Origin of the sequence: Streptomyces sulfonofaciens, assembly GCF_014656295.1 — a bacterium.
Taxonomy (GTDB): Bacteria; Actinomycetota; Actinomycetes; order Streptomycetales; family Streptomycetaceae; genus Streptomyces; species Streptomyces sulfonofaciens.
Genome location: NZ_BNCD01000013.1, coordinates 171,997 through 229,667, shown reverse-complemented (window position 1 = coordinate 229,667; position 57,671 = coordinate 171,997). Strand labels below are relative to the sequence as shown.

At 72.8% G+C, this 57,671-nt stretch carries 44 protein-coding genes (1 of these 44 running past the window's edge); 24 read left to right on the top strand and 20 right to left on the bottom strand.

What is annotated here, in order from left to right:
* Positions 1–507 precede the first annotated feature (507 nt).
* The 3 genes from IE313_RS21815 to IE313_RS21805 all read right to left on the bottom strand — a co-directional run bounded on the left by IE313_RS21815 (position 508) and on the right by IE313_RS21805 (position 5,826).
* Positions 508–1,818 (bottom strand): citrate synthase, encoded by a 1,311-nt coding sequence (locus IE313_RS21815; protein ID WP_189934798.1) that lies wholly within the window; start codon positions 1,816–1,818, stop codon positions 508–510.
* A gap of 229 nt (positions 1,819–2,047) precedes the next feature.
* Positions 2,048–4,288: an SF1B family DNA helicase RecD2 gene (recD2, locus tag IE313_RS21810; RefSeq protein ID WP_189934795.1), complete on the bottom strand. Its 2,241-nt coding sequence runs from the start codon at positions 4,286–4,288 to the stop codon at positions 2,048–2,050.
* A gap of 878 nt (positions 4,289–5,166) precedes the next feature.
* Positions 5,167–5,826, bottom strand: a complete 660-nt coding sequence (locus IE313_RS21805; RefSeq protein ID WP_189934794.1) for a TetR/AcrR family transcriptional regulator — start codon at positions 5,824–5,826, stop codon at positions 5,167–5,169.
* Positions 5,827–5,958: 132 nt separating this feature from the next.
* Between IE313_RS21805 and IE313_RS21800 the strand changes: the two genes are divergently transcribed.
* The 4 genes from IE313_RS21800 to IE313_RS21785 all read left to right on the top strand — a co-directional run bounded on the left by IE313_RS21800 (position 5,959) and on the right by IE313_RS21785 (position 9,680).
* Positions 5,959–6,909, top strand: coding sequence for an NADP-dependent oxidoreductase (locus tag IE313_RS21800; RefSeq protein WP_189934792.1), 951 nt, complete (start codon positions 5,959–5,961; stop codon positions 6,907–6,909).
* Positions 6,910–7,130: 221 nt separating this feature from the next.
* Positions 7,131–8,072: a ribokinase gene (locus IE313_RS21795; protein WP_189934790.1), complete on the top strand. Its 942-nt coding sequence runs from the start codon at positions 7,131–7,133 to the stop codon at positions 8,070–8,072.
* A complete protein-coding gene (locus IE313_RS21790) occupies positions 8,069–9,073 on the top strand; it encodes an NsdA family TPR-like regulatory protein (protein WP_189934876.1) in 1,005 nt (334 codons plus the stop codon). The genes IE313_RS21795 and IE313_RS21790 overlap by 4 nt, the downstream gene beginning before the upstream one ends.
* Entirely contained in the window at positions 9,066–9,680 is a 615-nt protein-coding gene (locus tag IE313_RS21785; protein ID WP_189934788.1) for a GNAT family N-acetyltransferase, read from the top strand. The genes IE313_RS21790 and IE313_RS21785 overlap by 8 nt, the downstream gene beginning before the upstream one ends.
* A gap of 188 nt (positions 9,681–9,868) precedes the next feature.
* On the opposite strand, the gene IE313_RS21780 is transcribed toward IE313_RS21785, so the two are convergent.
* Genes IE313_RS21780 through IE313_RS21770 form a run of 3 tightly spaced genes read right to left on the bottom strand, consistent with a single transcriptional unit; the run spans position 9,869 to position 13,064 of the window.
* A complete protein-coding gene (locus IE313_RS21780) occupies positions 9,869–10,678 on the bottom strand; it encodes a sugar phosphate isomerase/epimerase family protein (RefSeq protein ID WP_189934874.1) in 810 nt (269 codons plus the stop codon).
* A 53-nt stretch (positions 10,679–10,731) separates the two neighbouring features.
* The gene (locus IE313_RS21775; RefSeq protein WP_189934787.1) at positions 10,732–11,895 is read right to left on the bottom strand and encodes a dihydrodipicolinate synthase family protein; all 1,164 of its coding nucleotides are present in this window, start codon (positions 11,893–11,895) and stop codon (positions 10,732–10,734) included.
* The gene (locus IE313_RS21770; RefSeq protein WP_189934785.1) at positions 11,892–13,064 is read right to left on the bottom strand and encodes a Gfo/Idh/MocA family protein; all 1,173 of its coding nucleotides are present in this window, start codon (positions 13,062–13,064) and stop codon (positions 11,892–11,894) included. The genes IE313_RS21775 and IE313_RS21770 overlap by 4 nt, the downstream gene beginning before the upstream one ends.
* 143 nt (positions 13,065–13,207) lie before the next feature.
* On the opposite strand from IE313_RS21770, the gene IE313_RS21765 reads away from it, so the two are divergent.
* Positions 13,208–14,269 carry a LacI family DNA-binding transcriptional regulator gene (locus IE313_RS21765; protein WP_189934783.1) on the top strand — a complete coding sequence of 354 codons (1,062 nt, stop codon included), beginning with the start codon at positions 13,208–13,210 and terminating at the stop codon, positions 14,267–14,269.
* Between the two features lie 217 nt (positions 14,270–14,486).
* Here the strand turns inward: IE313_RS21765 and IE313_RS21760 are convergent, their stop codons facing one another.
* The 4 genes from IE313_RS21760 to IE313_RS21745 form a co-directional block, all read right to left on the bottom strand.
* On the bottom strand, positions 14,487–15,179 hold the full coding sequence (locus IE313_RS21760; RefSeq protein ID WP_189934781.1) for a response regulator: 693 nt from the start codon (positions 15,177–15,179) through the stop codon (positions 14,487–14,489).
* Positions 15,176–16,294 carry a sensor histidine kinase gene (locus IE313_RS21755; RefSeq protein WP_189934779.1) on the bottom strand — a complete coding sequence of 373 codons (1,119 nt, stop codon included), beginning with the start codon at positions 16,292–16,294 and terminating at the stop codon, positions 15,176–15,178. Before IE313_RS21755 ends, IE313_RS21760 begins: the two co-directional genes overlap by 4 nt.
* A gap of 216 nt (positions 16,295–16,510) precedes the next feature.
* Positions 16,511–17,206 (bottom strand): ankyrin repeat domain-containing protein, encoded by a 696-nt coding sequence (locus tag IE313_RS21750; RefSeq protein ID WP_189934777.1) that lies wholly within the window; start codon positions 17,204–17,206, stop codon positions 16,511–16,513.
* A 388-nt stretch (positions 17,207–17,594) separates the two neighbouring features.
* Complete coding sequence (locus IE313_RS21745; RefSeq protein WP_189934775.1) at positions 17,595–19,022, bottom strand: alkaline phosphatase family protein; 1,428 nt, start codon at positions 19,020–19,022, stop codon at positions 17,595–17,597.
* A gap of 799 nt (positions 19,023–19,821) precedes the next feature.
* On the opposite strand from IE313_RS21745, the gene IE313_RS21740 reads away from it, so the two are divergent.
* The 4 genes from IE313_RS21740 to IE313_RS21725 all read left to right on the top strand — a co-directional run bounded on the left by IE313_RS21740 (position 19,822) and on the right by IE313_RS21725 (position 25,124).
* Positions 19,822–20,808, top strand: coding sequence for a bifunctional helix-turn-helix transcriptional regulator/GNAT family N-acetyltransferase (locus tag IE313_RS21740; protein ID WP_189934872.1), 987 nt, complete (start codon positions 19,822–19,824; stop codon positions 20,806–20,808).
* A 99-nt stretch (positions 20,809–20,907) separates the two neighbouring features.
* Positions 20,908–21,708 (top strand): sugar phosphate isomerase/epimerase family protein, encoded by an 801-nt coding sequence (locus tag IE313_RS21735; protein ID WP_189934773.1) that lies wholly within the window; start codon positions 20,908–20,910, stop codon positions 21,706–21,708.
* Positions 21,709–21,886: 178 nt separating this feature from the next.
* Positions 21,887–22,828, top strand: a complete 942-nt coding sequence (locus IE313_RS36445; RefSeq protein ID WP_373317035.1) for a VanZ family protein — start codon at positions 21,887–21,889, stop codon at positions 22,826–22,828.
* A 451-nt stretch (positions 22,829–23,279) separates the two neighbouring features.
* Positions 23,280–25,124 carry a glycoside hydrolase family 3 protein gene (locus IE313_RS21725; RefSeq protein WP_189934770.1) on the top strand — a complete coding sequence of 615 codons (1,845 nt, stop codon included), beginning with the start codon at positions 23,280–23,282 and terminating at the stop codon, positions 25,122–25,124.
* A 182-nt stretch (positions 25,125–25,306) separates the two neighbouring features.
* Here IE313_RS21725 and IE313_RS21720 read toward each other — a convergent pair whose 3' ends face one another.
* The 3 genes from IE313_RS21720 to IE313_RS21710 form a co-directional block, all read right to left on the bottom strand.
* Entirely contained in the window at positions 25,307–26,746 is a 1,440-nt protein-coding gene (locus IE313_RS21720; protein WP_189934768.1) for a serine protease, read from the bottom strand.
* Between the two features lie 178 nt (positions 26,747–26,924).
* Positions 26,925–30,962, bottom strand: a complete 4,038-nt coding sequence (locus tag IE313_RS21715; RefSeq protein WP_229924844.1) for an ABC transporter ATP-binding protein — start codon at positions 30,960–30,962, stop codon at positions 26,925–26,927.
* A 459-nt stretch (positions 30,963–31,421) separates the two neighbouring features.
* Positions 31,422–32,180 (bottom strand): GntR family transcriptional regulator, encoded by a 759-nt coding sequence (locus IE313_RS21710; RefSeq protein ID WP_189934764.1) that lies wholly within the window; start codon positions 32,178–32,180, stop codon positions 31,422–31,424.
* Between the two features lie 219 nt (positions 32,181–32,399).
* Between IE313_RS21710 and IE313_RS21705 the strand changes: the two genes are divergently transcribed.
* Positions 32,400–32,852 (top strand): ATP-binding protein, encoded by a 453-nt coding sequence (locus IE313_RS21705; protein WP_189934762.1) that lies wholly within the window; start codon positions 32,400–32,402, stop codon positions 32,850–32,852.
* 97 nt (positions 32,853–32,949) lie between these two features.
* On the opposite strand, the gene IE313_RS21700 is transcribed toward IE313_RS21705, so the two are convergent.
* A complete protein-coding gene (locus IE313_RS21700; protein WP_189934760.1) occupies positions 32,950–33,276 on the bottom strand; it encodes an arginase family protein in 327 nt (108 codons plus the stop codon).
* Between the two features lie 92 nt (positions 33,277–33,368).
* Between IE313_RS21700 and IE313_RS21695 the strand changes: the two genes are divergently transcribed.
* Positions 33,369–34,166: a phosphatase gene (locus tag IE313_RS21695; protein WP_189934758.1), complete on the top strand. Its 798-nt coding sequence runs from the start codon at positions 33,369–33,371 to the stop codon at positions 34,164–34,166.
* 79 nt (positions 34,167–34,245) lie between these two features.
* On the opposite strand, the gene IE313_RS21690 is transcribed toward IE313_RS21695, so the two are convergent.
* From IE313_RS21690 to IE313_RS21680, 3 genes are all read right to left on the bottom strand, one after another.
* A complete protein-coding gene (locus IE313_RS21690) occupies positions 34,246–35,118 on the bottom strand; it encodes an acyl-CoA thioesterase (RefSeq protein WP_189934756.1) in 873 nt (290 codons plus the stop codon).
* A 125-nt stretch (positions 35,119–35,243) separates the two neighbouring features.
* The gene (locus IE313_RS21685) at positions 35,244–36,401 is read right to left on the bottom strand and encodes an acyl-CoA dehydrogenase family protein (protein WP_189934754.1); all 1,158 of its coding nucleotides are present in this window, start codon (positions 36,399–36,401) and stop codon (positions 35,244–35,246) included.
* A 334-nt stretch (positions 36,402–36,735) separates the two neighbouring features.
* Positions 36,736–37,326, bottom strand: a complete 591-nt coding sequence (locus tag IE313_RS21680) for an SACE_7040 family transcriptional regulator (protein ID WP_189934752.1) — start codon at positions 37,324–37,326, stop codon at positions 36,736–36,738.
* 155 nt (positions 37,327–37,481) lie between these two features.
* Here IE313_RS21680 and IE313_RS21675 point away from each other — a divergent pair, with 155 nt between their 5' ends.
* The 4 genes from IE313_RS21675 to IE313_RS21655 all read left to right on the top strand — a co-directional run bounded on the left by IE313_RS21675 (position 37,482) and on the right by IE313_RS21655 (position 43,773).
* Positions 37,482–39,104 carry a carboxyl transferase domain-containing protein gene (locus IE313_RS21675; RefSeq protein WP_189934750.1) on the top strand — a complete coding sequence of 541 codons (1,623 nt, stop codon included), beginning with the start codon at positions 37,482–37,484 and terminating at the stop codon, positions 39,102–39,104.
* A gap of 209 nt (positions 39,105–39,313) precedes the next feature.
* Positions 39,314–41,431, top strand: a complete 2,118-nt coding sequence (locus IE313_RS21670) for an acetyl/propionyl/methylcrotonyl-CoA carboxylase subunit alpha (protein WP_189934747.1) — start codon at positions 39,314–39,316, stop codon at positions 41,429–41,431.
* Between the two features lie 179 nt (positions 41,432–41,610).
* Positions 41,611–42,594 (top strand): hydroxymethylglutaryl-CoA lyase, encoded by a 984-nt coding sequence (locus IE313_RS21660; protein ID WP_189934868.1) that lies wholly within the window; start codon positions 41,611–41,613, stop codon positions 42,592–42,594.
* Positions 42,595–42,606: 12 nt separating this feature from the next.
* A complete protein-coding gene (locus IE313_RS21655) occupies positions 42,607–43,773 on the top strand; it encodes an acyl-CoA dehydrogenase family protein (protein ID WP_189934746.1) in 1,167 nt (388 codons plus the stop codon).
* Positions 43,774–43,894: 121 nt separating this feature from the next.
* Here IE313_RS21655 and IE313_RS21650 read toward each other — a convergent pair whose 3' ends face one another.
* Positions 43,895–44,422 (bottom strand): AAA family ATPase, encoded by a 528-nt coding sequence (locus IE313_RS21650; RefSeq protein WP_189934744.1) that lies wholly within the window; start codon positions 44,420–44,422, stop codon positions 43,895–43,897.
* A gap of 335 nt (positions 44,423–44,757) precedes the next feature.
* Between IE313_RS21650 and IE313_RS21645 the strand changes: the two genes are divergently transcribed.
* From IE313_RS21645 to IE313_RS21615, 7 genes are all read left to right on the top strand, one after another.
* Positions 44,758–45,804: an ABC transporter substrate-binding protein gene (locus tag IE313_RS21645; protein ID WP_189934742.1), complete on the top strand. Its 1,047-nt coding sequence runs from the start codon at positions 44,758–44,760 to the stop codon at positions 45,802–45,804.
* Between the two features lie 263 nt (positions 45,805–46,067).
* A complete protein-coding gene (locus tag IE313_RS21640) occupies positions 46,068–47,039 on the top strand; it encodes a siderophore-interacting protein (protein WP_189934740.1) in 972 nt (323 codons plus the stop codon).
* A gap of 128 nt (positions 47,040–47,167) precedes the next feature.
* The gene (locus tag IE313_RS21635) at positions 47,168–48,610 is read left to right on the top strand and encodes a pyridoxal phosphate-dependent decarboxylase family protein (RefSeq protein WP_189934738.1); all 1,443 of its coding nucleotides are present in this window, start codon (positions 47,168–47,170) and stop codon (positions 48,608–48,610) included.
* Positions 48,594–49,955 (top strand): lysine N(6)-hydroxylase/L-ornithine N(5)-oxygenase family protein, encoded by a 1,362-nt coding sequence (locus IE313_RS21630; RefSeq protein WP_229924836.1) that lies wholly within the window; start codon positions 48,594–48,596, stop codon positions 49,953–49,955. Before IE313_RS21635 ends, IE313_RS21630 begins: the two co-directional genes overlap by 17 nt.
* Entirely contained in the window at positions 49,952–50,647 is a 696-nt protein-coding gene (locus IE313_RS21625; protein WP_189934736.1) for a GNAT family N-acetyltransferase, read from the top strand. The genes IE313_RS21630 and IE313_RS21625 overlap by 4 nt, the downstream gene beginning before the upstream one ends.
* Positions 50,644–52,419, top strand: coding sequence for an IucA/IucC family protein (locus tag IE313_RS21620; RefSeq protein ID WP_189934734.1), 1,776 nt, complete (start codon positions 50,644–50,646; stop codon positions 52,417–52,419). Before IE313_RS21625 ends, IE313_RS21620 begins: the two co-directional genes overlap by 4 nt.
* Positions 52,420–52,475: 56 nt before the next feature.
* Complete coding sequence (locus IE313_RS21615) at positions 52,476–53,111, top strand: maleylpyruvate isomerase N-terminal domain-containing protein (protein WP_189934732.1); 636 nt, start codon at positions 52,476–52,478, stop codon at positions 53,109–53,111.
* Between the two features lie 158 nt (positions 53,112–53,269).
* Here the strand turns inward: IE313_RS21615 and IE313_RS21610 are convergent, their stop codons facing one another.
* Positions 53,270–54,976: a beta-N-acetylhexosaminidase gene (locus IE313_RS21610; protein WP_189934864.1), complete on the bottom strand. Its 1,707-nt coding sequence runs from the start codon at positions 54,974–54,976 to the stop codon at positions 53,270–53,272.
* Positions 54,977–55,212: 236 nt separating this feature from the next.
* Here IE313_RS21610 and IE313_RS21605 point away from each other — a divergent pair, with 236 nt between their 5' ends.
* Together IE313_RS21605 and glmS are read left to right on the top strand one after the other, a co-directional pair.
* Positions 55,213–55,470, top strand: coding sequence for a hypothetical protein (locus IE313_RS21605; protein ID WP_189934730.1), 258 nt, complete (start codon positions 55,213–55,215; stop codon positions 55,468–55,470).
* 75 nt (positions 55,471–55,545) lie between these two features.
* A complete protein-coding gene (gene glmS, locus IE313_RS21600) occupies positions 55,546–57,363 on the top strand; it encodes a glutamine--fructose-6-phosphate transaminase (isomerizing) (protein WP_189934727.1) in 1,818 nt (605 codons plus the stop codon).
* A 127-nt stretch (positions 57,364–57,490) separates the two neighbouring features.
* On the opposite strand, the gene IE313_RS21595 is transcribed toward glmS, so the two are convergent.
* Positions 57,491–57,671, bottom strand: the end of a protein-coding gene (locus tag IE313_RS21595; RefSeq protein ID WP_189934725.1) for a universal stress protein. It continues 344 nt past the right edge of the window; only the last 181 of its 525 coding nucleotides appear in the window; its start codon lies off the right edge, out of view; the stop codon is at positions 57,491–57,493.

The following is a 57,671-nucleotide window of genomic DNA, read 5'->3' as shown; positions in this document are numbered from 1 at the left end:
ACCGACGCCCGGCCGGATCCCGTGGGGGGAATCCGCACCGGGACAAAGGAAAGCGCCCCGACCTACGGCCCGTGGGGGGACCGTAGGCGGGGCGCTTTCCGCTTCACCCACACCTCGCGAACCGCGCCCACACACCCCCCTCACGAGGAGCGCAAGCGCCTGAAGGGGGCACAGCCCCTGAAAGGGAGGCGCAGCCCCGGAAAGGGCTGCGAGGAACTGCGCGAGCAACCACGACGCCCCCGCAGCCCGCAGCCCCGAAGCGAACCCCCGGCGCCATCCGGCCACCGACCGGTGACGGACCACGGACAGGTGACGGACCGCGAAGAGGCAACCGATCACGGACCGGCGGACAACCACCCACGGGTGACCGACCACCGACCGGTGACGGACGACGGACGGGTGACGGACCCGGACCGGTGAAGGATCACCGAAAGCAGGGGCCACCGCCGACCGCCAAGGGGGCGGGCACACCGCAAGCAGTCGGCTACCCGCGCCCCGAAGGGGCGCTCAGCGCTCCTCGACCGGAACGAAGTCCCGCTCCACCACACCCGTGTAGATCTGGCGCGGACGGCCGATCCTGGAACCGGGCTCCTTGATCATCTCGTGCCACTGGGCGATCCAGCCGGGCAGCCGGCCGAGCGCGAAGAGCACCGTGAACATCTCGGTCGGGAAGCCCATCGCGCGGTAGATCAGGCCGGTGTAGAAGTCGACGTTCGGGTAGAGCTTGCGCTCCACGAAGTAGTCGTCGGCGAGGGCGTGCTCCTCCAGCTTCAGCGCGATGTCCAGCAGCTCGTCGGACTTGCCGAGCGCCGAGAGGACGTCGTGCGCCGCCGCCTTGATGATCTTCGCCCGGGGGTCGAAGTTCTTGTAGACGCGGTGCCCGAAGCCCATGAGCTTCACGCCGTCTTCCTTGTTCTTCACCTTGCGGATGAAGGAGTCGACGTCGCCGCCGGAGGACTGGATGCCCTCCAGCATCTCCAGCACCGACTGGTTGGCGCCACCGTGCAGCGGGCCCCACAGCGCCGAGATGCCCGCGGAGATCGACGCGAACATGTTCGCCTGCGAGGAGCCGACCAGCCGGACCGTGGACGTCGAGCAGTTCTGCTCGTGGTCCGCGTGCAGGATCAGCAGCTTGTCCAGCGCGGAGACCACCACCGGGTCAAGCGCGTACTCGGCGGCCGGCACCGAGAACGTCATCCGCAGGAAGTTCTCGACGTAGCCGAGGTCGTTGCGCGGGTAGACGACGGGGTGGCCCACCGACTTCTTGTACGCGTACGCGGCGATCGTAGGAAGCTTGGCGAGCAGCCGGATGGTCGACAGGTACCGCTGCTTCTCGTCGAACGGGTTGTGGCTGTCCTGGTAGAACGTCGACAGGGCGCTGACCACCGAGGACAGCATCGCCATCGGGTGCGCGTCACGGGGGAAGCCGTCGTAGAACCGCTTGACGTCCTCGTGCAGCAGCGTGTGCTTCGTGATCTCATTGCGGAAGGTGGAGAGCTCGTCCACCGTGGGCAGCTCGCCGTTGATCAGCAAGTACGCCACTTCGAGGAACGTGGAGCGCTCGGCCAGTTGCTCGATCGGATATCCGCGGTAGCGCAGGATGCCCTGCTCACCGTCGAGGTAGGTGATCGCGGACTTGTAGGCGGCGGTGTTGCCGTAGCCGCTGTCCAGGGTCACCAGGCCGGTATGGGCCCGCAGCTTCCCGATGTCGAAACCCTTGTCGCCGACGGTGCTGTCGACAACCGAGTAGGTGTACTCGCCATCGCCGTACCGCAGTACTACTGCGTCATCGCGTTTGTCGCTCACGTCTTCCCTCACCGACGTAGTGCCTCATCTTCGAGGTGCCCTGACTGCCCCTGACTGCTTCCACCATCCCCCATTCGGCGCAGGAGGGTGCACTCGGGGTCGGCCATTGGGCCTATTGGCGGCACTCAGTGCCGCCAGCCTGCTCATCCTGCCCCCTTCGCCCTGGTTCCGGAAGGGCCCTGTGAGCTTTCAGACTCATTTGATCGATCAATTTTCTGCTGCGCCACCCGGCGCCGGCCGCTCAGCCGCCCGCCGGGCCCGAAGTGAGCCGGAAATCCAGCGCCGTACACCTGCGGCCCGCCGAGACCGTACGGACCGCCTGGCCGAGCGCCCGGCGTGAACCGACCAGCACGACCAGCCGCTTCGCCCGGGTCACCGCCGTGTACAGGAGGTTCCGCTGGAGCATCATCCATGCGCTGGTGGTCACCGGGATGACCACCGCCGGGTACTCGCTGCCCTGGGAGCGGTGGATGGTCACCGCGTAGGCGTGCGCCAGCTCGTCCAGCTCGTCGAACTCGTAGGGCACCTCCTCGTCCTCGTCGGTGCGGACCGTCAGGCGCTGCTCGTCGGGGTCGAGCGCGGTCACGACGCCGACGGTGCCGTTGAAGACGCCGTTCTCTCCCTTGTCGTAGTTGTTCCTGATCTGGGTGACCTTGTCGCCGACCCGGAAGACCCGGCCGCCGAAGCGCTTCTCCGGCAGGTCCGGGCGGCCGGGAGTGATCGCCTGCTGGAGCAGGCCGTTGAGCACCCCGGCGCCGGCCGGCCCCCGGTGCATCGGTGCCAGCACCTGTACGTCACGGCGCGGGTCGAGACCGAACCTGTCCGGGATTCTCCGTGCCGCGACATCCACGGTAAGCCTCCCGGCCTCTTCCGTGTCGTCCTGGACGAAGAGGAAGAAGTCCTTGAGATCGCGGGTCACGGGCGGCTGGCCGGCATTGATGCGGTGGGCGTTGGTGACGACGCCGGACTGCTGGGCCTGGCGGAAGATCCGGGTGAGCCGGACCGCGGGCACCGGGCTGCCGTCGCCGAGCAGATCCCTCAGCACCTCGCCCGCTCCCACGCTGGGGAGCTGGTCGACATCGCCGACGAAGAGCAGGTGACCCCCCTCGGGCACGGCCTTGACCAGCTTGTTGGCCAGCAGGAGATCCAGCATCGAGGCCTCGTCGACCACGACGAGGTCGGCGTCCAGGGGCCGCTCGCGGTCGTAGGCCGCGTCTCCGCCCGGCTTGAGCTCCAGCAGGCGGTGCACGGTGGACGCCTCCGCGCCGGTCAGCTCGGCGAGCCGCTTGGCGGCCCGGCCGGTGGGCGCGGCGAGGACCACCTTGGCGTGCTTGGCACGGGCCAGCTCCACGATGGAGCGGACCGTGAACGACTTGCCGCAGCCGGGGCCGCCGGTGAGCACGGCGACCTTGCGGGTGAGCGCCAGCTTGACGGCCTCCTTCTGCTCGGGCGCCAGCTCGGTTCCCGTGCGCCCGGCGAGCCAGCCGAGGGCCTTGTCCCACGCGACGTCCCGGAACGCGGGCATCCGGTCCTCGGGGGTGCGCAGCAGCCGCAGCAACTGGGCGGAGAGGGAGAGCTCGGCACGGTGGAAGGGGACGAGGTAGACGGCGGTGACCGGCCGGCCGTCCGCCCCGGGGACCTGCTCGCGAACGACGCCCTCCTCCTGCCCGGCAAGCTCGGCCAGGCAGTCGATGACCAGGCCGGTGTCCACCTGGAGGAGCTTGACCGCGTCCGCGATCAACTGCTCCTGGGGCAGGAAGCAGTGGCCCTGGTCGGTGGACTGGGACAGGGCGTACTGGAGGCCGGCCTTGACGCGCTCCGGGCTGTCGTGCGGGATGCCGACGGACTGGGCGATCCGGTCGGCGGTGAGGAAGCCGATGCCCCAGACGTCGGCGGCCAGCCGGTAGGGCTCGGACTTGACGACGGAGATCGACGCGTCGCCGTACTTCTTGTAGATGCGCACCGCGATGGAGGTGGAGACCTGGACGGTCTGCAGGAAGAGCATCACCTCCTTGATCGCCTTCTGCTCCTCCCATGCCTCGGCGATCCTGCGGGTGCGCTTCGGACCGAGCCCCGGGACCTCGATCAGGCGCTTCGGCTCCTCCTCGATGATCCGCAGGGTGTCCAGGCCGAAGTGCTGGGTGATCCGGTCGGCGAAGACCGGGCCGATGCCCTTGACCAGGCCCGAGCCCAGGTAGCGGCGGATGCCCTGCACGGTTGCGGGCAGCACGGTGGTGTAGTTCTCGACGGTGAACTGCTTGCCGTACTGGGGGTGGGAACCCCAGCGGCCCTCCATCCGCAGCGACTCCCCCACCTGGGCGCCGAGCAGTGCGCCCACGACCGTGAGGAGGTCGGCGGCGCCGCGGCCGGTGTCCACGCGCGCGACCGTGTAGCCGGTCTCCTCGCTGGCGAAGGTGATCCGCTCCAGGACGCCTTCGAGCACCGCGAGCTTCCGCGGCTCGCTGTTCGCCGGATGTGACATGGTCCGACGCTACCGCCGGGGTGTGACAACCGGTGGCCGAGGTCCAAGGGTCGGCGGCCGTCACCCCGACGCGGGGCCGGTCCGCCGTCCACGCCGTCGAACCGCGCACGGCCGACGCGTTGCCGCAGCGGCACCCGCCCGCCCCCTCGCCGGACGTCGCCGGGACCCCGTCGGCTCGACCGCGTCGGCTCGACCGCATCGCGGGCTGCCCTAGCGGCGGCCGGGGCCTGCCCCGGGCCGTCGTGGGCCCGTCGCGGGACCCGGGCCCACGACGGATCCTGGGTCCGCAATGGGGTCCGTGCGCCCTCGGATTGGGCCCTGCACCCCGCCCGAACTCCTTTCGGCGGGGGCCCGCGCGCACGGGGGCGCGGGGCCCCGCCATGAGCGATGCCCGGGGACGCACCGCCCCGAGGCCCCGGGGCCGCCCGGACGGGCGCCCCGGGGCCTCGGGGCGCCCGCCCGGGCACCCGGCCCCGGGGCGCACCGCCCGCTGCCCGCCCACAGGGCCTTCGGCGTCGGCACCACGGTTGCCACGTCCCCGCCGGCCGAGGAGGGAAGATCGTCGGCCACGGCCGGTGCGGCCTCGGCGAGTCGGCCCGGGGGGACCGGGTGAGCGAGGACGGGCGGGGCAGGCACGGTCTTCCGCCAAGGGGATCAGGGACTCGACGCCTCGTGATCACCGGAAGTCGTCCCCGCCTCCGTGTCAGCCCCTGGCGATCACCCTGCGGTCCCGCCTCCCGCTCTTGGGATCACGTCGACCCGGACCGTGCTGCGTGAACGCCGCCCTGGCCTCCGGACCGGTTGCCGACAGCTTCCGAGGGCCGGTGCACCGCGGGTACGAGCGGAGCGACGCACCGCGGTCGTCTGTGCGCCGGCGGTCACACGCGATCTTGGTTCGGACGGGACACGAGCGGGAGCAGGATCCTGTCGACGACCGAGACGATGTGGTCCTCGGTGAGTACCTCGCCGCCACGGACGGTCTGCCAGTGGATGAGCAGCGCGACTGCGGCCGACACCTCGAGCGCGCACTTCCCGTCGGACTCCTCGGACGGCGGCGGAGGGGGGAGATCGCCGCGCTCGACTGCGTGGGCGACCACCTCTCCCACCAACCTGTGCATCGCGTCGACATAACGCTCGCGGACAAGCGCGAAGATCTCCGGCTGGTGCCGGGCCGTGGCGAGCAGTGCGGCGACGAGGTCGTTGTGCGGCGCGTTGGTGCACCGCTCGACCTGCATCAGGGTTTCGATGAGTTCCTGACGGAGCTGGCCCGGGCCGATCCTGACCGCTGTGTGCCCGGCGGCCAGTGCGGCACGGTCCAACGCGTCCCCAGCGAGTTCGACGCGTGATCGCCAGCGGCGGTACACGGTCGCCTTTCCCACGCCGGCCCGTGCTGCCGCCTTGTCCATGCTCAGCGCGGGGAACCCGCCCTCGGCGAGAAGCTCGATCGCGGCCCGCAGGATCCGGGCGTCGAGCTCGGGGTCCCGCGCTGGGCCTGATGCGCCGGGCGGCCGCCGCCACGAGGAGTCGGTCTTCACCATCGCGGCATTCCTCCCCTGGTCCTCCTGCCGGGAGAACTGTGCTGTCACGAGAGTTTAGCGGCTGCTAGGGTGAACGAACCCGGAACAAACTTGTCTCGGGTTGGTGGATCGGTCGATCACGGAGGTGCAGCAGTGCGAGCTGTCGGATTCACGGAGTTCGGAGGTCCAGAGGTGATGCGGGTCCTGGAGCTGCCGGAGCCGCACGCCGGTCGGGGCCAAGTGCGGATCAAGGTGGCCGCGGCGGACGTCAATCCGTCCGACGGCGTCTACCGGTCCGGCTACGTGCGGAAACTCAGTCCCGGCGCGTTCCCGGAGTCCGATGCGTACGTCGTCGGGTGGGATGCCGCAGGCGTGATCGACGAGGTCGGCGATGATGTGCGCCCCGAGCTGACCGTCGGGACCGGTGCGCTCGCGCTCGTGCTTCCGCAGTTGACGCAAGGGGCACAGGCGGAGTACGTGGTCGCCCCGGCCGAGTCGGTGGTGCGGGCGCCACGGGGCGTCGAGCCGACAGCGGCGTCGACCCTGCTGATGAACGGGATAACCGCGCGGCAGGCTCTGGACCTGTTGGAGGTCGCACCGGGCGCGACCGTTGCGGTGATCGGCGCGGCCGGTGCGGTCGGGGGGTACGCGGTAGAGCTGGCCAAGGCTGCGGGACTGACCGTGATCGCGGACGCGGGCGAACGGGATCGTGAGCTTGTCGCCGCTCTGGGCGCCGACCAAGTGGTGCCACGGGGGGACGGGTTCACCGACGCCGTCCTGCGGCTGCGTCCGGACGGCGTGGACGGGCTGATCGACGCGGCGCAGTTCACGGCGGACGCGGCCGCCGTGGTCCGGGAGGGTGGGGTGGTCGCCCCGCTGCGCCCTGTCGCCAACGCGACGGTCGACCGCGGGGTGCGCTGGCGCACCGTGGACGTCAGCAAACACCTGGGTGACACCGGCGCCCTTGCCGAACTGCGCGACCAGGCGGAGTCGGGCGTCCTGACGCTCCGTGTCGCGGCCACCTTCACCCCTGAACAGGCCGCCGAGGCGCACGCGTTCATGGAGGCCGGCGGCGTACGGGGGCGCCCCGTCTTCGTCTTCTGACCGCAGCCCGCCCGCCGCGCCGGATGGGCGCCGGGCCCCGCCGCTCCGGGTGGAGGAGCTGCCCCCGGGGACCACGGCGTTGCGCACTCCCGGTGGCGTGCCTCCCCGCACGCCCGAGGCGCGAGGAAGCGACCACGGATTCAATCCGGCCATGGCTGGGCACGCTCTGATCGTCCGTGACGCGCTCAGGCGATCATCGGGCTCAGAGGAGAGGGCAGCTCATGCACGACTACGACCTGCTGGTCGTAGGGTCGGCCAACGCCGATCTGGTGATCGGTGTGGAGCGCCGCCCCGGCGCGGGTGAGACGGTGCTCGGCTCCGACCTGGCCGTGCACCCCGGCGGCAAGGGGGCGAACCAGGCGGCGGCCGCGGCCCGCCTCGGCGCGCGCACGGCCCTGCTGGCCCGGGTCGGCGACGACGTGTACGGCCGGCTGCTGCTCAGCTCCCAGCACGCGGCGGGCGTGGACACGGTGGGCGTCCTGGTCGGCGGCGCACCCACCGGCGTCGCACTGATCACGGTGGATCCCTCCGGGGACAACAGCATCGTGGTCTCGCCGGGTGCCAACGCCCGGCTCGCACCGGAGGACGTCGCGGCTGCGGGCAGCCTGCTGTGTGCGGCCCGGGTGGTCTCGGCGCAGTTGGAGATTCCCGTGGAGACCGTCGCGGAGGTCGTGCGGAACCTCGCCCCCGAGGTCAGGTTCACGCTGAACCCGTCGCCGCCCGCCCCGCTGCCCGCCGAACTGCTCCACGCCTGCGACCCGTTGATCGTCAACGAACACGAGGCCCGTGTGCTGCTCGGCCCGCGCGCGCCCGCCGACGGCGGCCCCGAGGACTGGGCCCGCGCACTGCTCAGGCTCGGCCCCCGGTCCGTGGTGATCACCCTGGGCGCGGCCGGTGCCCTGGTCGTGGAGGGTTCGGCCCCCGGCTCCGCCCGTGAGCCGGTGCGGGTGCCCTCGGTGCCGGTCAAGGCCGTCGACACGACCGGCGCGGGCGACGCCTTCGCCGCGGCCCTCGCCTTCCGCCTCAGCACCGGCGACGACCTGCCGACCGCCGCCGCCTTCGCGGCCCGGGTGGGCGCCGTCACCGTCACCAGGCACGGCGCCCAGGAGTCCTTCCCGACGGCCGCGGAGGTGGCGGAGCCCGACACCGTGGCACAGGGCTGAGGGGCCCTGCGCCACGGCCGTTCCGCCGCCGGTCGGCCGGCCCGCCGGCACTGGCCGTATCCGCCGCTCCGGTCGCCCCGCCCCGCGTCGGGAGCGGTGACGTCGAGCGGCTGCTCGGCAGGTTCAGCAGCCTCCTCGCGCGTGATCGCCGGTACGGCGGCAGGGTCACGGTCGAGGCCCACGCCCTGACGCTTGCGGAGGAAGCCCTTGAGCTCCAGCGGCACGGTACCGCCGGTCAGCGGGTGCGCAGCGCCTTGTACGGCTGTGCCGCCTCGTTCATGTCGTCCGCGATGTGGGCGGCGATCGACGGGTTGCGCCTCGACACCGCACAGCGGCACTTCGACCGGGCGGCGACGCTCGCGGCGATGTCGGGCGACTCCTCGATCCAGTTCCGGGTCTGGTCGCACGCGGGGATGCTCTACCGCCGGCTCGGCAGGCACACGGACGCGTTGGCCGCCAACGACGTGGCGCGGGGCCTGCCCGTCGCGCGGCGCGATCCGCTGTTCGCCTCCCTGGGCCTCGCGCGCCAGGCCGTCATCAGCGGCGAGACCGGTGACAGGAGGGGCGCACAGCAGTCCATCGGCAACGCCGAGGAGGCGCTTGGACGGGCCGCCGCGGACGTGCAGCGGCCGATGTGGCTGACGGCGTTCTACGACCGGGCCGAACTGGAGAACCTCGCCCTGTGCGCCAGCTTCAACGCCGGTGACTTCCGCGGGGCCGAGGCCCACGCCCACCGCAGCCTGGCGCTGCTCCGCCCTGACATGCACCGCAACAGGGCCGTGATCTCCGCGGACCTCGCCTACGCCCAGCTCAGGCAGGCAGACCTGGAGCCCGCCGTGGCCACGGCCATGTCCATCCCCGCCGAGTTCACCCACCATCCACGCGTCACCGAGGTGTTGGGGGACTTCGCCAGGACACTCCAGGCCATCGCGCCCTCCAGCCCGTTCGCGCGGAACTGGAACCAGCACGTCCACGACTCCCGAAGGGCCCCCAGTGAGTGATCCCTGCATCGAACTGCGCCACGCCACCGATCTCGACTCCGTCCGGAAGACCATCACGTCGGTGTACGCCGAGGTGTGGGCCGAGCGCCTCGCCGATCCGCACCACTCGGTGGAGCGGTACGAGGAGCGGCTTGCGCGGTACGCCGCTCAGCCGGGCTGGGAGGCGGTGATCGGCCACGACTCCGGGGAGCCGGTCGGCTGCGCCTACGTCAGCACGCTCGATCCGGGGCACCCGTGGTGGCAGCACATGAGCACACCCTTGCCCGAGGGCTGCGGCGAGAGCCCGACCGTGGCGCTGCGGGACATCATGGTGCGGGTGCCGTGGCGCGGTCGTGGCGTGGCCCGGCTGATCCATGACGGGATCCTGGCGAACCGCCGCGAGGACCAGGTCACCCTGCTGGTGAACGCACAGAACGGGAACGGCAAGGTGAAGGCGCTGTACGAGGAGTGGGGACACCGGACGATCGGCGAGCAACAGCCGTTCGCCGACGGCCCCGTCCTCACCGCCATGCTGCGCGCCACGCGCACCCCCGCGGCGGGAGCCGCAAACGCCGCCACCGCCGCCGACACGGATGCCACCGCCGAACAGGCGGCCGCAGCCAAGTGACCGGCTGACCTGCTGACCCGCTGATCCCGCGCGCACCGAGGGGGCCGAACCCGTCAGTCCGACCCCCTCTCCCCCTCAACTATCAGAACCCCGCGATCCCCCCAGATCCCCTCCCCGAAGCCCTGACGAGAACTACGACACGTTACGGGCCAGTAGGGTTGCGTGAGAGGCGAAGGTTTTTCAGGGAACTACGCGCCGTGAGGGACGGCGTGCTGTGCGTACCGGCGTACGGTCTCCGCCAGGACCTCGCGGCCGTCGCGTGCCCAGAGCCCGTCGTTGAAGAGCTCGACCTCGATGGGCCCGTCGTACCCGGCGGCCTCCACGTACGAGCGCCACTCGCGCATGTCCACCGCACCGTCGCCGAGCTGCCCGCGGCCGTTGAGGACGCCCTCGGGCAGCGGGGTGGTCCAGTCGGCGAGCTGGAACGTGGCGATACGGCCGCCGCAGCCCGCACGGGCGATCTGCTCGGGGGCCCGCTCGTCCCACCAGACGTGGTATGTGTCCACGCAGACGCCGACCTGGTCGGCCGGGAAGCGTTCGGCGAGGTCGAGCGCCTGGGCGAGGGTGGAGACGACACAGCGGTCGGAGGCGAACATCGGGTGCAGCGGCTCGATGGCGAGCCGTACGCCCCGCTGTGCGGCGTAGGGCGCGAGTTCCGCGAGGGCGTCGGCGATGCGTTCGCGGGCGGCGGCCAGGTCGCGGCTGCCGGGCGGCAGGCCGCCGGAGACCAGGACCAGGACGTGCGTGCCGAGGGCGGCGGCCTCGTCGATCGCCGCCCTGTTGTCGTCGATGGCCGCCACGCGCGCGTGCGGGTCGGTCGCGGTGAGGAAGCCGCCGCGGCACAGGGTGCTGACGGTGAGTCCGGCGTCCCGCACCAGTTTCGCCGCGTCCTCGACGCCGTACGCCCGGACGGGCTCGCGCCACAGGCCCACATGGCGTACGCCCAGGCCGGTGCAGGCGTCGACGAGTTCGGGCAGCGGAAGCTGCTTCACCGTCATCTGGTTGATGCTGAACCGGTCGGGAGCGTGCTCCCCGGCCGTGGTCCTGGGGGTCACCGGGCGACTCCGTAGAGGCTGAGCAGGGACGCCATACGGGACTCGGCCAGCGCCGGGTCCGGGAAGAGGCCCAGGGAGTCGGCGAGTTCGTAGGCGCGGGCCAGGTGGGGCAGTGAGCGTGCGGACTGGTAGCCGCCGACCATCGTGAAGTGGCTCTGGTGGCCGGCCAGCCAGGCGAGCAGGACGACACCGGTCTTGTAGAACCTGGTGGGCGCCTGGAAGAGGTGCCTGGACAGCTCCACGGTGGGGTCCAGGAGGGCGCGGAAGCCCTTGCTGTCACCGGTGTCCAGGATGCGTACGGCTTCGGCGGCCAGCGGGCCCAGCGGGTCGAAGATGCCGAGCAGCGCGTGGCTGAAGCCGTGCTCGTCACCCGCGATCAACTCCGGGTAGTTGAAGTCGTCGCCCGTGTAGCAGCGCACTCCCTGCGGCAGGCGGCGGCGCAGCGCGATCTCACGGCCGGCGTCCAGCAGCGAGATCTTGACACCGTCGACCTTGTCCGGGTGGGCGGCGATCACCTCCAGGAAGGTGTCCGTCGCGGCGTTGAGGTCGGCGCTGCCCCAGTAGCCCTCCAGGGCGGGGTCGAACATGGGGCCGAGCCAGTGCAGGATCACCGGGTCGGATGCCTGGCGCAGCAGGTGGCCGTAGACCTCCAGGTAGTCCTCGGGTCCGCGGGCGGCGGCCGCGAGCGCCCGGGAGGCCATCAGGATCGCCTGGGCGCCGGTTCCCTCGACGAGCGCGAGCTGCTCCTCGTAGGCGGCACGCACCGCGGCGGGGTCCCCGGCCGCGCCGGGCGCGAGCTGGTCGGTGCCGACGCCGCAGGCGATGCGGCCGCCGACCGCGCGCGCCTCGGCGGCCGAGCGGCGGATCAGCTCGGCGGCACCGGCCCAGTCCAGACCCATGCCGCGCTGCGCGGTGTCCATGGCCTCCGCGACCCCGAGGCCGTGGGCCCACAGGTGGCGGCGGAAGGCGAGCGTGGTGTCCCAGTCGACGGCGGCCGGCGAGTCCGGCGAGACGTCCGCGTAGGGGTCGGCCACCACGTGGGCGGCGGCCAGCACCGTCCTGGAGGCGAGCGGGACCGGTTGCGCCGCGGCGGCCAGGGGCTCGGTGCGGGGCGTGTACGGGCGCAGGGCGCCGGTGGCGTCGGGCAGCAGGAGGGTCACCGTGCACTCTCCGCGACGTCCCGGCCGAGCTCCGGCACGGCGATCCTGCGGCCCTCGGCCGACGATTTCAGGCCCAGTTCGGCGAGTTGCACGCCGCGTGCACCGGCGAGCAGGTCCCACTCGTAGGGAGCGCCCGCGTAGACGTGCTTCAGGAACAGCTCCCACTGCGCCTTGAAGCCGTTGTCGAACTCGGTGTTGTCCGGCACCTGCTGCCACTGGTCGCGGAAGCGCTCGGTGGCGGGCAGGTCGGGGTTCCAGACCGGCTTGGGGGTGGCGCTGCGGTGCTGGGCGCGGCAGGTGCGCAGGCCCGCGACGGCCGAGCCGTGCGTGCCGTCGACCTGGAACTCGACGAGTTCGTCCCGGGCGACGCGCACCGCCCAGGAGGAGTTGATCTGGGCCACGATGCCGCCGTCCAGCTCGAAGATCCCGTAAGCGGCGTCGTCGGCCGTGGCCGGGTACTCGCGGCCCTGCTCGTCCCAGCGCTGCGGGAGGTGCGTGGTGGCGAGCGCCTGGACGGAGCGCACCGGGCCGAAGAGGTTGTGCAGGACGTACTCCCAGTGCGGGAACATGTCCATGACGATTCCGCCGCCGTCCTCGGCGCGGTAGTTCCACGACGGGCGCTGCGCCTCCTGCCAGTCGCCTTCGAAGACCCAGTAGCCGAACTCCCCGCGCACGGAGAGGATCCGGCCGAAGAACCCGCCGTCGACGAGCCGCTTCAGCTTCTGCAGGCCCGGCAGGAACAGCTTGTCCTGGACGACGCCGTGCCTGACGCCGGCGGCCCGGGCGAGCCGTGCGAGCTCCAGGGCGCCGGCGAGTCCGGTGGCGGTCGGCTTCTCGGTGTACAGGTGCTTGCCGGCGGCGATCGCCTTCTTGAGGGCGTCCTCGCGGGCCGCGGTGACCTGGGCGTCGAAGTAGATCTCGACGGAGTCGTCGGCGAGCACCGCGTCCAGGTCCGTGGACCAGTGCTCCAGGCCGTGCCGGCCCGCCAGCTCGCGCAGCGCGTGCTCGCGGCGGCCGACCAGGACCGGCTCGGGCCACAGGACCGTGCCGTCGCCGAGGTCGAGCCCGCCCTCCTCCCGGATGGCGAGCAGGGAGCGGACCAGATGCTGGCGGTACCCCATCCGTCCGGTGACGCCGTTCATGGCGATACGCACCGTCTTGCGTGTCACGAGTTTCCTTCCCTGCAACCGACTCGTCCTTGAGGGCTTCCGCGAGCCCTCCACGTAGCAAGCGCTTTCTATTTGAGGAGAAGCTAGCCTCTGCACAGCGGCTCGTGCAACACCTGCTCGTGCAACACCTGGAGGATGACGAGATGACCGTGACCCTTGCGGATGTGGCGGCCCGCGCCCAGGTCTCGCCCGCCACCGTCTCCCGGGTGCTGAACGGCAACTACCCGGTGGCCGCCACCACGCGCGAGCGGGTGCTGCGTGCGGTGGACGAGCTGGACTACGTCCTGAACGGCCCGGCGAGTGCGCTTGCTGCCGCCACCTCCGACCTGGTCGGCATCCTCGTCAACGACATCGCGGACCCGTTCTTCGGGATCATGGCCGGCGCCGTGCAGTCCGAGATCGGCGGACCCGGTGGGCGGGCCGGCGGGGAACGGCTCGCGGTGGTGTGCAACACCGGCGGCTCTCCGGAGCGCGAACTGACCTACCTCACTCTGCTCCAGCGGCAGCGGGCGGCGGCCGTGGTCCTCACCGGCGGGGCCGTGGAGGACCCGGCGCACGCCGCCGCGATGGGTGCGAAGCTGCGGCGGCTCGGCGAGTCGGGGACCCGGGTGGTGCTCTGCGGGCGGCCCCCCGCACCGGACACCGGGGCGATCGCGCTCACCTTCGACAACCGCGGCGGCGGCCTGCGGCTCACCCAGCACCTGCTGGCGCTCGGCCACCGCAGGATCGGCTACATCGCGGGGCCCGAGGAACGCACCACCACCCGGCACCGCCTGGAGGGCCACCGCGCCGCCCTGTCCGCACACGGCATCACGGACGACCCGCACCTGACGCTGCACGGCCCCTACGACCGCCGCTCCGGCTACGACGCCGCGCTGGAACTGCTGCGCAGGGACCCGGACCTGACGGCCGTCGTCGCCGCCAACGACACCGTGGCCCTGGGCGCCTGCGCCGCGCTGCGCGACCGCGGCCTGCGCATCCCGGCCGACGTCTCGGTGGCCGGCTTCGACGACCTGCCCTTCAGCATGGACGCCGTGCCCGCCCTGACGACGGTCCGCCTGCCGCTCCAGACCGCGGGCGCCCGCGCGGGCCGCATCGCCATGGGCCGCGAGGACGCCCCGCCCGGCGGGATCGCCACGGTCCAGGGGGAGCTGATGGTGCGGGGGTCGACGGGGGTGCCGGATCCGGGGCGCGGCGGGGCGTGAGGCGCACCGGGGCGTTACGTCGATCCCCTGCCGCGCCCTCGCGGGAAACCGGCCGCCCCGATGCGCCTCAAAGCACCCCGGCACGTCCTCATGCACCTCAACGCACCCCGAAGCACCCCGGCACGTCCTCATGCACCTCAACGCACTCCGACGTGCCCGAAGCCGACCGGTCGCCCCTGCGGCACCGCGGGCCCTGGGCGCCCGCGAGGGGACCGGCTCACTCCTCCGCGGGGGGATCCGGGGCGAACCGGTACCCGATCCCCGGCTCGGTGATCAGGTACCGGGGCCGGGACGGCACGGGCTCCAACTTCCGCCGCAGATTGGCCAGGTGCACCCGCAGGTAGTTCGTCTCGGTCTCGTACCGCGGCCCCCACACCTCCTGGAGCAACTGCCGCTGGGTGATCAACCGCCCCGGATGCCGGACCAGGATCTCCAGCAGATGCCACTCCGTGGGCGTGAGCCGGGTCTCCCCGGCGGACGTGGTCACCCGCTTGGCGGCCAGGTCCACGGTGAACGCCGCGGTGCTGACGACCGGCTGGTCGTCGGCGGGCACCGCCCGGCGCAGCGCCGCCCGGATCCGCGCAAGCAGCTCCCCCATGCCGAACGGCTTGGTGATGTAGTCGTCGGCCCCCACGTCCAGCGCGTTGATCTTCGCGGTCTCGTCGTGCCGCGCGGACAGCACGATGATCGGCGCGCTCGACCACCCGCGCAGGCTCTCGATCACCGCGATCCCGTCCATCCCCGGCAGCCCGAGGTCGACCACCGCCAGATCCGGCGGCGCGGCCGACGCGGCGTCCAGGGCGCCGCGCACGTCGGTCGCGGTCGCGGTGGTGTAGCCGCGGGCGGACAGCGTGATGGTCAGGGCCCGCAGCAGGTGCGGGTCGTCGTCGACGACGAGGATGCGTGTCATGGCGCCACCGGAAGGGTGAGGATCATGGTCAGACCTCCGCCGGGAGTGTCGGTGGGGGCCAGGGTGCCGTGCATGGCCTCGGTGAAGCCGCGTGCGATGGCCAGTCCGAGCCCCAGCCCCTGCCCGCCGCCACGCTCGTCCAGTCGCTGGAACGGCGCGAAGATCCGCTCCCGGTGCTCGGCGGGGATGCCGGGGCCGTGGTCGACGATCCGCAGCCGCAGCTCCTTGCCCGCCGCCTCCGCGGCCAGCTCGACGGGCCGGTCGGGCGGCGAGGCGTGCAGGGCGTTGGCGACCAGGTTGGCGATCACCCGTTCCAGCAGCCCGGGGTCCGCCCAGACCGCGGGCAGACGCTCGTCGATGTCGAGGTCGACGGTGGGACGCGGCGCGCTGCCGAACGGGGCCCTGGTGTGCGGCAGGGCGGTGGCGACCACCTCGTCGAGGATCACCGCGCGCGGGTGCACGCTCAGGGCGCCGGCCTGCAGACGGCTGAGCGCGAGCAGGTTCTCCACCAGGTCGCTCATCTTGTCGGCGGAGGCGTCGACGGCGGCGAGCAGCTCCGCGCGCTGGTCCTCGGTCAGGGCGAGGTCGGGCTCGCGCAGGCTGGACACGCTCGCCTTGATCCCGGCCAGCGGAGTGCGCAGATCGTGCCCCACGGCGGCCAGCAGCGCGGCCCGCACCTTGTCGATCTCGGCCAGTTCACGAGCCCGGGCGTCCTGTCCCGCGAGGCGTTCCGCCTCGGCGCGCCAGCGGGCGATCAGATCGACCGCGACGCTGACCGCGACGGCCATCGCCACGTAGACGGCCACGGTGACGACCAGGTCGCGGTCGGCCACGTCCAGGGTGTGGTACGGCGGGACGAAGAAGAAGTTGGCGAGCAGGGTGGAGGCGAAGGCGGCGCCGAGCCCGAGCCACACGCCGCCCGCGGCGGCCACGACGACCACCGCGGCGAGGTAGATCGGCACCACGCCCGCGACCGAGAGGTCGCCGCGCACCGGTACCAGGACGGCCGTGAGCGCCGCGAGACCGGCCGCCGCCGCTCCGGCGGCCGACCAGGGGTGCCGCGGGCCGGGCCGATGCGCGAGACGGCCGCCCGGCGGTGAGAGCCGACCCTTCATGATCCCCACGCTAGCCGACGCGGCGGCCGCCGACCGCGTCGCGAGGCGTGGGGGAACGGACCCCGGAGGAGATCCTCCGAGGCCCGGCCACGGCCGGACGACGGGCCACCGGCGGTCGTCGGCCCGCTACGCCCGGCTCCGGTCGGTTGCCGCGCATCGGCGACTCGGCACGTGTCGGTGCAGGGAGGTGGCCGCGCCGGCCCGTGTGGAGCGGTGTCAGAACCTTCCCCAGCTCGCCGCCGCGCCCCTGCCGCCGCCGCGGACGATCGTGTAGTTGTGCCGGCGGGCCCACCGCTGGGCGGCCGCCTCCAGGAAGGGCGAGCCGCTGTTCAGGTAGTCCTCGGCGAGCGCCTTGGTGCCGTGTACGTGGAGCAGTCGGTCCAGCGCCGGCAGGTGGCTGCGGTTGCCGAGCTTGATCGCGGTCAGCAGGACCGTACGCGGTGACGGCGCGCGGGCGGCGACGTTGGCCAGCGCGTGCGTGGTGACGCGGTGGCGGTGGACGCGCAGCCGGTCGTAGAGCAGCCGGGCGCGTTGTGCGTCGCGCCAGCCGCGGTGCGGGTCGAGGAGGTGCGAGAGCTCCTCCAGCACGGACTCGGCGCCGCGGACGTCGGCCATCCGCCGGGGCGTGAAGCCGGCCTCGTTGCGCAGCTCGTCGTCGGCACCGAGGGCCTCCAACTGCTCGACGGCCGCCTCGTCGCCCGCGTAGTGGGCCACGTGCAGCGCCGTGTCCCCTCGGCGGCCGCGGGCGTTCACGTCCTGGCCGTTCGCGACCCAGAGCCGTACGGCGGGCAGGTCCCCCGCCCGTACGGCGTCGTGGAAGGCCGTGACGCGCCGCCGGCGGTGGAGCACGTACCCGAGCCACGCACAGGCGGCGCTCACGACACCGCAGAGGACGACCAGGAAGACCGACACGCAGGAACCCTCTCTCCCGAGCCGGGCACACCGGACCGGACAGGCCCGGACAGGCCCGGGCCGAGCCTGGCCGGTCGCAGCGGAGCGGGCAGGTGCTGAGGCGCACGCGCAGGTCCCCGCCCGGCCGGCTCCCGACACGCGGGAAGGTACCGGGCCGTCTCGGGGAGGGGTCCCGGGGACCGACGGGGCCGGGAGGACCCTGAGGCCCGGGAGCGGCCGGGAGGGCACGGCGGGGCGGAGAGGGCACGCGTCGGCGCGGGAGCGTGCGCGGTCCCCCTGGGGCGCCGCCGGGTGCCGGGTGCCGGGTTCGTGGGTGCCGGGCGCGGGCCTGGCCGGACCGGTGTGGGGGGGCCTTCGCGGGTCGGCGGGCGGGATCAGGTGTGCGGGATCAGGTGTGCGGGCGGCTGCCGGGCTCCTGGGTGGGCATGTGCTGGTCCGTGGTGGGCAGCACGGGCCTGGGCAGGGTCTCCACGTCGCGCTGGGCCTCCTCCAACTGCTCGGCGGTGTCGTCGGGCAGCCGGGGCGGCGCGGGCGCCGCCTCCATGAAGCGGAACGCGGACGTCAGGTCGCCGAAGGTGTCCCTGCGCCAGGCGGAGATGTTCGGCTCGCGCACCCCCGTGAACTCCTCCAGGAACCGGAGCACGGACGTGTGGTCGAATGCCTCGCCCGCCACCCAGCCGCCCACCGTCCACGGCGAGACGATGATGCAGGGCACCCGGAAACCGCCGCCGATCGGCTGGCCGTTCACGAACTCGTCGGGCGTCCCGGCCGGCGGGGTGGGCTGGAGTACGTGGTCGAAGAGGCCGTCGTTCTCGTCGTAGTTCAGGATGAAGGCGGTCTTCGCCCACACCTGCGGGTTGGACGCGATGGCCTCGATCTTCCGCGCCACGAAGTCGGCGCCGGCCGCGGGCAGGTAGTCCGGGTGCTCGGACTGCGTGCTCGTGGGGATGATCCAGGAGACCGCGGGAAGCCGGTCGTTGCGCGCGTCGTCCTCGAAGGCCCCTTCCGGGCCGGGGCGCACCCCGCGCTCGTACAGGTCGGAACCGGGCTGCGCGTCCTTGAACGCCTGGAAGTTCTCCAGCATGTTGCAGCCGTAGTCGTCGTCCTGCTGGTACACCTTCCAACTGATCCCGGCCGCCTGGAGGCGCTCCGCGTACGTCGTCCAGCGGTACGGGGACGGGGCGGAGTTGCTGATGACGGGGCCGCCGAGCGTGCCGCCCGGGTCGATGGTGCCCGTCATCCAGTAGAGGCGGTTCGGCCAGGTGGGGCCCATGACCGAGCAGAAGTAGTTGTCGCAGATGGTGAAGTTCTCCGCGAGGGCGAACTGGAACGGGATGTCCTCGCGGGTGTGGTAGCCCATGACGTAGGGGCCGTTGGCACCGTCCGCCTTGCGGTGCGCCGGCAGCCAGTTGTCCATCCTGCCGCCGTTCCACGCCTGGTGCTGCACCGAGAAGGCGTGGCTGGTGGACGGGATCGCCTGTGCGCTGGTGCTGTGGGTGTCGAGGTGGAACGGCAGCATGTAGCCCTGGGGGTTGACCGCGTCCGGCTGGTAGAAGACCGACCGGCCGGTGGGCAGGGTGAGGGCGTCGGGGTCGTCGAACCCGCGCACCCCGGAGAGGGTGCCGAAGTAGTGGTCGAAAGAACGGTTCTCCTGCATCAGGAGGACGACGTGCTCGACGTCCCGGAGCGAGCCGCGGGACGGCGGCCCCGCCGCGACGGCCTGCTGCACGCTCGGAGGCAGAAACTGCAGCGCCGCCGCCCCGCCCAGGACCCCTGCCGCCGATCCGAGGAGTCTGCGACGAGTCAACTCGGCCATGACTGTCCCTTCTTGAGCACTCTTGGAAAGTGGCCCCGCGGGCTGCTGGTCCCTCGGGCCGGTGGGCCACTTTCCATGCGGCACATGAGGCGCGACGGCGGCGGGCGGTGAACACGTCGACAACAGGTGGCGGACACTTGGCCGAGCCCTGACCTCCTGTACCGGCTATACCGGGGCATCGGGCGCGTGTGCCCGAGGCTTGCCCGAGGCCGGCGAAAAGTCCGGCGAGGGGAGTAACGGCGCCGGGCCACCGAGCCGCCGCCGGACCGCGCGGACGGCCGCGCCGGGCGGCCTGCCGAACCGCGCGGACGCCCGAACCGCGCGGAGCACCCGGACCGCCGCCCGGAGCCGTCTGGGGGCCGGCTCAGGGTTTTCTCAGGGTCAGGTGAGGGTTCCGGGGGCGAGGGGCAGCGGTTTACCGTTGACTCAGTCAAAGGTGGCTCGGAGCGAGCCGACCGTGTGCGAAGGGGACGCGATGCCGACCAGGAAGACCGAAGCCACCGATCCCACCGGAGCCGCCACGCCCCCGCGTCCCCTCACCGGCTCGGCGCAGGGCGCGGGCAGCGGCCGGTACGCTGCCGACGGCCGCCGGGACACCGCCCGAGGCGGCACCGCCCGCAGCCGGGACACCGCCCGGGGCGGCACCCGCGCCGGTCCGCGGGAGGACGACCCCGACCGCACCCGTGACGTCGGCATCCCGGGCGGCACCCCGCCCGACGCACCGCACGACACGCCTGGCGGCACCCCGCACAACACGCCGCCCGACGCACCGCACGACACCCGGGTCGGCGCCCCCGCCCTGCCCATCGACGACATCCGCGCCTTCAACCGCTTCTACACCAACCTCATCGGCGCACTCGACTACGGCCGCCGGCTCTACGTCCCCTACACGCTCACCGAGGCCCGGGTCCTCTACGAGCTGGCCCACTCCCCGCGCACCGATGCCGCCGACCTCCGCGGCGCACTGTCCCTCGACGCCGGTTACCTGAGCCGGCTGCTGGCCAAGTTCGAGAAGGCCGAGCTGGTCGAGCGCGCCCCCTCGCCGCGCGACCCCCGCCGCCAGAGCATCAGCCTGACCGGCCGCGGCCGCAGCACCGCCGAGCTGCTGGACGAGCGCTCCAGGGAGAGCGTCGGCGCTTTGCTGGGCAGCCTCCCGGCGCGTGACCGCCCCCGCCTCACGGCCGCCATGCGCACCATCCAGGACATCCTCTCCGAGGGCCGCCCACCGCGCCGTGAGGACGTCCTGCTGCGCGCTCCAGGCCCTGGCGACCTCGGCTGGATCATCCAGCGCAACGCCGCTCTCTACGCCGCCGAGTACGGCTGGAACACGGAGTACGAAGCCCTGGTGGCCCGTATCGTCGCGGACTTCGCCGAGTCCCACGATCCCGCCCTGGAGCGCGTGTGGATGGCGGAGCTCGACGGGCGCCCGGTGGGCTGCGTGATGTGCGTCAGGGACACCCGCCGAACCCGACCGGCCGCGCCGGACTCCCCTCCCGGCACCGCCCGCCTGCGCCTGCTGCTCGTCGAGCCGGACGCCCGGGGCCTCGGAATAGGCGACCGCCTGGTGCGCACCTGTATCGAGTTCGCCCGCGACGCCGGATACGGCGACATGGTCCTGTGGACCAACGACATCCTGCACTCCGCCCGCAGCATCTACCGGCGCCACGGCTTCACCCTCACCGCCGAGCAGCCGCACCGTTCCTTCGGCGTCGACCTGACCGGCCAGGACTGGCACCTGCCCCTGCGCGCCACCGGGGACGGATCCATACCCGGCGGGGAGGGCTGAGCCGCACCCGGGAAGACCGGGCCCGGGAGAGGGCGCCGATCGGTCAACGCGTCGGATGTCGCAGGGTTGAACAGGCCCGGGGCGGATAGGGTCCGCCCCATGAAACTGGCCTTCTCCACCCTCGGCGTGCCCGGTCTCCCCGTCTCCGACGTGGTGTGGCTCGCGGCCGACAACGGCTTCCACGGCGTCGAACTGCGCGCCCACCCGGAAGAACCCGTGCACCCTGGCATCGGACCGGCAGAAAGGTCCGAGGTCGTCGCCCTGTTCCAGGAGCGCGGCATCGAGATCCTGGGGGTCGCCGGCTACGCCCGGGTGGCAGCCCCCGGCGACGACGCTCCCGTGCTGGCGGAGATCCGTGCCCTGCTGGATCTCGCACACGACCTGGGCGCGCCCTACATCCGCGTCTTCCCCGGCGGCGGTGACGAACAGACCGCCGAGGAGGCCGACGCCACGGCCGCCCGGCGGCTGGGCACCGCGGCGGAGTACGCCACCGAGTACGGCGTCAGGATCCTGCTGGAGACCCATGACTCGCACCGCACCGGCGCGGACGCCATCCGCGTCCTCGGACAGGTCGGGCACGGCCAGGTCGGCGCGCTGTGGGACGTCATGCACACCTGGCTCGGCGGTGAGCAGCCCCAGGAGTCCTACGCCGCCCTCTTCCCGCACCTCGGCTACGTCCAGGTGAAGGACATCGGCTCGGCCGAGGACACCACACCGCTGCCGCTGGGCGCCGGGGTGCTGCCGCTCGGCGAGTGCGTGGAGGTGCTCAGCCGCGCGGGTTGGGACGGCTGGCTCTGCTGGGAGTACGAGAAGCGCTGGTACGAGAGCGCACCGCCGCTGCCTCCGCTGCTCGGCCCGGGCCGCGAGCACCTGACCCGGTTGCTCACCGAGGCGGCGTAACGGCAGACAGCGTCGTTCCGGGCCAAGTCCGTTCCGGCCAAGTCTCCGTCGGGCACCCGCCCGGGTGGGAGCCGACGCGTGCCGCCGCGGCCTTCGGGTAACCGCGTGGCAGGCGGCAAGGCAATGGTGCGGCGGCTCCCCCGAGCGAGCGGAACCGCCCCTGGACTTGGGACTTGGTGTGGCACGCAAAGTGGAGCTGTTCGGTTTCGAGATCGGCAAGGCGCTCCGCCGGAACGAGGACAAGCCCGGCCGGGAGGAGGGGAGGACGGCCGGGCGAGGCGGCGGGACGACCGCACGCGGCGGTGGAACGGCGCGGGGCCGGAGCCCGGCCGGCGGACGCGGCCCCCGAAAGGGAGGCAACGGCGGCGAGAGCGGCAGGGGCGGCAAGGGCGGCGCGTCCAGGACCGCGTCGGCCACCAGGTCGGCCACGTCCGCCAAGGAGACCGCCTCGACCGAACAGGCCCGGCGGACGGGGCCCGCCAAGCGGGACAAGCCGAGCGGGCAGGCGAAGCCGGGAAAACCAGAGAAGCGGGAGAAGCGGGAGAAGCGGGGGAACCGGGAGAAAAAGGCAGGCAGTCCGGAGAAGGCGACGAAGGCTTCGGGGACCGCGCAGGCCGCGCAGGCCGCGCCCCGGATACCGACCGTCGTACGGGTGCTGGTGATGCTGGTGGCGTTCGCCGCGATGGTCGCCTTCGCGGTCGTGCTGGCGAAGCTGACCCTGGTGCCCTCCCCGGCCTCGGTGCCGCTGACGCACAACAACCTGCGGCCCGGTGACTCCATCCGCGCCTACATCGACCAGCCCGGCTTCCGGGACACGGTGAAGCAGATCGGCGGCAACCTCCTCCTCGGCGTGCCGTTCGGGCTGCTGCTGCCGGTGCTGTTCCCCAGGGCCCGCGGGCTGCTGCGGGTCGCAGTGATCACGGCGCTGGTGATGCTGCTGGTGGAGCTGGTGCAGGGCGCGCTGGTCACCGGCCGGGCCTTCGACATCGACGACGTCATCCTGAACACCGCTGGTGCGCTGATCGGCTACCTCCCCCTCGGCCGGCGGATGGGCCGGGCCGTCCACCCGCGCCGCCGCCACTGGTGGCACCGCTTCAGCAAGCGGCGGGCCACGGGCTGATCCGTCCCGGCGGCACACCCTCCGGACGGCATACCGCCGTGGGCACACCGCCGGGAGGGCCGGCGCGGCAAACCGGCAGGGCGGCAAACCGGCAGGGCGGCGGATCGGCAGGGCAGCAAACCGGCACGGCGGCGGATCGGCAGGGCAGCAAACCGACAGGGCGGCGCATCGACTGAGCGGCGGTACCGGGCGCACGTGGGCGCGTCGGCGCCTCCCTGTTCGGGTGTGCCGGCACCCCTCTGCGGGCGCGTCGGCACCCCTCCGGGGGGTGTCCGCGCGGCGACGCGGGGCGCTCCTCGGAACACCTGGACAGGCGCGGGCTCTTGACCGGCAATAATTTTCGGTCTATCGATCGTCCTCGGAAGTTTCCTTCAGTACTCGTGCACTACCGCTTGCCGTACACACCACCGTCCGATGCTCTCCGGGACCGTCCCCGAAGGAAGGAGTGCACGTGCAGTACCGAAAAGCCGGCCCCTCCAGACGCAGCCTGCTCGCCGCCACGGCGGGCGCGGCCGCCCTGGCCGCCACCGCCACCGGCACCGCCCGCGCCACCGACTCCCCCAGCCCGCTCGGCAGCCGCCCCGGCGAAGCCGAGCTGAGGAAGCTCATCTCAGCGATGACCCTGGAGGAGAAGGTCGGCCAGGTCTTCGTCATGCGGGTCTACGGCGCCTCCGCCACCGACCCCGACCAGGCCGACGTCGACGCCAACCTCCAGGAGATCGGGGTCAGGACGGCCGCCGAGCTCATCGCCCGGTACCGCGTCGGCGGCATCATCTACTTCGCCTGGGCGCACAACACCCAGAACCCGCACCAGATCGCCGACCTCTCCAACGGCATCCAGCGGGCCGGCCTCTCCCAGCCCCGCGGCCTGCCGCTGCTCATCGCCACCGACCAGGAGTACGGGATCGTGGAGCGCGTGGGCGTCCCGGCGACCCTGCTGCCCGGTGCGATGGCGCTGGGCGCCTCGGGCTCGCGCTCCGACGCCCGGCTGGCCGCCCGGATCGGCGGCACCGAGCTGCGCGCGCTCGGCATCCGCCAGGACTACGCCCCGGACGCCGACGTCAACGTGAACCCCGCCAACCCGGTGATCGGCGTGCGGTCCTTCGGCGCCGACCCCGAGGCCGTGGCCGGGCTGGTCGCCGCGCAGGTGAAGGGCTACCAGGGCGCCGGCATCGCCAGCACCTCCAAGCACTTCCCGGGGCACGGCGACACCGCCACCGACAGCCACTACGGCTTCCCCGTCATCCAGCACACCCGCGAGCAGTGGGACGAGCTGGACGCACCGCCGTTCCGCGCGGCGATCGCGGCGGGCATCGACTCCGTGATGACGGCCCACATCATGGTCCCGGCACTGGACGACTCCGGCGACCCGGCCACCCTCTCACACCCCATCCTGTCCGGCATCCTCCGCGGCGAACTCGGCTACGACGGCGTGGTGATCACGGACTCGCTCGGCATGGCGGGCGTGCGCGAGAAGTACGGCGACGACCGGGTGCCGGTGCTCGCGCTGAAGGCCGGCGTCGACCAGCTCCTCAACCCGCCCGATCTGGACCTGGCCTGGCACGCGGTGCTGGACGCCGTCAAGGGCGGCGAGCTCGCGGAGGAGCGGCTCGACGAGTCGATCCTGCGCATCCTGCGGCTCAAGGCGCGCCGAGGGCTGTTCACCGAGCCCTACGTCACCCACTCCGGCGTGGACCGCACGGTCGGCACCCGCGCCCACCTGGCCGCGGCCGACCGGATCGCCGAGCACACCACGACCCTGCTGGTCAACGAGGAGCGGGTGCTGCCGCTGTCCCGGCGCACGGCCTCCGACATCCTCGTCGTCGGCGCCGACCCGGCCTCCCCGTCGGGCACCACGGGCCCGCCCACCACCGTCCTCGCGAACGCCCTCAAGGAGCTGGGCTTCAAGGCCGACGCCCTGTCCACCGGCGCCGCCGGCAACCCCTCCCAGGCGGTGATCGACCAGGCGGTGGCCGCGGCCGCCGGCAAGGACGCGGTGCTGGTCGGCACGTACAACATCACGGCGACCGGCTCCCAGCGCACCCTGGTCCAGGCGCTCGCCGCCACCGGCGTCCCGGTGATCGTCCTCGCGATCCGCAATCCGTACGACGCGGCTTTCGTGCCGGACGCCAGGGCGGTGCTCGCCGCCTACTCCTGGACGGACGTGGAACTGCGCGCCGCCGTCCGCGTCATCGCCGGCCGCGCCCGCCCCCGTGGGCGGCTGCCGGTCCCGGTGCCCCGCGCGGACGACCCGGCCAAGGAGCTCTACCCGATCGGGTACGGGCTGTCGTACTGACCCGCCACCCGGTCGCGGCGGCCGCCTTCCGGACGGCCCCCGGCGGACCGGGAGCGAGCGGGGGCGCGTGGCCCGTGGAGTCCACGGGCCACGCGCCCCCGTCCGGCGATCAGCGGTCGGCGTGGCGGACCGCGCCGACCGTGCCGGACCCGGCGCCCGACACCGACGACCCGGCGCCGGGGTCAGAACACCTCGTTCCGGGTCGCCTGGCGGTCGAGGCGTGCGTCGTACGCGGCCAGGGGCCGTGCCGTCGACGGGTCCGCCGTGACCGCCGCCGGGGCCACACCGGCCCAGGCGAGGACGCGGGCGGTGGCGAAGGCGTTCTGGTCGGGTGCGAGTCCGGCGACGTCGGCCACCATGTGGCTGGCGCCCGGCACCGTGAAGACGTACGAGTCACGGGCACCGCTGCCGAGTTCGAAGCGCTCCGCACTCCAGGGGTCGTTCTGGCCGTAGAGGAACAGCATCCGCGAGGCGTGGTCGCGCACCCATGTGTCGACGTCGTGCATCGCCCCGGAGTCGAAGCTCATCGGGATGGACCGGGGCACGTAGAGCCTGGGCGTGCGGTAGGGGTAGTGCGTCAGCCCCTCCAGGTGCGGCAGCTCCAGGTGCGGCGAGCCGAGCTGGGTGCCCGCCTGGTAGTAGTACGGCATGATCTCGTAGATGCCCGCGTCCACGTGGTAGTACCAGCCGGATATCTTGTCGATGTAGTCGAAGATCTCCTGGTCGCCGGCGGTGGCGGCGTCGGGCACCTCGGCGCACTCCGGCTCGACGTGGAACTGCCAGAAGTTCCACACGAGGTCCTGGACGCCGACCTCGAAGGTGCGGTCGAGCGATCCGACGAGGGTCGTGGTGTAGTCGTTGTCGGCGATGTAGCGGGCGAGGATCCGCTCCATCGGGGCCCGCCGCACCAGCGCCTTGCGCTGGACGGCGTTCAGCTTGTCCCTGCACTCCTTGGTGCCGACCCGCTCGAAGAACGCGTCGTACGCCGAGTCCTCGTCGTTGACGACGTCGTCCGGCGGGACGTAGGCGACGATGCCGTCCATGTCGTGGGGGTAGAACCGCTTGTAGTAGGTGGCCGTCATACCGCCCTTGGAGAGGCCGCTGGCGAGCCAGTTCCTGCCGTAGATCGGCTTCAGCGCCTCGAAGATGCGGTGCTGGTCGCTGGCCGCCTGCCAGATGTCGAGCTTCGACCAGTCGGCCGGGCTGGGCCGGGACGGGAGGAAGTAGCGGTACTCCAGGGTGACCTGGTTGCCGTCGACGATGCGGGTCGGCTCCGCGCGTTCGATGTCCTCGGGGAGTGCGTAGCCGCTGGCCCAGAAGACGGTGGGGCGGTCGACGTCCTTGTGCAGGATGCTGATGCGCTGCTGGAAGGTGCCGCGCTCGGGGTGCCTGTGGTCGATGGGCTGGGTGTAGGCGAGGACGAAGAAGCGGTAGCCGTCGTAGGGCTTCTCCTCCAGCAGGCTCATGCCGGGGACGGCGAGGAGCCGGTCCTTGATGTCGGCGGTGGTGTCCTGGGCGACGGCGGGCCCGGCGGCCTCGGCCTGCCCCGCGGTGCTGCCTAACGTGCTCAGGGTGCCTATGAGCACCACGAGGGCCAGCAGCCACCTGACAGCCTTGCGCATGCACACTCCTCCGGTTCGCCGCTGATGCGGGTGGGACGTACGAATGCGCGTGCGAACCTAGCGGAGGTGGGGCCGGGTCACCAGAGGACCTCGGGCCCGGGCGGCCACCGAGCGGGCCCCGACCCGGACCCACCCGGGTCGCGGCCCCGACCCCGACCCGGGCCTGACCGTGCCCTGATCAGGCCCGGACCGACTCGGGTTCCTGGCCGGGACCGGGGCCGCGACCGGCCGCGGGCAGCGGGCCCGCCGGGGTCTCGGACGGTGTGTGGTCACCGAGGAAGGTGTGCCACAGGCGGGCGTAGTGCCCTGACGCGGCGACGAGTTCGTCGTGCGTGCCGTCCTCCACGACCCGGCCGTGGTCCATCACCACCACCCGGTCCGCCCGGGCCGCGGTGGTCAGACGGTGGGCGACGATCAGGGTCGTGCGCGCACCGGCGCTCGTTGGGGGGCGGTGGTCGGGCGACGGGCGGGAGCCTGCCGCGCGGCGGCCCGCGAGGCGGTCCGTGGCTCGGTTGACCTGCGCCTCGGTGGCCAGGTCGAGGGAGGCGGTGGCCTCGTCCAGCAGCAGGATCGCGGGGTCGACCAGTTCGGCGCGGGCGAGCGCGACCAGTTGCCGCTGACCGGCCGACAGGTTGCGGCCGCGCTCGCTGACCTCGTGCAGATAGCCGCCGTCGAGCGTGGCGATCATGTCGTGCGCGCCCACCGCGCGGGCCGCCGCCTCCACCTCGGCGTCGCTCGCCCCGGGCCTGCCGTACGCGATCGCGTCGCGCACCGTGCCCGCGAAGAGGTACGCCTCCTGGGGCACGACGCCGAGCCGCTGCCGGTACGCCGTCAGATCGAGGTCGCGTATGTCGGTGCCGTCGACGGTCAGGCGCCCGCTCGTCGGGTCGTAGAACCGCGCCACCAGCTTGACGAGGGTGGACTTGCCCGCCCCCGTCTCGCCGACGAAGGCGACGGTCTGGCCGGCCGGTATCCGCAGCGTGACGCCGCGCAGCGCCGCCTCACCGCCCCGCCCGGCGCCACCGGACTCCAAGCCACCGGGCGCGGAGCCTTCGGGCGCGGAGCCACCGGACTCGGATCCTTCGGGCGCGGAGCCCCCGGTGGGCGAAGTCCCGGTCGTGGAAGTCCCGGTCGTAAAAGTCCCGCTTGTGGAGCCGCCGGGGGCCGTGCCGTCCTCCGGCGTCTCGGGCGTGTACTCGAACACCACGTCCTCGAAGGCGATCTCGCCGCGCAGCGCCTCCACTCCCCGCGGTGCGGCCGGCGCCGCCACGGACGTCGGCACCCGCAGCAGTTCCTGGATGCGGCCGAGGGAGACGGTCGCCTGCTGGTAGCCGTCGAAGACCTGGGAGAGCTGCTGGACGGGCGCGAAGAAGAGGTCGATGTAGAGCAGGTAGGCGACCAGCGCACCGGTGGTCAGGGTCGCGTTCTCCACCCTGGACGCGCCCACGACCAGCACCAGGGCACCGGCGAGCGAGGACAGCAGTTGGACGAACGGGAAGTACATGGAGATCAGCCACTGGCCCCGCACCCGGGCCGCGCGGTACGACAGGCTCCGCTCGGCGTACCGCGCCGAGCCCGCCCGCTCCCGCCGGAACGCCTGCACGATCCTGAGCCCCGCCACGGTCTCCTGGAGGTCGGCGTTGACCACGGAGACGCGTTCGCGGGCCAGCTCGTACGCCTTCCGGCTCTTCCTGCGGAACACGAAGGTGCCGACGAGCAGCGGCGGCAGCGTCGCGAAGACGACGAGGGCCAGTTGCACGTCGATCGCCAGCAGCGCGACCATGATCCCGAAGAAGGTCAGCAGCGAGACGAAGGCCGTGACCAGGCCGGTCTGCAGGAAGGTGGAGAGCGCGTCCACGTCCGTGGTCATCCGGGTCATGATGCGGCCGGACAGCTCGCGTTCGTAGTAGTCCAGGCCGAGGCGCTGGAGCTGGGCGAAGATCTTCAGCCGGAGCGTGTAGAGGACCCGCTCGCCGGTGCGTCCCGTCATCCGGGTCTCGCCGATCTGGGCCGCCCACTGGGCGATGACGGCGACCAGTGCCAGCGTGGCGGCGGACCAGACGGCGCCGAGTGCGAGGCGGTTGACGCCCTCGTCGATGCCGTGCCGGATCAGGACGGGCAGCAGCAGGCCCATGCCCGCGTCGACGGCGACCATGAGCAGGCTGATCAGTAGGGGGGCGCCGAAGCCGCGCAGCAGCCTGCGCAGTCCGTACGACGCCTCGGGCCGCACGGCGCGCGCCTCGTCGACGTCGGGTGTGTCGGTGGCCGGTGGCAGCGCGTCCACCTGGGCGAGCAGTTCTGGGGTGGCCGGCATGCCGCTGAGCGCGGTGTCCTTCGGCTCCCTGTCGCCCGTCCACAGCCTGGGGGTGAGACCGCGCTCGGCGTCGAACTCGGCGTCGATGCCGATGTCCAGTACGTCGCGGGCGTCCTCGCGACCGGTGCGGTCGCAGGCGTCGCACGTGTCACGGGTGTCGCCGGCGTGGGGGCTGTGGGAAGCGGAGGTGTGGGAGGGGCCGCCCAGTTCGTCGGGGTCGGTCAGCAGCCTGCGGTAGAGGGAGGAGCGTGCGGTCAGCTCGTCGTGGGTGCCGAGGTCGGCGAGCCGGCCGCCGTCGAGCACGGCGATCCGGTCGGCGAGGCCGAGGGTGGAGCGGCGGTGCGCGATGAGGAGGGTGGTGCGGTTGGCCGTGGCGCCGCGCAGCGCCTCGTGTATCTCGTGCTCCACGCGGGCGTCGACGGCGGAGGTGGCGTCGTCCAGGACGAGCAGCCGCGGGTCGGTGAGGAGGGCGCGGGCGAGCGCGATGCGCTGGCGCTGGCCGCCCGAGAGGGTCAGGCCCTGCTCGCCGACCCGGGTGCCGTAGCCCTGGGGCAGCGCCCGGATGAACCCGTCGGCCTGGACGGCACGGGCAGCGGCCTCGACCTGCTCCTCGGTGGCGTCGGGGCGGCCGTAGGCGATGTTGGCGCGCACCGTGTCCGAGAAGAGGAAGCTGTCCTCGGGGACCAGGCCGATGGCGGCCCGCAGGGAGTCGAGGGTCAGCTCGCGGACGTCGTGGCCGCCGACGAGGACGGCGCCGTGCGTCACGTCGTAGAAGCGCGGCAGGAGCAGCGCGAGCGTGGACTTGCCGGAGCCGGAGGCGCCGACGACGGCGACCGTCTCGCCCGCGCGGATGCCGAAGGTGAGACCGTCGAGGACGCGGCCCGCGGGCGCGTCGCCGTAGCCGAAGGTGACGTCGTCGAACTCGACGGTGGCCGGGGCGTCGGCGGGCAGCTCCTTGGTGCCGTCGCTGAGGGTGGGCCGGGTGTCGATCAACTCCAGGACGCGTTCCACACCGGCCCGCGCCTGTTGGCCGACGGTCAGCACCACGGCGAGCATCCGCACCGGGCCGACGAGCTGGGCCAGGTAGGTGGAGAAGGCGACGAAGGTGCCGAGGGTGATCTCGCCCCGCACCGCGAGCCAGCCGCCCAGGGCCAGCATGGCGACCTGCCCGAGCGCGGGCACGGCCTGGAGGGCCGGGGTGAACTTCGCGTTGAGCCGTATGGTGCGCAGCCGGCCGGCGTAGAGCCTGCGCCCGACCTGGCGGAGCTTGCCGGTCTCCTGCTCCTCCTGGCCGAATCCCTTGACGACCCGCACCCCGGACACGGCGCCCTCGACCACGCCCGCGACGGCCGCGGCCTGCGCCTGGGAGTACCAGGTGGCCGGGTGCAGCTTGGTGCGGCTGCGCCTGGCTATGAACATCAGGGCCGGGGCGACACCGAGGGCGACGAGGGTGAGCGGCAGGGAGAGCCACGCCATGATCACCAGCGAGACGGCGAAGAGCAGGACGTTGCCGATCGTCATCGGCAGCATGAACAGCAGGCCCTGGATGAGCTGGAGGTCGCTGGTGGCACGCCCCACCACCTGGCCGGTGGACAGCTCGTCCTGGCGGCGGCCGTCCAGCCGGGTGAGGGTGTCGTACATCTCGGTGCGCAGGTCGTGCTGGACGTCGAGCGCGAGCCGGCCGCCGTAGTAGCGGCGGACGAAGGTGAGGGCGTAGACGAGGACGGCCGCGAGGAGGAAGAGGGAGACCCAGACCGCGAGGGAGCGGGTGTGGGTGCCGATCACGTCATCGATGATCACCTTGGTGAGCAGCGGGACGACGGCCAGGACCGCCATGCCGGCCAGCGAGGAACCGAGGGCGAGGACGACGTCCCTGCGGTACCGCAGCGCGTATCCCGTCAGCCGCCTGGCCCAGCCGTCCTTCCGTGCCGCCGCCCGGTCCCCGTCGCCATGGCCGCTCTCGCTGCCTGTGCCCGCCACCTACTGCCTCCTCGGTACGCCTCGCACGTCTCCGGAAGACGCCAACGCGCCAGGATGCGGATTTCATCCTTCCGCAACAATTCCACATCCGGGGTCGGGGCGCCCTCGATCCTGCGCCCCAGGCCCTCGCCGAACCGGGACCGGGCCCCTGGCTCCCTCTGGCCGGTGCCGGCCGGGGCGACCGGAGACGGCCTCACCGGGGGCACCCGGCCCCGGCGCCCGCAGCCGCCGCCCCTCCGAAGCGGTCGGCCCTCCCCACAGCCGGTCCTCCGAAGCAGCCGTCGGCCTCACGCCGACCGCTTCCGCCCGACGCGGGCCCCATCAAGCGTCGATCCGCCATGCACCGATCCGCCACGCCTCGGTCGGCCATGCCTCGGTCCGTCATGCCTCGATGTCGTACTCCAGCACGTATGCGGACGCGTCGAGGACCATGTCATTCACTTCGACCGCCCGGCCGTCGTCCGTGAAGGCGGTCCGGCGAACGAGGACGACCGGAGTGCCGGCGGCCAGTCCGAGTTGCTCCGTCTCCCCGGCAGTGGGCATCCGCGAGCGGACCTCCTCGCGGAAACGGACCGGTGCGCGGCCGATCTCGTCCAGCCGGGCGTAGGTGCCGCCGGGTCCGGTGTCCGCCTCGGTGATCGCGGTGCCCGCGACGAGGGCCGCGTCCAGGTACGAGGTGGCGGCGAGGACCGGCCGCCCGTCGAGGACGAACCGCCGGCGGCGGACGCAGGCCGGGGCGCCCCCGTCCAGCCGCAGCGTGCCGGCGACGTCCTCCGGCGGCTCCTCCTCGGTCACCGACACCCCTTCGACCGCCAGTTCGCGCCCTGCCGTGTCCGTCTCCCACAGGGACCGGCCCTCACGCCAGGTTCCCGCGGAGAGCCGCTGCACGCCGCGCCGACGGACCGGCCGGAACTCCCGGACGAACACCCCGGCGCCCTTCCGCGCCTCCGCAAGCCCTTCGGCCTGCAGTACCCCCAGTGCCTGCCGCGCGGTCATCCTGGCCACCTCGTGCCGCGCCATCAGCTCGTTCTCGCCCGGCAGCCGGTCCCCCGGACCGTACTCACCCGCCTCGATGGCGGCCTTCAGCTCGTCGGCGATGCGCTGGTACTTGGGCTGCCGCCCGGAGCCCCGGCTGGCCATAGGGCAGTCCTCTCCTCGTCAGCTCTGGACACGGTCGTCTCTAGACACGTCGAGCCATCCTAGGCGGCCGGTTCCGACCGGCCGCCTCCTTCCTCCGACCGCCGCACAACCCTTCAAGGGACATCTCTAGAGAAGTGGTTGACGAGGGTACGCCGATCCCGCTTTACTCATCCACATCTCTAGAGATGTCCTAGTGATGCACGCCACCTGGAGGCTTTTGTGACCGGTGCCGACGCCGTCGACATCCGCTGGCAGCTCCCCCGGACGCCACGCAGCGCCGGCCGGGCCCGCGCACTCCTGCGGTCCCAGCTCGCTGCCTGGGGGATCGCGGGCGAACCCGCGGAGACCGCGGAACTGCTGCTCTCGGAGCTGGTGACGAACGCCGTCCGGCACGCCGGCACGCCCCGTGGCAGAGAGATCGCCGTGCGCCTGGCCCGGTACGAGGGGCGCCTGCGTGTCGAGGTCGCCGACGCGGACGACCGGCGCCCCCTGCCGCGGACCGCCGACCTGGACGACACGGGCGGTCGGGGCCTCCGGCTTGTTCATCTGCTGGCCGAGCGGTGGGGCTGCTGTCCCCGCCGGTACGGCATCGGGAAGGCCGTATGGGCCGAGGTCGGAACCGGTGAGCCGGTCAGTCCCGCGCCCGGGACCCCGCCATCTGCCGGGTCGTGATCATGACCAGCTCGTGCGCCGTGTGCGACACCGCCACCGACGTGGCGTGGGTGCCGGAGGCGTGGGCCGGGCCCAGGACGTCGATGTCGGCCGAGGTCTACAGCGGACGGTCGCCGATGCGCTGCCGGAGCTGGTCGGTCACCTCGTCCACACCGCGCCGCATGACGTCCGCGGAGGTGACGATGCCGAAGCCCGTCTTCGCGTCGTCATCCAGGTCCCGCTTGCCGTTAGTGCAGGCCGCGCGTGCCGACGTGGGAGAGGGCCGAGGTGTCGGGGATGCCTCCTCGGTGGCCAGTCGAAACGGCGTGCCGCGCGTGTACGCGGCACCGGAGTACGTCTCCCAGGTGTCGAGGTGCGCATCGAAGTGGAGCGTGCCGGGGGTGCGCGCACGGGCGCCGGGCGCCCCCGCACCCGCGCTCCTCACCACCGTCCCCGGGCGCCCCTCGCGCGCCCCGGAGCATCCCATCGTTCGGGACGGCGCTCCCGTTCACCGCGGCCGACGGCACAATGGGACCTATGCCGATACCCGGGACACCCAGCCGCGCCGAGCTGATCGAGCACCTTGTGCGCACCCGCATCGCGGGCGACGTCGCCACCCCCCGTGAGAACAACCTCGCGCACTACCGCAAGCTCGCGAACGGCGACCGGCACTACTGGCTCGGCCTGGAGCTCGGCGACCGCTGGCAGGACGAGCAGGACGTGCTGGCCCTGATGGCCGAGCGCTGCGGGGTCAACGACGACTTCGAGTACCGCTTCGGCCAGGACACCATCGACCCGGAACTGACGGTCGACGCCCTGGAGCGCCTCGCGGGCCGGCTGCGCAAGGCGGCCGAGGACGGGCAGCGGGTGCTGTTCGCGACCGGCCACCCGGGCGGGCTGCTTGACGTGCACCGGGCGACGGCGGCCGCGCTGCGCGCCGCCGGCTGCGAGATCATGGTGATCCCGGAGGGCCTGCACACCACGGAGGGCATGGTCTTCCAGTTCGCGGACGTCGCGGTGCTGGAGCGCGGCGCCACCCTCTGGCACACACACTCCCCGGACCCGATGACGGCGATCCTGGACGGCCTGGAGCGGCTCGGCCGTCCGCTGCCCGACCTGGTGGTCGCCGACCACGGCTGGGCGGGCTGCGCGGGCCGGCGCGGCCTGGACGCGTGCGGCTACGCGGACTGCAACGACCCGGCCCTGTTCATCGGCGAGGCCGAGGGCACCCTCCAGGTCACCGTCCCCCTGGACGACCATGTCACCAGTCCCCGGCACTACGACCCCATGACCGCGTACCTGCTGGACGCGGCGGGCCTGGAGGACGACGCCTGACCCGGAGGCGACGGCACCGGCCGCCCGCCACCGGGGTCCCGCCCTCGGGATGCCGCCGGCGGGGCCCTGCCAGCGCCGCTCAGCGCGGCACCCGCACGACCCCCTCCTGGATCACCGAGATCGCCAGGTCCCCCTCCCGCGTGAAGATCCGCGCCTGCCCGAGCCCCCGCCCGCCGTGCGCCGACGGCGACTGCTGGTCGTACAGCAGCCACTCGTCCGCACGGAACGGCCGGTGGAACCACATCGCGTGGTCGAGCGAGGCCCCCACCACGTCCCCGGTGGTCCACCCGCCCCGCCCGTGCGCCAGCAGGACGGAGTCGAGCAGGGTCATGTCGGAGACGTAGGTGGCGAGGCACACGTGCAGCAGCGGGTCGTCGGCGAGCTTGCCGTCCGTGCGGAACCACACCTGGGAGCGCGGCTCACGCGGCCGGCCCGCGGTGGCGTACGGGGGCGGATCCACGTACCTCAGGTCCACCCCGGCGCGCGCCTCCAGCATCCGCTGGACGACGGCGGGCTCGATGAACCGGTCGGCGTAGCGCGGCAGCATCTCCTGGGCGGTGGGCAGCGACTCGGGATCGGGCGCGTCCGGCATCCCGGCCTGGTGGTCGAGGCCGTCCTCGTAGGTCTGGAAGGACGCGGAGAGGTGGAAGATCGGCTGGCCGTGCTGGACGGCGACCACCCGGCGGCTGGTGAAGGAGCGGCCGTCGCGGATCCGGTCGACGGTGTAGACGATGGGCACGCCCGGGTCGCCGATGCGCAGGAAGTAGGCGTGCAGGGAGTGCACGTCCCGGCCCTCGGGGACGGTACGCCCGGCCGCCACCAGGGCCTGTGCGGCGACCTGGCCGCCGAAGACCCGCGGTACGACGGCCGACCGCGACCGGCCGCGGAAGATGTCCTCCTCGATCCGTTCGAGGTCGAGCAGATCGAGCAGCGAACTGAGTGCTGGGTGCATGATGGCGTGCCCCGGCGGGCCGCGCCGCGGTCACCGCCGTCCCTTTCCCTCCCTGGCGGGCCCGGGCCGTCGCCGGCCGGGCCCGAGTGCTTCCTGCGGTCCTGCGGGGGGCCGCGGGCTCCCGCCTACAGCCCCATGTCCTTGGCGATGATCATCTTCATGACCTCGCTGGTGCCGCCGTAGATGCGGTTGACGCGGTTGTCGGCGTACAGACGGGCGATCGGGTACTCGTTCATGTAACCGTAGCCGCCGTGCAACTGGAGGCAGCGGTCGATGACGCGGTGCGCGACCTCGGTGCAGAAGAGCTTGGCGCTCGCGGCCTCGGCCGCGGTCAGCTCGCCCGCGTCGTGCGCCTCCAGGGCGCGGTCGCAGACGGCCTCGGCGGCGTCCACCTCGGTCTTGCAGGCGGCCAGTTCGAACTTGGTGTTCTGGAACGAGGCGACGGACTTGCCGAAGACGGTGCGCTCCTCCACGTACTGCTGGGCGAACCGGACGGCCGCCTTGGCCTGGGCGTAGGCGCCGACGGCGATGCCCAGGCGCTCCTGCGGGAGGTTCTGGCCGAGGTAGGAGAAGCCCTTGTTCTCCTCGCCGAGCAGGTCCTCGACGGGCACCTTGACGTCGCTGAAGGACAGTTCCGCGGTGTCAGAGGTCTTCAGGCCCAGCTTGTCGAGCTTGCGGCCGACCGCGTACCCCTCGGACTTGGTGTCGACGACGAGCAGCGAGATGCCGAACCTGCGGTCCTGCTCGGACGGCGGCGCGGTGCGGGCGCAGACGATGACCCGGTCGGCGTGCACACCGCCGGTGATGAAGGTCTTGGCGCCGTTGAGTACGTAGTGCGTACCGTCCTCGGAGAGCTTGGCGGTGGTCTTCATGCCGGCCAGGTCGGAACCGGTGCCGGGCTCCGTCATGGCGATGGCGAACATGGTCTCGCCGCTCACCAGACCCGGCAGCCAGCGCTTCTTCTGCTCGTCCGTCGCGTACGCCTTCAGGTACGGCAGGCAGAGCGCGACATGCACGCCGGAGCCGCCGAAGGACACGCCCGCGCGGGCGCACTCCTCGGAGATGACCGCCTGGAACTTGAACGACTCCTCGCCCGCGCCGCCGTACTCCTCGGGCACCTCGATACCGAAGACGCCCAGCTCACCGAGCTTGTAGTAGAAGTCGCGCGGAACCTGGCCCGCCGCTATCCACTCGTCGTAGACGGGCACGACCTCGGCCTCGATGAAGGCCCGGATGGTGTCCCGGAAGGCTTCGTGGTCCTCGTTGAAGACGGTTCGGCGCACGGAGAACTCCCTCTGCCCGGGCCCTGGCAGGGGCCCCTGTCACCGGACTAAGCGCTTGCTCAGACTGCAAGGTTACCCGCCGGTCGCCGCGAGCGTCCAGAGAGATCCCCGTCACGGCCCGCGCCCGCCCGCCGGCCCGCCGTCCGCCCGCCGTCCGCCCCCAGCCCGCCGTCCGCCGGCCCGCCGCGCCGGGGCGCGGGTGTGGGCACGCGCACGCGCCTTGCTGCGCGGGTACCCTGCCGCGCGTGCACCTGCGCGTACGCCTCACCGCGTGCGATGTACGGCTTACCGCGTGCGCCTTACCGCGTGCGACGTACGGCTTACCCCGTGCGCCTTACGACGCAGCGCCCTCGAACGCCCCGCGCGCCAGGCGGTGCAGCAGGTCCGCCGTCTGTCCGCGGCCCGGCAGCGTGCCGGGGCGGCCGAGGTGCGGGGTCGAGTTCAGCAGCCCGAAGACCGCGTGCACGCACGCGCGTGCCTCCGGCTCGGCGAGGTTCGGGTAGGCCCGGCAGACCACCTCCACCCACAGCTCGACGTACTGCCGCTGGAGCTGGCGCACCAGCTTGCGGTCGGAGTCCCGCAGCCGGTCCAGCTCCCGGTCGTGCAGGACGATGAGGGGGCGGTCGTCGAGGGCGAAGTCGATGTGGCCCTCGATGAGCGAGTCCAGCACCGCGTGCGGCCCGCCGTCCGCGGCGGCGACCCGGCGCCTGCCGCCGGTCAGCAACTGCCCGCTGATGCCGACCAGCAGCTCGGCGAGCATGGCGTCCTTGCCCGGGAAGTGCCGGTAGAGCCCCGGTCCGCTGATGCCGACCGCGGCGCCTATCTCGTCGACGCCGACGCCGTGGAAGCCCCGCTCCGCGAAGAGCCGCGCGGCCTCCTTGAGGATCTGTGCACGACGGGAGGGTGCATCGGTTCTGGTGCCCATGCCGGCAATTGTAGACAGGACGGTTAGCGGTCGTTAACCTTGGGGAGACAGGTTAACGCTCACTAACGACCGCGCACGGCACGGGCACGGCCCGCGAACCGGGCGCGACCTGGCGCGGCGGCGGCGCGGCAGGCGGCAGGCAAGGGGGCCCACGGATGCAGCAGGCACCGGTGCTGGCGAGCACCGCCGACCCGTCCTCGCAGGTCTGGCGGGCCAACGAGGCGGCGCACCGCGCGCTCGTCGAGGAGCTGCGCACCCGGCTCGCGGCGGCCCGGGAGGGCGGCGGCGAGCGGGCCAGGGCCCGCCATGTGGCGCGCGGCAAGCTGCTGCCCCGGGACCGCGTGGACGCCCTCCTGGACCGGGGCTCGCCGTTCCTTGAGCTGGCGCCGCTGGCCGCGGAGGGCATGTACGGCGGCGCCGCGCCCGCGGCCGGGGTGATCGCCGGGATCGGCAGGGTCTCGGGCCGGGCCTGCGTGATCGTCGCCAACGACGCCACCGTCAAGGGCGGCACCTACTACCCGATGACGGTCAAGAAGCACCTGCGCGCCCAGGAGGTGGCGCTGGAGAACCGGCTGCCCTGCCTCTACCTGGTCGACTCGGGCGGCGCCTTCCTGCCCATGCAGGACGAGGTGTTCCCGGACCGCGAGCACTTCGGCAGGATCTTCTACAACCAGGCGCGGATGTCCGGCGCCGGAATCCCCCAGATCGCCGCCGTCCTCGGCTCGTGCACGGCAGGCGGCGCCTACGTGCCCGCGATGAGCGACGAGGCGGTGATCGTACGCGGCCAGGGCACCATCTTCCTGGGCGGCCCGCCGCTGGTGAAGGCGGCGACCGGCGAGGTGGTGACCGCCGAGGAGCTGGGCGGCGGCGAGGTCCACTCCCGCGTCTCCGGCGTCACGGACCACCTCGCCGAGGACGACGCCCACGCCCTGCGGATCGTGCGCACCATCGTCTCCACCCTCCCCGAGGCGCCCGCCTTCCCCTGGCGCGTGGAGCCCGCGGAGGAGCCCAAGGCGGACCCGTACGGCCTGTACGGCGCGGTCCCCGCCGACTCCCGTACGCCCTACGACGTGCGGGAGGTCATCGCGCGCGTGGTGGACGCCTCGCGGTTCGCCGAGTTCAAGGCGGAGTACGGCCAGACCCTGGTGACGGGCTTCGCCAGGATCCACGGCCACCCGGTGGGCGTCATCGCGAACAACGGCATCCTGTTCTCCGAGTCCGCCCAGAAGGGCGCCCACTTCATCGAGCTGTGCGACCAGCGCGGCATCCCGCTGCTGTTCCTGCAGAACATCTCGGGCTTCATGGTCGGCAAGGACTACGAGGCGGGCGGCATCGCCAAGCACGGCGCGAAGATGGTCACGGCCGTGGCCTGCACCCGGGTGCCCAAGCTGACCGTCGTCATAGGCGGCTCGTACGGCGCGGGCAACTACTCGATGTGCGGGCGCGCCTACGGCCCGCGCTTCCTGTGGATGTGGCCGAACGCCAAGATCTCCGTGATGGGCGGCGAGCAGGCCGCTTCGGTGCTCGCCACCGTCCGGCGCGACCAGACGGAGGCCCGCGGCGAGGAGTGGTCCGCCGAGGACGAGGCCGCCTTCAAGGACCCGATCCGCCGGCAGTACGAGACCCAGGGCAACGCCTACTACGCCACCGCCCGTCTCTGGGACGACGGCGTGATCGACCCCCTGGAGACCCGCCAGGTGCTCGGCCTGGCCCTGACGGCCTGCGCGCACGCCCCTCTGCCCGCCAAGGACGGCGGCTTCGGCGTCTTCCGGATGTGAGGGATCGTGGGAGGACGGCGGCCGTGGCACGGCACACGGCACGGATCGGCGCCCGGACCGTGCCGGCGACCGGCCCCCGGCACGAGGCCGACGGCCGGCCCGGGACGGACCCCGGGCCCGGGACGGACGGCAGGCCCCGAGCGGGCGGGGGGCCCGGGACGGACGGCAGGCGGGCGGGGGCGCACATGACGACGGCGGAGGGGATGACCATGACGACCGGCTCGGACAGGGCGGACGGCGCGGCGACAGCGGCAGCGGCGGGCACGGCGGGCTCCGGCCTCGCCGCGTTCGACACGGTCCTGGTGGCCAACCGCGGCGAGATCGCGGTACGGATCATCCGTACGCTCCGTGCGCTCGGCATCCGCTCGGTCGCCGTGTTCAGCGACGCGGACGCCGGCGCCCGGCACGTGCGGGAGGCCGACACCGCGGTGCGGATCGGGCCCGCACCGGCCGCCGAGAGCTACCTGTCGGCGAAGCGGCTGCTGGCGGCCGCCCGGGACACCGGCGCCCAGGCCGTCCACCCCGGCTACGGCTTCCTCGCCGAGAACGCCTCCTTCGCGCGTGCCTGCACCGACGCGGGCCTGGTCTTCATCGGTCCGCCCGCCGACGCCATCGCCCTGATGGGTGACAAGATCCGCGCCAAGGAGACGGTGCGGGCCGCCGGAGTGCCCGTGGTGCCCGGCTCCTCCGGCAGCGGGCTCGACGACGCCGAGCTGGCCGCGGCGGCCCGGGAGACCGGGCTCCCCGTACTGCTGAAGCCGTCGGCGGGCGGTGGCGGCAAGGGCATGCGCCTGGTGCGCGACGCCGCGCTGCTGGCCGACGAGATCGCGGCCGCCCGCCGCGAGGCCCTGGCGTCCTTCGGCGACGACACCCTTCTCGTGGAGCGCTGGATCGAGCGCCCGCGGCACATCGAGATCCAGGTCCTCGCGGACGGCCACGGCCGGGTCGTGCACCTCGGCGAGCGCGAGTGCTCCCTCCAGCGCAGGCACCAGAAGCTCATCGAGGAGGCGCCCAGCGTGCTGCTCGACGAGGCGACCAGGGCCGCGATGGGCGAGGCCGCGGTGCAGGCCGCCCGCTCCTGCGGGTACCGCGGCGCCGGCACCGTCGAGTTCATCGTGTCCGGCACGGAACCCGGCGCGTACTTCTTCATGGAGATGAACACCCGCCTGCAGGTCGAGCACCCCGTGACGGAGCTGGTCACCGGGCTCGACCTGGTCGAATGGCAGTTGCGGGTCGCGGCCGGCGAGCCGCTGCCGTACGAGCAGCGGGACATCGCCCTCACCGGGCACGCCGTCGAGGCCCGGATCTGTGCCGAGACGGTCTCCGTCAAGGAGGGCGCCCGCGGCTTCCTGCCCTCCGGCGGCACCGTCCTCGTGCTGCGCGAGCCGGCCGGCGAGGGGGTGCGCACGGACTCGGGCCTCAGCGAGGGCACCGAGGTCGGCAGCCGGTACGACCCGATGCTGGCGAAGGTCATCGCCCACGGCCCGGACCGCGCGACGGCCCTGCGCCGGCTGCGCGCCGCGCTGGCCGGCACCGTCACCCTCGGCGTGCCGGCCAACACCGGATTCCTGCGGCGCCTGCTGGCGCATCCCGCGGTGCAGGCGGGCGACCTGGACACCGGCCTGGTCGAGCGGGAGCTGGACGGCCTGGTGCCGCGGTCCGTACCCGAGGAGGTGTACGAGGCGGCGGCCGCGGTGCGGCTGGCCGGGCTGCGGCCGGAGGCGGACGCGCACGGCTGGCAGGACCCCTTCGCGGTGCCGAGCGGTTGGCGGCTCGGCGGCCCGGCGGCACCGGTCGAATTCCCGCTGAAGGTGCCGGGCCACGAGCCCGTCACCCACCGCCCGGGACCCGCGAGCGGCCACACGGTCACACGGGACCGGGTCTCCGTCACCGTCGCCGGGGTCCTGCACACCTTCCACCGTGCGGGCGACTGGCTGGGCCGCGACGGCGACGCCTGGCTCGTCGAGGACCACGACCCGGTGGCCGCAGCGCTGGCCGGCGCCGCCCGCGCCGGCGCCGACTCGCTCACCGCCCCCATGCCCGGCACGGTCACGGTCGTCAAGGCCGCCGTCGGCGACCGGGTGACGGCGGGCCAGAGCCTGGTGGTGGTGGAGGCGATGAAGATGGAGCACGTCATCTCCGCGCCGCACGCCGGCACCGTCACGGAACTGGACGTCATCCCGGGCAGCACGGTCGCCATGGACCAGGTGCTCGCGGTGATCGTGCCCGAGGAACCCCAGGAGCCCGGGGAGCCCCAGGAGCCCGGGGAGCCCGAGGGGGCCGCCGTGCCTCCCGCGGGAGCCGGCAGTGAGGAGGCGGCGTCATGAGCGGCGACGTGCCGTCCACGAGGACCACCGGCGAGCCGGCCGGGGCGGACGGGACCGGTGGAGCCGGTGGAGCCGGTGGAGCCGGTGGAGCCGGTGGCACAGGGACCGGTGGGACAGGGGCCGGTGGGACCGGTGGAGCCGGTGGGGTGGACGTGCGGCGCGGTACGGCCGGGCTGCCCATGACCGTGGCGGCACCCGGTCTGCCCGCCCGGGTGCGGATCCACGAGGTCGGCGCCCGCGACGGCCTGCAGAACGAGAGCGCCACCGTGCCCACCGAGGTCAAGGCGGAGTTCATCCGCCGCCTGGCCGCCGCGGGCCTGACCACCATCGAGGCCACCAGCTTCGTGCACCCGAAGTGGGTGCCCCAGCTCGCCGACGCCGAGCGGCTCTTCCCTCTGGTGCACGACCTGCCCGTGGACCTGCCCGTGCTGGTGCCCAACCTGCGCGGCCTGGACCGGGCCAGGGCCCTGGGGGCCCGTCGCCTGGCCGTGTTCGCCAGCGCCACCGAGTCCTTCGCCCGGGCCAACCTCAACCGCTCGGTGGACGAGTCCCTGGAGATGTTCGCCACCGTGGTCGCACGCGCCAAGGAGCCGCAGGACGGCAGTTCCGCACCGGTCGGCGCCCCCCGGGAAGGGGCCGCCCATGTGCGCGGCTACCTGTCCATGTGCTTCGGCGACCCGTGGGAGGGCCCCGTACCCGTCGCCCAGGTCGTGCGCGTCTGCCGGGCCCTCTTCGACATGGGCTGCGACGAGCTGAGCCTCGGCGACACCATCGGCGTGGCCACCCCGGGCCAGGTGCGCGCCCTGCTCACCGCGCTGAACGAGGCCGGCATCCCCACCGGCGCGCTCGGCGTGCACTTCCACGACACCTACGGCCAGGCACTCGCCAACACCCTGGCCGCCCTCCAGCACGGCGTCACCACCGTCGACGCCTCGGCGGGCGGCCTCGGCGGCTGCCCGTTCGCGAAGAGCGCCACCGGCAACCTCGCCACCGAGGACCTCGTGTGGATGCTGCACGGCCTCGGCATCGAGACCGGTGTCGACCTGGACCGTCTCACCGCCACCAGCGCGTGGATGGCACGACACCTCGGACGGCCCAGCCCGTCCCGCACCGTGCGGGCCCTCACCGGGGCACCGACGGACCCGTCAACGCGCGCGTCGTAAGGAGTCCCCGTCATGACCCTTGACCACCGGCTCTCCCCGGAACACGAAGAACTCCGCCGCACCGTGGAGGAGTTCGCCCACGACGTCGTCGCACCGAAGATCGGCGACTTCTACGAGCGGCACGAGTTCCCCTACGAGATCGTCCGCGAGATGGCCCGCATGGGCCTGTTCGGGCTGCCCTTCCCCGAGGAGTACGGCGGCATGGGCGGTGACTACCTGGCGCTCGGGCTCGTCCTGGAGGAACTGGCCCGGGTCGACTCCTCGGTGGCGATCACCCTGGAGGCCGGCGTCTCCCTGGGCGCCATGCCGATCCACCTGTACGGCACCGAGGAGCAGAAGCGCACCTGGCTGCCCCGGCTCTGCTCCGGCGAGATACTGGGCGCCTTCGGCCTGACCGAGCCCGACGGAGGCTCCGACGCCGGCGCCACCCGTACCACCGCCCGCCGCGACGAGGCCACCGGCGAGTGGGTCATCAACGGCACCAAGTGCTTCATCACCAACTCCGGCACCGACATCACCGGTCTGGTCACCGTCACCGCGGTCACCGGCCGCAAGGACGACGGAAGCCCCCTGATCTCCTCCCTCATCGTGCCCTCCGGCACGCCCGGCTTCACCGTCGCCGCCCCGTACTCCAAGGTCGGCTGGAACGCCTCGGACACCAGGGAGCTGTCCTTCGCGGACGTCCGCGTGCCGGCCGGGAACCTGCTGGGCGAGGAGGGCCGCGGCTACGCCCAGTTCCTGCGCATCCTGGACGAGGGCCGGATCGCGATCTCGGCGCTGGCCACCGGGCTCGCGCAGGGCTGCGTCGACGAGTCGGTGAAGTACGCCCGCGAACGCCGTGCCTTCGGCCACCCCATCGGCGCCTACCAGGCCATCCAGTTCAAGATCGCCGACATGGAGATGAAGGCGCACACCGCGCGCCTGGCGTGGCGGGACGCGGCGTCCCGGCTGGTGAACGGCGAGCCGTTCAAGAAGGAGGCCGCCCTCGCCAAGCTCCACTCCTCCACCGTCGCGGTGGACAACGCCCGCGACGCCACCCAGGTCCACGGCGGGTACGGCTTCATGAACGAGTATCCGGTGGCGCGGATGTGGCGGGACGCCAAGATCCTGGAGATCGGCGAGGGCACCAGCGAGGTCCAGCGCATGCTGATCGCCCGCGAACTCGGACTCACGAGCTGATCCCCGGCCTCGGTGGCCGCCGGATGCCCGGGTCAGCCACCCGGTGCGGCGTGCGCCTCGGCACCGGAGTGCCCGTCGCGTGCCGGCCGCTCCCGCCGGTGCGCTCCCGCCGACGTCGTGGTCAGCCGTCGAGCCGTACCCGCGACATGATGGTCTCCGCAGCCTGGTCGGGGGTGATGCCGGTGGTGTCGACGACCTCGGCCGCCCTGCGGAGCCAGGGCAGCGCCTCCTGGTAGTCGCCCAGGTGGTCCAGGCGCCACCGGCGGGCACGCGCGCTCTGTGGCCCGGCGTCGGTCTCGATGCGTTCCGCCAGCGTGCGCGTATCGGCGTGGAGCAGGAAGTGGTGGACGGGGATGGCGGCCCGGACCAGGCCGCCATGGATCTCCCGCCAGTACCGCTCGACCAGGACCGTCTGCGTCACCACCAGCGTGCCACCGGTGTGGTTCAGTACCTGCCGTGCCGTCTCCACCACCAGGGCACGCCAGGGAGGGAAGTCCTGGAAGTCCCGTTCCGGCACCCCCAGCACATGCCAGAGCATCTCCCCGACCTTCTCGGCGTCGAAGAGCCGGGAATCCGGGATCCGAGACGTCAGTTCCACGGCCGTGGTGGTCTTCCCTGCCCCGAACGCGCCGTTCAGCCAGATGATCACCAGTCCGACTCTACGCGGGCCGGACCCCGACGCGTACGGGATGCACGATTCCAGCCGCCCACCGGGAGCATGCCCACGGCCGGTGAGGAATCGCCTCCCCCGCTCCCCCGCGGCCTGCGCCACCGCACGCCGCGCCTTCGCGCCATGCCATCGCGCCCCGCGCCACGCGCCCCTGCGCACGGCACCCGAGGCACTCGCGGCGCGGGCGGCACATGCCGTACGGACGCAGGCGGCACGGACGTACGGGCCCTCTGGACACCTCGTTAGGTTAGGTTAACCTAACTAAGCCATGAGCCCAGCGGCCCCGTACGCCTCATCACGAAAGCAGTGCTGCCATGCGTCTCGCCCGTAGCCCTCGCCCCTCCCGCCGTGGCGTCCTCGCCGCCGGCGGCGCCCTCGGTCTCGGTGCCCTGCTCGCCGCCTGCGGCGACGGCGGCTCGGGCGGTGCGGCGGGCGGCAGGAGCGGTGCGGACTCGGGCCCCTGGGCCTTCAGGGACGACCGCGGCACCGCGGTGAAGGCCGGCGCCACCCCGAAGAACATCGTCGCCTTCACCGGTGTCGCCGCCGCACTCCACGACTACGGCGTCGAGGTCAAGGGTGTGTTCGGGCCCACCAGGACCAAGGACGGCAAGCCCGACGTGCAGGCCGGCGACCTGGACATCGACAAGGTGACGGTACTCGGCAACGAGTGGGGCCAGTTCAACATCGAGAAGTACGCGGCCCTCGCACCCGATCTGCTCGTCTCCACGATGTTCGACGACTCGGGCACCCTCTGGTACGTCCCCGAGGAGTCCAAGGACAAGATCCTCCAACTGGCCCCCAGTGTGGGCATCAGCGTCTACGACCGCCCGATGACCAGACCGCTGGAGCGACTGCTCGCACTCGCCGGCGCGCTCGGCGCCGACACCCGGGCCAAGAGGGTCACCGCCGCCAAGAAGCACTTCGAGGACGCCTCGGCAAGGCTGCGCAGGGCCGCCGGGGCCAAGCCGGACATCAGGGTGCTGGTGGGCTCGGCCAGTCAGGACATCTTCTATGTCTCGGGCTCCGACCTCTCCGCCGACCTGGAGTACTTCAGGTCCCTCGGCGTGCACTTCGTGGAGCCGCCGGAGTCGGCCAAGAAGGCCAGCGGCGGCTGGTTCGAGAACCTTAGCTGGGAGAACGTCGACAAGTACGGCGCCGACCTCGTCATGATGGACGACCGCACCTCCGCCCTTCAGCCCGCGGTCCTCGACGCGTCCAAGCCCACCTGGCGGAAGCTGCCCGCGGTCGCCGCGGGCCAGGTCGTCCCCCGGGTGACCGAGCCCATCTACTCGTACGGCAAGTGCGCCCCGATCCTGGACGACCTGGCCGCGGCGCTGGAGAAGGCCAAGAAGGTCCACTGAACACCGGGGCCCGCCGGGACCCTCTCCCCGCGGCCCCACGGCGCCCCGGCCCCGTGCGCTACCCGCCCACCGCCGCACCACCCCATTCCCCACCGCCCCAATGCGCCACCGCACCCGCACCCGCACCCGCACCCGCACCCGCACCCGCACCCGCACCCGCAGGCACCACGCGCCCCACCCCCGTCCCGTTCCGACCGCGCCCCGCCCCCGCTCCCACCTTCCGCCCCGTCCCGTCTGCCGCGCCGCGGAGCCCTGGAGTCCGTATGACGACCGCCGTCGCCGCCCCGTTCCGCTTCTTCGCCCTGCACGTGCTGCGCACAAGGCGGCTCGGGCCCTCGATGGTCCGGATCACCTTCGGCGGCGCGGATCTGTCCGCCTTCGCCTCCGGCGGGCGCGACCAGAGCCTGTCGCTCTTCCTCCCGCACCCCGGGCAGCCCGCGCCCGTCGTGCCGGTGGCGGCGGGCGAGGGCTGGTGGCGGGCCTGGCGCCAACTGCCCGAGCACGTCCGGGCGGTGATGCGCTCCTACACCGTCCGCGCGCAGCGCCCGGCCCCGGGCGGCGGCACCGAGATCGACATCGACTTCGCCCTGCACGGCCAGGCCGGCCACCCGCCGGCCGCCCAGGGACCCCAGGGGCCCACTGCCCACGAACCCCACGAACCCCACGACCGCGCTACCCACGCGCCCCACCGGCCCCACGGGCCCACCGCCCACCACCGTTCCCCGGCCCTCCCGCACGGGCCCGCCGCCCGCTGGGCCGCCCGCGCGCGGCCCGGTGACCGGGCGCTGGTGCTCGGCCCGGTGGTCGAGGACAACTCCGGTGTCCGCTTCCGCCCGCCGGCCGGTACCGACCTCGTGGTGCTGTACGCGGACGAGACCGCGCTGCCCGCACTCGCGGCCATCCTGGAGTCGCTGCCCGCGGGCCTGCCGGTGCGCGCCTGGTGCGAGGTGGCGGACGCCGCCGATGTCCAGGAGCTGCCCACCGCGGCCGACGCGCGGATCACCTGGCTGGTGCGCGGCCGCGGCGCGCCGACCGCGGCAGAGGCGGTCGGCGCCGCTCCCCTGCCGGCCTGCACCGCCCCGTACGCCTGGGTCGCGGGCGAGTCGGGGCAGGTCAAGGCGGTACGCGGACACCTCGTCACGGAGCGCGGGTTCGACCGCGGCCGGGTCACGTTCGTCGGCTACTGGCGGCGCGGCCTCAGCGAGGAGCAACTGCGCGCACGCGCCCGAGCGTAGACCCCGGCACCCGCACCCCCGGCAAGCCCGTACCTCCCCGTTCGCGGCGCGGATGCGCCATGCCGCGAGCCGGCCCCATTTACTTAGGTTAGGCTAACCTAAGTTTCCGACCTTCCGGAGGACACTTCATGCGCTCGCACCTGCTCAATGACACGACAACGGACCGGTACCGCCGCTCCGTGACCGAAGGAATCGAGCGGGTGGCGGCCGGTCTCACCGCCGCCGAGCGACCGTTCACCGGTGTCACCCCGGACGGCCTCGCTCCCCTGATCGAGGCGATCGACCTCGACCACCCCCTGCACGACACCACCGCCGCCCTGGACGAGTTGGAGGACGTCTACCTCCGCGACGCCGTCTACTTCCACCACCCCCGCTACCTCGCCCACCTCAACTGCCCCGTCGTCATCCCTGCGGTGCTCGGCGAGGCGGTGCTCTCGGCCGTGAACTCCTCGCTGGACACCTGGGACCAGTCGGCCGGCGGCACCCTGATCGAGCGCCGTCTGATCGACTGGACGGCCGGCCGGCTGGGCCTCGGCCCGGCCGCGGACGGCGTCTTCACCAGCGGCGGCACCCAGTCCAACCTCCAGGCCCTGCTGCTCGCCCGTGAGGAGGCGAAGGCCGGCTGCCCCGAGCAACTGCGGATCCTCACCTCCGAGGCCGGCCACTTCAGCGTCAGGAAGTCCGCGAAACTGCTGGGCCTCGGGCCGGACGCGGTGCTCCCCGTGCCCTGCGACCGGGACAGGCGGATGCAGACCCTGGCACTCGCCCAGGAGCTGGCCCGCTGCACGCACGAGGGCCTGGTGCCGATGGCCGTGGTCGCCACCGCCGGCACCACCGACTTCGGCTCCATCGACCCGCTGGCCGAGATCGCCGAACTGTGCGCACGGTACGGCGCCTGGCTGCACGTCGACGCGGCCTACGGCTGCGGCCTGCTGGTCTCCCGCCGCAACCGGCACCTGCTGGACGGCATCGAACGCGCCGACTCGGTCACCGTCGACTACCACAAGTCGTTCTTCCAGCCGGTGAGCTCCAGTGCCGTCCTGGTGCGCGACGCGGCCGTGCTCCGGCACGCCACCTACCACGCGGACTACCTCAACCCGAGGCGTGCCATCGAGGAACGCATCCCCAACCAGGTGGACAAGTCCCTCCAGACGACCCGCCGCTTCGACGCGCTCAAGCTCTGGCTGACGCTGCGCATCATGGGCGCCGACGGGATCGGCGAACTCTTCGACGAGGTGTGCGCGCTGGCCGCGGAGGGCTGGCGGATGCTGGCGGCCGACCCGCGGTTCGACGTGGTGGTCCGCCCGCAGCTCTCCACCCTGGTCTTCCGCTACGTCCCCGCCGCCGCCACCGGCCAGACGGGCATCGACGGCGCCAACCTGTACGCCCGCAGGGCGCTGTTCTCCTCCGGCGACGCGGTGGTCGCGTCCACCACGGTGGACGGCCGCCACTACCTGAAGTTCACCCTCCTCAACCCCGAGACGACGACCGGCGACATCGCGGCCGTCCTCGACCTGATCTCCGGCCACGCCGAGCAGTACCTGGGAGAGAACCTTGACCGCGCCTGCTGACACCGTCGTGGACGCCGACTTCGTCGGCATCGGCCTCGGCCCCTTCAACCTCGGCCTGGCCTGCCTGAGCGAGCCGATCGCCGACCTGAACGGCGTCTTCCTGGAGGCCAAGCCCGACTTCGACTGGCACTCCGGCATGTTCCTGGACGGCGCCCACCTCCAGACGCCCTTCCTGTCCGACCTGGTCACCCTCGCCGACCCCACCTCCCCGTACTCCTTCCTCAGCTACCTCAAGCAGTCGGGCCGGCTCTACTCGTTCTACATCCGCGAGAACTTCTATCCGCTGCGCACCGAGTACAACGCCTACTGCCGGTGGGCCGCGGCCCGGCTGTCCAGCGTCCGCTTCGGCACCACGGTCACGGAGGTGACGTACCGGCCGGGCGGGCCCGGCGGCGGTGCGGACGCCGGCCTCTACACCGTCCGCACCTCCACCGGCACCGCCTACCGCGCCCCGCACCTCGTCCTCGGCACCGGCACACCGCCGCACGTACCAGAGGCGTGCGAGGGCCTCGGCGGCGACGCCATCCACAACTCCCGGTACCTGGAGCACCGCGGCCGGCTCCGGCGCAAGGAGTCGATCACCCTGATCGGCAGCGGCCAGTCCGCCGCGGAGATCTACCACGACCTGCTCGGCGGCATCGACGCCCACGGCTACCGGCTCGACTGGATCACCCGCTCCCCGCGGTTCTTCCCGCTGGAGTACACCAAGCTCACCCTGGAGATGACCTCGCCGGAGTACGCCGACTACTTCCACGCGCTGCCCGAGGACACCCGCTACCGCCTGGAGAGGCAGCAGAAGGGCCTGTTCAAGGGCATCGACTCGGCGCTGATCGACGCGATCTTCGACCTGCTCTACCAGAAGAGCCTGGCGGGCCCCGTACCGACCAGGCTGCTGACCAACACCGCCCTGCGCACCGCCGCGTGGGACACCGCGTCGGGCACCTACACGCTCGGGCTGCGCCAGCAGGAGCAGGAGCGCGACTTCACGCTGCGCACCGAGGGCCTGGTGCTCGCCACCGGCTACCGGTACCGCCCGCCGGACTTCCTCGCGCCGGTGCACGACCGGATCCGCTGGGACGGCCACGGCCGCTTCGACGTGGCCCGCAACTACGCCATCGACACAGCCGGACGCGGCATCTTCCTGCAGAACGCCGCCGTGCACACCCACAGCGTCACCAGCCCGGACCTGGGCATGGGCGCCTACCGCAACGCGTACATCATCCGCGAGCTGCTGGGCCGCGAGGTGTACCCGGTGGAGAGGTCCATCGCGTTCCAGGAGTTCGCCGCCCCGCGGGCGCACGGGGGCGGACGGCCGACGACCCCGCAGGAAGGCGGCCGCGCATGACCGAGCACCCAGGCCCGAGCGAGCACCCCCGCCCCGGCGAGCACCCGCTCCCCGGCCAGCACCCGCTCCCGGGCGCGCGACCGGACCGCGGGGAGCACTGCGCCCCGCGGGACGCGGGCCCCGCGCCCGGCCCCGTCTTCACCCGCACCGACCCGGGGCTCGGCGACTTCGCCCTGCGCGCCCTCGACCCGCTCACCGATTCGGGGCTGCTGCACGGCTGGGTGACCCACCCGAAGGCGGCCTTCTGGATGATGGGCGAGGCACGTCCAAAAGAGGTGGAGCGCGCCTACCTGGCGATCGCGGCCCACCCCCGCCACGACGCCTTCCTCGGCCTGCACCGCGGGGCGCCCGCGTTCCTCGTGGAGCGCTACGACCCGGCGCGCATCGAGCTGGCCGGCCTGTACGAGGCCGAGGACGGCGACGTGGGCATGCACTTCCTGACCGCCCCCGGTGAGGTCCGGATCCCGGGGTTCACCCTGGCGGTGCTCACCACCGTGATGGAGTTCCTGTTCGCCGACCCCGCCGCCCGGCGCGTCGTCGTCGAGCCCGACGTCCGCAACACCGCCGTCCAGGCCCTCAACCGCGCCGTCGGATTCGTCCCCGTGGGCGAGATCACCAAGCCGGAGAAGACCGCGCTGCTCAGCTTCTGCACCCGCGAGCAGTTCGCCGCAGCCCGAGGAGCCCGTTCATGACCCTGTCCGACGCCGTCGCCCACCTCACCCCCGAGCACTGGGAGGAGGCCGGCCGTCTGCTGCTCCGCAAGGCGCTCGCCGAGTTCAGCCACGAACGGCTGCTGGCGCCCACCGCCCTGGGCGGGGGGCGCTACGAGGTGCGCAGCGACGACGGCCGCACCGCCTACCGGTTCCGGGCACGGCTGTTCGCGCTGGACCACTGGGCCGTCGACGCCGCCTCGATCACCCGGCTGCGCACCGCGGACCACGCCCCGCTGCCGCTGTCCGCGCTGGACTTCCTCACCGAGCTGCGCGGCAGCCTGGGCCTCACCGACGAGATCCTCCCGGTCTACCTGGAGGAGATCTCCTCCACCCTCTCCAGTACCTGCTACAAGCTGTCGAAGCCCGACACCACGGCCGCGGAGCTGGCCCGCGCGGACTTCCAGGCCATCGAGACGGGCATGACCGAGGGCCATCCGTGCTTCGTCGCCAACAACGGCCGGCTCGGCTTCGGCGTGCACGAGTACCTCTCCTACGCACCGGAGACCGCGAGCCCCGTCCGGCTGGTCTGGGTCGCGGCGCACCGGGAGCGCGCAGCGTTCTGGGCGGGCACGGGCGTCGGCTACGAGGCGCTGCTCCGCGCCGAGCTGGGCGAGGCGGCCCTGATCCGGTTCGCCGCCGCGCTGCGCGGCCAGGGCCTCGACCCGGACGACTACCTGCTGATCCCCGTGCACCCCTGGCAGTGGTGGAACAAGCTCTCCGTCACCTTCGCCGCCGAGACGGCCACGCGGCGCCTGGTCTGCCTCGGGGAGGGCGACGACTCCTACCTCGCACAGCAGTCCGTCCGCACCTTCTTCAACACCAGCGACCCCGCCAAGCACTACGTCAAGACGGCGCTCTCGGTGCTCAACATGGGCTTCATGCGGGGTCTGTCGGCCGCCTACATGGCCGCCACCCCGGCCATCAACGACTGGCTCGCGGAACTGGTCGACGGCGACGAGGTGCTGCGGGCCACCGGCCTCACCGTGCTGCGCGAGCGGGCCGCGGTCGGCTACCGGAACCTGGAGTACGAGGCGGCCACCGACCGCCACTCGCCGTACCGCAGGATGCTGGCGGCGCTGTGGCGGGAGTCGCCGGTACCGGGGCTGCGGGACGGCGAACGGCTGGCCACGATGGCGTCGCTGCTGCACACCGACCGCACCGGCGCCTCGCTGGCCGCCGCGCTGATCGAGCGCTCGGGCACCGGCCCCACCGAGTGGCTGCGGCGCTATCTGCGCGCCTACCTCGTCCCGCTGCTGCACTGCTTCTACGCGTACGGCCTGGTGTTCATGCCGCACGGCGAGAACGTCATCCTGGTCCTGGACGAGGCCGGCACGGTGGGGCGGGCCGTCTTCAAGGACATCGCCGAGGAGATCGCCGTGCTGGACCCGGACGCCGAGCTGCCGCCGCAGGTGGCGCGGATCCAGGTCGACGTCCCGGCCGACCTGCGGCTGCTGTCGCTGTTCACGGACGTCTTCGACTGCTTCTTCCGCTTCCTGTCCGCGCACCTGGTCACCGAGGGCCTGCTCGACGAGGACGCCTTCTGGGGCACGGTCGCCGACTGCGTACGCGACTACCAGCGCTCCCGCCCCGAACTCGCCGGGCACTTTCGCCGGTACGACATCTTCGCGCCCGAGTTCCCCCTGTCCTGCCTCAACCGGCTCCAACTGCGCGACAACCGCCAGATGGTGGACCTCGCGGACCCCTCGGGGGCGCTGCAACTGGTGGGCACGCTGAAGAACCCGATCGCCTGAGGGACCGCGTGCGGCCTCCATAATGCCGGGGGACAACCGATCCGGAGGGGGAGTGCATGAGTGTCGTCGACGGTTATCTGGCCGCCGCGGAGCACGCGGTGGCGCTGCTGGGCAGGCCCGAGGTCGCCGAGGCGTGGCGGGAGCCCGGCGCGCTGGCCGGGATGAGCGTCGGCGCGCTGGCCGGGCACCTCGCCCACCAGATCCTCAGCGTCGATCCGGCGCTGGACGCACCACCGTCCCCCGAGCCGCCCATCACGCTGCTGGAGCACTTCGCCCGCGCCGAGTGGGTCGGCGCGCCGCTGGACGGCGAGGTCAGCACGGGCATCCGCGCCTGGGCCGAGTCGGTCGCGGCAGGGGGCCCGAGCGCCCTGCACGGGAGCGTGGGTGCCGCGCTCGCCGCACAGCGCGGCCGGCTCGCGGGCCGCGCGGGAGGCGATGCCTTCCTCATGCCGCAGACGGGCTGGGCGCTCACCTTCGAGGACTTCCTCGCCACCCGGCTGCTGGAACTCGCCGTGCACAGCGACGACCTGGCCGTCAGCGTCGGGCTGCGCGCGCCCGAGCTGCCCGCCGAGGCCTTCGACCCGGTGCTGGTACTGCTGGCCCGGCTGGCGGCCAGGCGGCACGGCCAGACGGCGCTGCTGCGCGCCCTGACCAGGGCCGAACGGGCACCGGCCGCGGTCAACGCGATCTGACGCGCCGCCGGGCCCCGTGCGCACCGCCCGTCCGGCGCCCCACCGGCCCCACCCGGCACCTCGCAGGCACCCGGCACCCGGCACCCGGCACCCGGCACCCGAAGCCTCGCCCATCCGGTCACCGGGACACCGGGTGACCCGGTCACCCGGTGACTCCGTCACTCGGGCCAGTCCACCTGCGGAGAGCGGTAGAAGTCGATACCGAGGGCCGTCATCCGCGGCCCCTGGGCGGCCAGCCGGGCCCGGTAGCCTTCCCAGTCGTGCGTCGACGCGGGCGACCAGCCCAGCTCGGCGATGCCGGGCAGCCGGGGGAAGGCCATGTAGTCGATGTCGGCCGAGTCGGTGATCGTCTCCGTCCACAGCGGTGCCTCCACGCCCAGCACCGCGTCCTCGGGCACACCGGCGAGGTAGGTCCCCGGGTCCCAGTCGTAGGAGCGCCGCACCTCGACCAGGCCCGCCCAGTCCTGCCCGAGCGGGGTGTCCTGCGTGTACTTCATGTCCAGGTAGGCGCGGTCCGCCGGGGACAGCACGATCCTGGTGCCGTTCCTCGCCGCGTCGACGACCTGCTGCCGCTCCTGGGCGCCGGTCGCGTCGTAGCCCCAGTACTGCGCCACCGCGCCGGGCACCGGGTGCGCGCCGGTGAGCTGGTGCCAGGCCAGCACGGTCTTGCCGTGCGCGGTGACCATCGGCTGCGCCCTGTCCATCAGGCTCACGTAGTCGTCATGGCTGGTGGAGTGCGCCTCGTCGCCGCCGATGTGCAGATACCGGCCCGGCGTCAGGGCGGCCAGCTCCGACAGCACGTCGGACAGGAAGTCGTACGTCACCTGCTTGGGGGCGCACAGCGAGCTGAAGCCGACCTCCGTGCCGGTGTAGAGCGGCGGTGCGACACCGTCGCAGTTCAGCTCCGCGTAGGAGGCGAGCGCGGCGTTGGTGTGGCCCGGCATGTCTATCTCGGGGACCACCTCCACGTACCGGGAGGCCGCGTACGCCACGAGGTCCGTGTACTGCGCCTTGGTGTAGTAGCCGCCCTTGCCGCCGCCGACCTCGGTGGAACCGCCGTAGGTGGCGAGCCGGGGCCAGGAGTCCACGGCGATGCGCCAGCCCTGGTCGTCGGAGAGGTGCAGATGAAGCTCGTTGATCTTGTAGAGGGCCAGTTCGTCGATGAAGCGTTTGACCTGGTCCACGGAGAAGAAGTGCCGTGACACGTCGAGCATGGCGCCCCGGTACGCGAACCGCGGGCTGTCCTCCAGGGTGCCGCCCGCGATCCGCCACGGTCCGGGCTGCACGGTGGACTCCTCCACCGCGGCCGGCAGCAACTGGCGGAGCGTCTGCACACCGTGGAAGAGCCCGCCGGGCGCCGCCGCGGTGATGGTGACCGCGTGCGCGTCGCTGGCGAGCCGGTAGCCCTCGGTGCCGAGCCCGGTCTCGCCCGGGACCAGCTCCAGGCGGATGCCGTCGTCACCCGCCGCGCCGGTGACGGGCAGCGGGAAACCCGTGGAGGGCCGCAGCACGCCGGCGAGGTAGTCGGCGATCCGTTCGACCTCGCGGGCCGCGTCCGCGTCCCCGTCCGCGTGGCCCTTGTGACCCCCGCGACCCTTGTGGCCCTTGGTCTTGTGGTGCTTGCCGGTGTCCGTGTGCACCCGGATGCCGGTGCCCTCGGTGATCTCGTAGCCGGTGCCGCCCGGGGTGACGGAGGCGGGGGCGGGCACGATCGAGTCGAGCGGGGTGGCGGCCCTGGTGCCGGGGCCCGGCTGCGCCGAGGCCGGCAGCACGCCGACGGTGCACAGGCCCGCCGCCGCGACGAGCAGCAGCGAGCCGAGCAGACGGGAGGTTCCGAGACGGTGTCTCGCACGTGCTTCCACCATCGGGCTCACAGGCGGTTCCCTTCGACTCGGCGGGGGCTCGGGGCCGCGCAGCGTGCGCAAGGCACGACCGACCGTCGTCATGCGTACCGCGCGCCCCCTCGCCGGTCAAGGTGCAGACCAATCGGCGGTCAAAGTGAGACCGGGCGCGGCGGACCCCAGGACCCGCGCCGTCGGCATCCTGCCCGGAATCGGGCAGATTTCTTGCGAAACCGCGGTGCTTACCCCACGATCGACGGGTGCACGACGACCTCGTTGACCACCTGACGCGCAGCACGCCCCTCGGCCGCGGCGAGGCCCTGCGGGTGGTCCAGGACGTGCTCGCCTACTTCGACGAGACCACCGAGGACTACGTCCGCCGCCGGCACCGCGAGCTCCAGGGTCAGGGCCTGGTGAACGCGGAGATCTTCGAGCGGGTCGCGGCCGAACTGCGCTACCGCGCGGTCGCACCGCCCGAACTCTCACTGCGTCAGCTACGGCGCATCGTCTACGGCTGAGCGCCGGGGCGCCTCGGAGCACACCACACGGTCGCGTCGGGCAGGTCCCGTCAGTCCACCCAAGGGGAGAACCATATGTGCGGAATCGTGGGATACATCGGCCGGCGCGACGTGGCGCCGCTGCTGCTCGAAGGGCTCCAGCGCCTGGAGTACCGCGGCTATGACTCCGCCGGCATCATCGTCACGGGCCCCAGGGCCGCCGGCCTGAAGATGATCAAGGCGAAGGGCCGGGTGCGGGACCTGGAGGCCCGGATCCCCAAGCGGTTCGCGGGCACCACCGGTATCGCGCACACCCGCTGGGCCACCCACGGCGCCCCGTCCGACGTGAACGCCCACCCCCATCTGGACGCCGAGGGCAAGGTCGCCGTCGTCCACAACGGCATCATCGACAACGCCTCCGAGCTGCGCGCCAAACTCGTCGCCGACGGCGTGGAGTTCCTCTCCGAGACCGACACCGAGGTCATCACCCACCTGATCGCCCGCAGCCAGGCCGAGACCCTGGAGGAGCGGGTGCGCGACGCGCTGCGGATCATCGAGGGGACCTACGGGATCGCGGTGCTGCACGCCGACTTCCCCGACCGCATCGTCGCGGCCCGCAACGGCTCCCCGGTGGTGCTCGGCATCAGTGAGAAGGAGATGTTCGTCGCCTCGGACGTGGCCGCCCTGGTCGCCCACACCCGGCAGATCGTCACCCTGGACGACGGGGAGATGGCGACGCTCAAGTCGGACGACTTCCGCACCTACACCATCGAGGGCACCCGTACCACCGCCTCGCCCACCACGGTGGAGTGGGAGGCCGAGTCGTACGACATGGGTGGCCACGACACGTATATGCACAAGGAGATCTGCGAGCAGCCGGACGCCGTGGACCGGGTACTGCGCGGGCGGATCGACGAGCGCTTCGCCACCGTGCGGCTCGGCGGGCTCAACCTGGACGCGCGCGAGGCGCGGGCGGTGCGGCGGGTGAAGATCCTCGGCTGCGGCACCTCCTACCACGCGGGCCTGATCGGCGCCCAGATGATCGAGGAGCTGGCCCGGATCCCCGCGGACGCCGAGCCCGCCTCCGAGTTCCGCTACCGCAACCCGGTGGTCGACCCCGACACGCTCTACGTCGCCGTCTCGCAGTCCGGTGAGACCTACGACGTGCTGGCGGCCGTGCAGGAGCTCAAGCGCAAGGGAGCGCGGGTGCTCGGCGTGGTGAACGTCGTCGGCTCGGCGATCGCCCGCGAGGCCGACGGCGGTGTGTACGTGCACGCCGGTCCCGAGGTGTGCGTGGTCTCCACCAAGTGCTTCACCAACACCACCGTCGCCTTCGCACTGCTCGCCCTGCACCTGGGACGCACCCGCGACCTCTCGGTGTCGGACGGCAGGCGGATCATCGAGGGGCTGCGCAGGCTGCCCGGGCAGATCTCCGAGGTCCTCGCCCAGGAGGACCGGATCAGGAAGCTGGCCCTTGAGTACGCGGAGGCCAGGTCGATGATGTTCATCGGCCGGGTGCGCGGCTATCCGGTGGCGCGGGAGGCATCACTCAAGCTGAAGGAGGTCTCGTACGTGCACGCCGAGGCGTACCCGGCCTCGGAGCTGAAGCACGGCCCGCTGGCCCTGATCGAGCCCGCACTGCCCACCGTGGCGATCGTCCCCGACGACGACCTGCTGGAGAAGAACAGGGCGGCGCTCGAGGAGATCAAGGCCCGCGACGGGCGCATCCTCGCGGTGGCCCACCAGGAGCAGCCGAAGGCCGACCACACCATCGTGGTGCCGAAGAACGAGGACGAGCTGGACCCGATCCTGATGGGCGTCCCGCTGCAACTCCTCGCGTACCACACGGCGCTGGCGCTGGGCCGCGACATCGACAAGCCGCGCAACCTCGCGAAGTCCGTCACCGTCGAGTAGCACCCGCCCTCGCCCCGCGGCGCACCCCGTGCCGGAGCGGCCCGCGGCGGGTCCGCTCCGGCACGGGGTGCGGGGCGCCTGCTGGAGCCCGTGCGCCCGTCGCGGGGCCGGGCAACCGCCGGGAGGGTCAGGGGATGACGATGACGGGCCGCTGCGCCCGGCGGGCCAGACGGCCCGCGACGGAGCCGAAGATACGTCCGACGAGGCCGTGCGTGGAGCCGACGACGATGGCGTCCGCCTCGTACTCCTTGCCGACCTCTTCGAGTTCGTGGCAGATGTCGCCGCCGCGCTCGACCAGGACCCAGGAC

Bases quoted from the DNA above. Each gene is read 5' to 3' on its own strand.
- IE313_RS21675 (WP_189934750.1), top strand. From the start codon at position 37,482: ATGCAGCAGGCACCGGTGCTGGCGAGCACCGCCGACCCGTCCTCGCAG.
- IE313_RS21610 (WP_189934864.1), bottom strand. From the start codon at position 54,976: ATGGTGGAAGCACGTGCGAGACACCGTCTCGGAACCTCCCGTCTGCTC.
- IE313_RS21635 (WP_189934738.1), top strand. From the start codon at position 47,168: ATGCGCTCGCACCTGCTCAATGACACGACAACGGACCGGTACCGCCGC.
- IE313_RS21755 (WP_189934779.1), bottom strand. From the start codon at position 16,294: ATGAAGGGTCGGCTCTCACCGCCGGGCGGCCGTCTCGCGCATCGGCCC.
- IE313_RS21765 (WP_189934783.1), top strand. From the start codon at position 13,208: ATGACCGTGACCCTTGCGGATGTGGCGGCCCGCGCCCAGGTCTCGCCC.
- IE313_RS21710 (WP_189934764.1), bottom strand. From the start codon at position 32,180: ATGGCCAGCCGGGGCTCCGGGCGGCAGCCCAAGTACCAGCGCATCGCC.
- IE313_RS21735 (WP_189934773.1), top strand. From the start codon at position 20,908: ATGAAACTGGCCTTCTCCACCCTCGGCGTGCCCGGTCTCCCCGTCTCC.
- IE313_RS21620 (WP_189934734.1), top strand. From the start codon at position 50,644: ATGACCCTGTCCGACGCCGTCGCCCACCTCACCCCCGAGCACTGGGAG.
- IE313_RS21805 (WP_189934794.1), bottom strand. From the start codon at position 5,826: ATGGTGAAGACCGACTCCTCGTGGCGGCGGCCGCCCGGCGCATCAGGC.
- IE313_RS21680 (WP_189934752.1), bottom strand. From the start codon at position 37,326: ATGGGCACCAGAACCGATGCACCCTCCCGTCGTGCACAGATCCTCAAG.
- IE313_RS21760 (WP_189934781.1), bottom strand. From the start codon at position 15,179: ATGACACGCATCCTCGTCGTCGACGACGACCCGCACCTGCTGCGGGCC.
- IE313_RS21670 (WP_189934747.1), top strand. From the start codon at position 39,314: ATGACGACCGGCTCGGACAGGGCGGACGGCGCGGCGACAGCGGCAGCG.
- IE313_RS21645 (WP_189934742.1), top strand. From the start codon at position 44,758: ATGCGTCTCGCCCGTAGCCCTCGCCCCTCCCGCCGTGGCGTCCTCGCC.
- IE313_RS21695 (WP_189934758.1), top strand. From the start codon at position 33,369: ATGCCGATACCCGGGACACCCAGCCGCGCCGAGCTGATCGAGCACCTT.
- IE313_RS21640 (WP_189934740.1), top strand. From the start codon at position 46,068: ATGACGACCGCCGTCGCCGCCCCGTTCCGCTTCTTCGCCCTGCACGTG.
- IE313_RS21615 (WP_189934732.1), top strand. From the start codon at position 52,476: ATGAGTGTCGTCGACGGTTATCTGGCCGCCGCGGAGCACGCGGTGGCG.
- IE313_RS21690 (WP_189934756.1), bottom strand. From the start codon at position 35,118: ATGCACCCAGCACTCAGTTCGCTGCTCGATCTGCTCGACCTCGAACGG.
- IE313_RS21655 (WP_189934746.1), top strand. From the start codon at position 42,607: ATGACCCTTGACCACCGGCTCTCCCCGGAACACGAAGAACTCCGCCGC.
- IE313_RS21795 (WP_189934790.1), top strand. From the start codon at position 7,131: ATGCACGACTACGACCTGCTGGTCGTAGGGTCGGCCAACGCCGATCTG.
- IE313_RS21780 (WP_189934874.1), bottom strand. From the start codon at position 10,678: ATGACGGTGAAGCAGCTTCCGCTGCCCGAACTCGTCGACGCCTGCACC.
- IE313_RS21660 (WP_189934868.1), top strand. From the start codon at position 41,611: ATGACCGTGGCGGCACCCGGTCTGCCCGCCCGGGTGCGGATCCACGAG.
- glmS (WP_189934727.1), top strand. From the start codon at position 55,546: ATGTGCGGAATCGTGGGATACATCGGCCGGCGCGACGTGGCGCCGCTG.
- IE313_RS21745 (WP_189934775.1), bottom strand. From the start codon at position 19,022: ATGGCCGAGTTGACTCGTCGCAGACTCCTCGGATCGGCGGCAGGGGTC.
- IE313_RS21720 (WP_189934768.1), bottom strand. From the start codon at position 26,746: ATGCGCAAGGCTGTCAGGTGGCTGCTGGCCCTCGTGGTGCTCATAGGC.
- IE313_RS21625 (WP_189934736.1), top strand. From the start codon at position 49,952: ATGACCGAGCACCCAGGCCCGAGCGAGCACCCCCGCCCCGGCGAGCAC.
- recD2 (WP_189934795.1), bottom strand. From the start codon at position 4,288: ATGTCACATCCGGCGAACAGCGAGCCGCGGAAGCTCGCGGTGCTCGAA.